We start from the raw sequence: 55,399 nt of genomic DNA, 5'->3' as shown, positions 1-55,399 counted from the left end.
CTTAACAGTTCCGGCGTGTTGAGGTTGGCCAGGCGCGGGTCGTTGTCAGGACACTGTAGCGCGGTTGCGCCCAGTTTGCGCATGAGTCGCCCCGGGCTACGCTCGCCGTCGCTCCAGGCGCGTTCGAAATCACCGCGAAGTGCCACGGGAATGACGCACAGCAGAGGTTCCCAATGCTCGTCATGGCGCAGCATCAACGGTTTGTCGGGATGTTGGCTCGCCGTTTCGCGCATGCTGGCGAGCAGCGCTTCATCGATGCGCGGTACATCGCAAGGCAAGACCAGCAGATGCGGGTGGCGAGCCGCTTTCAGGCCGGCGCGAATGCCGGCCAATGGCCCCGGAAAATCGCCTTCATCGTCATGAACCAGTTGGTCGGCGTAGGGCGCGTACTTTTCCAGATTGCGGTTGCAGGAAATGATCAGGTCATCGCTCAGCGGGCGCGTCTTGCGATGCAGGTGTGCAATCAGCGGTTCGCCGTGCCATTGCACCAACCCCTTGTCCTTACCGCCCATGCGTTGGCCGCGACCGCCTGCCAGGAGGAGAATGGAGCAGGGTGGTAAATCCGGATTCGAGGTCATGGCGAGTCTCCATGGGGGCGGCGAAAAAATGGGGCGCTGTGATATAACACCGGGCTGTTTCTCCTACAACTGGATGAGCCTATGAAAGCCAAGGCTGATGTACCTTTCGCCCCGCTCAACATTGCGGTGCTGACGGTCAGCGACACCCGAACCCTGGAAACCGATACCTCAGGCCAGGTCTTTGTCGACCGCTTGACCGCCGCCGGCCACAACCTGGCCTCCCGGGTGTTGCTCAAAGATGATCTCTACAAAATTCGCGCGCAAGTGGCCAACTGGATTGCCGACGATGTCGTACAGGTGGTGCTGATCACTGGCGGCACCGGTTTCACTGGACGCGATAGTACGCCGGAAGCAGTGAGTTGCCTGCTCGATAAGCAAGTCGATGGATTCGGTGAGTTGTTCCGGCAGATTTCGGTGGCGGACATCGGCACATCGACCGTTCAATCCCGCGCGCTGGCGGGTCTGGCCAATGGCACGCTGGTCTGCTGTTTGCCGGGATCGACCAATGCCGTACGCACCGGTTGGGATGGCATTCTTGCCGAGCAGCTGGATTCACGGCATCGCCCCTGCAATTTCGTGCCTCATCTGAAACAGGCGGCTCCCTGTGAATCCCGCGGGTAAGCCGGGCAAGTCCGGCAGCCTGATGCCGGTCGAGGTGGCGCTCGCACGTTTGCTGGAAATGGCTGACGCCTCGAGAATTGTCGAACGCGAGCGCTTGCCGTTGGCGCGGGTCGAGGGGCGAGTGCTGGCCGATGATCTGGTGTCGACGCTTGATCTGCCGCCATGGCCCAACAGCGCCATGGACGGTTATGCCTTGCGTGCAGCCGACTGGACGGGAGAACCCCTGGTCGTCAGCCAGAAGGTTTTTGCCGGGCAGGCACCTGATGCCTTGATGCCGGGCACCTGTGCACGAATCTTCACCGGGGCGCCTGTTCCCGCCGGCGCCGATTGTGTCGAGATGCAGGAAAATGCCGACGTACAGGCGGATGAGCGAGTGCGCTTCACCGAAACCCTGACCCCTGGACAAAACATCCGTGCACAAGGCCAGGAAACCACGGTGGGTGAACTGATTCTGCCGGCGGGTACGCGTTTGGGGCCGATTGAGCAGGGGCTGGCTGCCTCGCTCGGTTGCGCCGAGCTGGACGTCATTCGCAAGGTGCGCGTTGCGGTGCTGTCGACCGGGGATGAATTGGTCGAACCGGGTCAGGCGCTTGGGCCAGGGCAGATCTATAACAGCAATCGTGTTTTGCTCTGCAGTTGGTTGCAGCGGATGGGCTGTGAGGTGATCGACGCCGGCATTCTTCCCGATGATCTGGTCACCACGCGGGCCCGCCTCGGTGAATTGAAGGATGTCGATCTGATCCTTTCTACCGGTGGCGTATCGGTGGGCGAGGCAGATTTTCTGGGCATTGCCTTGCGCGAAGAGGGTGAGTTGAGTTTGTGGAAGCTTGCCATCAAACCTGGCAAACCGCTGACGTTCGGGCATTTTCGCGGCGTACCGGTCATTGGCTTGCCGGGCAATCCGGCATCCACCCTGGTGACATTTGCCTTGCTGGCCAGGCCTTATCTCTTGCGTCTTCAGGGCGTCAAACAGGTGGAGCCGCTGAAGGTGCAGGTGCCAGCAGGGTTTGACTGGCCCATCGCCGGCAATCGACGTGAGTACTTGCGCGCTCGTCTGGAAAATGGTCGGGCAATCATTTACAAAAATCAGAGTTCCGGGGTGTTACGCAGCGCCGCCTGGGCTGATGGACTGGTCGAAGTGCCGGAGCATCGCACCCTGACTGCAGGTGATTCCGTCTATTTCATTGCGCTGAGTGAAGTACTGAGCTGACCTTGGCAACTGTCCTGCCGTGCAAGCCCGGTTGATCTGACCGGGTTTGGCGTCAAGACGAATCAATGCGCCAGGAGCAGTGTCACGAGCTGATCGAAGCGACTGTTGGCGACCCAGCCGAGCAGGCCGAGCACTACGACTGTTCCGCCAGCGGAATAGGCAAGCCGGTGTTTGATGGACTTTACGTCACTGCGAACTTCTTCCATTTCTCTTCGCATGTTGTTGAGGTGTCTTTCCAGCTCAATGACACGAGGCTCCATATCAACTTCTCCAGTGGGTTTCGCAGCTTGCTGACGGGGCCGTTTCTCTGCGAGCGTTACGCCCGGAATCCCCGGCAACTTCAGGTCGTGGTGTTGCATGGCACATCCTTGTGATTGTCTTGCGGATAACTGAAAAAACTGGACACCAAACTGTACCAATCACACTGATTGGTCAATTGAGCCGATTCCTCACGATTTGTAAGAAATATCCCGTCATGCAGGACGCAAGATGGCCCGCCTGAAAAAAACATCATTTTTTTGCGACTTTTAAGGTAATCGACGCGGTCAACATCTCCCATACGCTATTCATACCGGGGAGTGACATCTATGAGCGATCGCAAGGCGCTGTTGATTCTGCATGGCAAGCAGGCGCTCAACGAAGCAGTTCGCGCTGCCGTCGAAAGCCGTCGCGAAAAAGGTTGGGAGCTGGCCGTCAGGCTGACATGGGAAGCCGGCGACGCGCAGCGGCTGGTGGATGAAGCACTGGCGGCAGGGTACAGGCAGATTGTTGCCGGTGGTGGTGACGGAACCTTGCGCGATATTGCCCAAGCCATGGCAGCACAGTCGACACAGGCCAGTCTGGTACTGATGCCGCTGGGCACCGCCAACGATTTTGCACGCGCCGCCGGTGTTCCGCTGGAACCTGCTCAGGCTCTGGACTTATTGGACATGAAGCCGAGTGCCATTGATCTGGGGGAGGTCGGTGGGCAGGTTTTTCTGAACATGGCCACAGGCGGCTTTGGCAGTCAGGTCACGGCCAATACCTCCGAGGACTTGAAAAAGGTACTCGGCGGCGCGGCTTACCTGTTCACTGGCTTGTCACGCTTCAGTGAGCTGCACGCGGCGTATGGCGAGTTGCAGGGGCCGGGTTTTCACTGGAGTGGGGACCTGTTGGCGCTGGGCATCGGTAATGGTCGGCAGGCGGGTGGGGGTCATGAATTATGCCCGCAGGCGCTGGCGGATGATGGTTTGCTCGATATCAGCATCTTGCCAGCCCCGCAGGAAGTGGTCGACACCTTGAAAAACCTGCTGGCCGATGGTTTCGGCATCGACAACATGTTCGTGAGAGCCCGCTTGCCATGGGTCGAGATCAAGGCTTCGGAAGGCCTCTGTATCAATCTCGATGGCGAACCGCTCGAGGGTGACTGTCTGCGCTTTTCGACACGGCCGGCGGCACTTCGGGTGCACTTGCCTGAAGGCTCGCCGCTGTTGAGTGCGTCGCAGCCTGTCAGTCATCCAGGCTGATGATCTGCTCGCGCACGGCGAACAGCACCAGGCCAGCCACGTCAAAAATCTGCAAGCGCTTCATGATCTGCGAGCGGTGGGTTTCAACGGTCTTGACGCTCAGGCCCAGGCCGTTGGCTATTTCGCGGGTGGATTTTCCCCGAACAATCAACCGCAGAATCTCCAGTTGACGGGCCGTCAGGTTGTGCGAGTCGGCAGGTTCGGGGTTTTTCTGGTTCCGGGTCAGTGCCTGGGTGATGACGGTATGGGCAATGGCCGGGCTCAGGTAGCGTTCGTTGTTACGCAAGGCTTCCAGGGCATGCGCCAGTTCGGTGGCCGTGGTGTCCTTGAGCAGGTAGCCGTGAGCCCCGGATTCCAGCGCTCGCATGATGAGGGCCGGATCGGTGTGCATCGACAGGATCAATACCTTGCTCTGCGGGCGGACTCGCTTGAGTTGCTGCAAGGCATCAAGGCCGCCGGTCTGCTTCATGGATATATCCAGCAATACGATATCCGGGGACAGATGCTCGACCATGGCCAGCAGCTGTGAGCCGTCATCGGCCTCGCCGATGACCGCATAGCCAGGAAGGTCCAGCACCAGGGCGCGCACGCCAGCCCTGATCAGCGAGTGGTCATCCACCAGGAGTAAGTTACAAGTCAATGCATAACCTTATTTGTACTGGCTCGTTCGAGCGAGCGTGGTGCCCAGGGGAAGAGCGCTTCGATTTGAGTGCCTTTGCCCGGTTCGCTGGTCACGGTCAATGTGCCGCCCAGTTGACTGATCCGCTCCGACATCCCGGCCATGCCACGCTGGCCTTCTCGACCCGGGTCGGTGGCCGGGGCGAATCCCTGGCCGTCGTCACTGATCGATAATGACAGGCCCTGGGGCAAACGCTGCAGGCAAACCAGCAGATTCTTTGCCTGGGCATGCCGCAGTATGTTGGTGACCGCTTCCTGGGTAATGCGATAGGCCGCCACGGCCATTTCTTCCGGAATCCCCGTCAGGCGTTGGTGGCATTCCAGGCTCCAGTGCACGGAGGTATTGGCCAGCGTCTTGAGCAGGTGTGCCCGCAGGCTGGCTTCCAGTCCGAGACTGGTCAGCTGCCGGGGGTTCAGGATGGCTGACACGTCGCGGACTTTGGCGAGGGTTTCTTCCAGGGTGTCGCAAAGTACGGAGCATTGCCCCTGAAGTTCTTCCGGCATCCGGCGCTTGAGCCAGTCACTTTGAAGTTTGGCGGCGGTGAGCAACTGGCCGATGTCGTCATGCAGTTCCCGGCTGAGCCGGTGGCGTTCGTTTTCCTGGACCTGGAGCAGACGGTCGGCGAGTTCCTGGGGTTGGAACTTGATCGACTTGCGCGACAGGCGATATTGCACCCAGACACAACCCAAGGCAGCCATGTTGAGCACCAGCAGACCCAGCGGCAGATGAGTGGAAAGAAAATAGATCAGCAGGCTGCCAAGGGTGGAGCAGGCACATAGCAAAAGCGTGAACCGACGCGCGTTTTCTCGGGAGGGTGGCCACGTGGCAATTGACTTGAGGCTGGCGTACATAGCGGATGGAGCCAATGGATGTTCGCTGCGGGCAGACCGGCCATGTTGATTGACGGGTCTCTGTTTTGTAATGTTGTACAACAACTTCAACGGTGCATAGTTTCTGTATAAGAAAATTCAGCCTGGAACTTGGTCAGGCTACAGCCGTGGCAATCATATTGCCATTAATTGACGTCAACTAATGGGCGGCATAATACCACTTAAGATACCGTTGGTCGCGCATGCGATATATGTCCTGGGCGTCAGGAGGCAAGGTGTTGCGCAGGTGAGTTCCACATTGGAAAGTGTGGTTATCGTTGTCGGAGGGGGGCGTTTATCAATGGATATTGTCTTTTGACGTCAGGCAAAACCCTAGTCGGGACAGACACGCCATTGCCGGAAAGAATAGTTATTTTATTTGCCGCTGTCGTTAATGGGTATGCAGTATTCAATTGCGACATGTGCGCGCTCAAGTTACTGCACAGTCATGACAATTAAGTGTGTAGCGCGACACGACTCCGTGGATCTAAGCCTGCCGCTCCAGGTAGGGAACGAGTGCGAACGGTTTGGAATTAACCGGTGGTTGAAACTGACTTTGGCCGACCTGGAAGGCAAAGGCCTCGATCAGGGTCGTCTGTTCGGTTTCATCGAGACTCAGTTGGCCGGTTTTCTGGTCGATCAGTTCAAGTTGCCAGGCAATCAATGTCAGGCAGTCTTTCAACGCACCCAGGGCCTCGTCGTGCAGTGCCATGTGATTTTGCGCGTGGTTGAGCAAGCCATGAATGTGCAGCGAGAACTCTGAAACCGCCGCCAGTGCGAGGGCGTCCGCCTTGCTGGCGAGTTTGAGCAGCGTGCTGAGCATGCAGTCGATGGCGTCCTTGTCATTGCTGATCAGTTGCAGATGGCTCAGGCATTCTTCGGTTTTGGCCAGGAGTGATTCGGCTTCGACGAGAAATTCCGGGACCCGCTTTGCCCACTCTTTACGATTGTTCGGCATGCTTATCTCCACAACGTCATGACTAATGAGGGGATGTCGTGCGTGTCGACGGGGACAATGGCTGTCCCGACGTAACCGTTTCGTCGTGAGATCGCATTCCGGCCGGCTTGAACACAGGCGGGGAAACTACTTGAGAGGGTGGCTGGCCACTGACCTGCGATCGCACACAAAAGCCTGACTCCATTCATGCAATGAGAATGGCGTCACATTAATGGCTATTGGATATTGCGAATATCAGGTTGTGGCTGATTGTTGCTAGGGGAATCCCTTATGCGACGGAACCTTGGGCGAAAATAACGGTCGCCGCGCAGTGCATGCAGCAGATCAAATCATAGCGCCAGTAAACCATGATGTTAATGTGACATCAATGGTTAAGCATGGCATTTCGCAGGGGTCAAGGTCTGGCAAAAACAGCCGATAACCCTCTATTAGTGAATTCATCAGTACAAGCCCAGGAGTCATTGATGGCTGGCATTCTCGATACGGTAGACCAACGTACGCAACTGGTGGGTGAGAATCGCCTGGAAATTCTCATGTTCCGGCTCGCCGGGCGGCAATTGTTCGCAATCAACGTGTTTAAAGTGCAGGAAGTCCTGCAACTGCCAAAACTGACCCTGATGCCTCAACGCCACCCGTTCGTTTGCGGCGTGGTCAACCTGCGTGGCCAGACCCTGCCGGTGATCGACCTGTCCCAGGCGATCGGCATGCGTCCGCTGGTGCCGGGCCCGAACAGTACAATCATCGTCACCGAGTACAACCGTTCCGTGCAGGCGTTCCTGGTCGGTGGCGTGGACCGTATCGTCAACATGAACTGGGAAGCGATTCTGCCGCCGCCGACCAGCGCCGGTCGCCAACACTACCTGACCGCCATCAGCAAGGTCGACGACCAGTTGGTGGAAATCATCGACGTGGAAAAAGTCCTGGCGGAAATCGTGCCCTACAACGCCAAGGTGTCCCGCGACAAACTCGATGACCCGGTGCTCGAGCGTGCCCGTGGACGTGAGGTGCTGTTGGTGGATGACTCCAATGTGGCCTTGGCGCAACTGCGCGACACCCTGGGTCAACTGGGCGTGAAAATGCACATCGCCAGTGATGGTCTGAAGGCACTGAACATGCTCAAGGCCTGGGCCGACACCGGGGTGAACATGACCGACAAACTGCTGATGGTCTTCACCGACGCGGAAATGCCGGAGATGGATGGTTATCGCCTGACCACGGAAATCCGCAACGACCCACGTCTGCGTGGCCTTTATGTGGTGCTGCACACGTCTTTGTCCGGCAGCTTCAACGACTCGATGGTCAAGAAGGTCGGCTGCGACAATTTTCTCTCCAAGTTCCAGCCGGACAAGCTCGTCGACGTGGTGCGCCAGCGCCTGATGCTGGACGCCGTCCCTGCCTGATAACGATGTAATCCTTGTGGGAGTGAGCCTGCTCGCGATGGTGTGTCAGTCAACATCAGGGCAGCTGACACACCATCGCGAGCAGGCTCGCTCCTACAGTTGTTTTTGCACTTTGATTCAGGGAGCAGGCTCGTATAGGGTGGCGTTTTTGCCTACCAGGGAGCTGGCCATGTTGCGACTGAGCGCGCTTTATCGTTATCCATTGAAATCCGGCAAGGGTGAAACCTTGCAGCAAGTCGGCCTCGACAAGCTGGGGTTGGACGGCGATCGCCGCTGGATGCTGGTGGACGAGGCCAGCGGGCGTTTCCTGACCCAGCGGGCGGTGGCGCAGATGAGCCAACTCTCGGCGTTGTGGAATGCCGATGGCGGCCTGACCCTCAATGCTCCCGGTCACCCGCCGATTGATATCGCGTTGCCTGGTAGCGACGCTGAGCTGCGCGGCGTGACCATCTGGCGCGACAGCTTGCGCGTGCCGGATGCCGGCGATGCGGCGGGTGCCTGGGTCAGTGAATTCATTGGCAAGCCGACGCGTCTGGTGCATGTGCCACTGGAGCGGGCGCGTACTACCGAGGCCGGCTACGGCAAGGAAGACGATCAGGTGGCGTTCGCCGATGGCTTCCCCCTGTTGCTGATCGGTCAGGCGTCGCTGGAAGATCTGTCGCAACGGGTCGGTCGCCCGCTGGAAATGCTGCGCTTTCGACCGAACCTGGTTATTGAGGGCAGTGACGCTTTTGCCGAGGATGGCTGGAAGCGCATTCGCATTGGTGATGTCGAATTCCGGGTGGTCAAGTCGTGCTCACGCTGCATCCTCACCACCATCGATCCGCAAACCGGCGAACGTAGCGAAGATCGCGAACCGTTGGCGACCTTGCAGAAGTATCGTGCCGAAGCGGATGGCGCGATGTTCGGGCAGAATCTGGTCAATGACAGCAATGGACGGCTGGAAGTCGGTATGCCGGTGACCATCCTGGAATAATCGCCTTGAAATGAAAAACGCCCGTGTCTTCAAAGACACGGGCGTTTTTTGTTGCCGTGAAAACCCGAGGGTTTAGCCGCGGTATTCGCACAGGTAAGCGGTGTCGACGGCGACTTTCAGCTGGAATTTGCTGTTGGCGGGCACATTGAACTGGCTGCCGGCGGCAAAAGTTTCCCAGTCGTTGCTGTCCGGCAGCTTGACGGTCAGCGCGCCGGAGACCACGTGCATGATTTCACGCTGGCTGGTGCCGAATTCATATTCGCCCGGAGCCATGACGCCGATGGTCGCCGGACCTTCAGCGGTGCCAAAGGCGATCGACTTGACGGTGCCGTCGAAGTACTCGTTGACTTTAAACATGGGCGATTCCTCGAAAAGGGCTAAAAAGGGCCGGCCAGTATGCACAAGGGGGCCGGAGTCGTCACCTCTCCGAAGGAGGGAAAATCTGCGGTAACAGGCGCGCGGTATTGCGTGCATCCTCCAGCGCACGGTGTTGTTGACCGGTAAATTGCAGACCTGCCAGCTGCAGTGCACCATTGAGCCCCAGCGGGCGTTCCAAGCGACGGGCCTTGGCAAAGCGCTGCTTGAGATTGATGTGCGGTGTGCGGCTCAAGACGCTATCGAGTTGCAACCGCTGCCATTCCTGAATGAGCTGCTGGCGATCGTAATCACCCCAACTTATCCAGCCTTCCAGTTGCGAATGATGTTGCCCCAGCCATCGTTCGAATGACGGCCAGATCTCGCTCAGCGTCCGGGCCGCATCGACATCGGCCTGGGTGATGTGCGTCAGTTCCCGACAAAACGGTGTCAGCAACGGCCGCCGCAATGGCCGCACAAAGCACTGGAAGTGATCCACTTCGCGGCCTTTGCGGTCCACCAGGGTGGCGCCGATTTCGATGATTTCCATTTCAGTTACTGGCCAGCCACCCTCATCGGTGGTGGCTTCCAGATCAATGACCAGCCAGTGAGGCATTGCAGGGTTCCTGGTATCCGCGTCCTGATAGGCTTTGAGCGTAGCCAAACGCGGCGGTTCCGCCTAGCGGCTTATTCGACCTCCAGTAAAATCTGACGATTCTTCACCTGATCGCCGACGCGCACCTGCAGGCGCTTGAGAACGCCATCGATGCCCGACTTGAGTGGATGCTCCATTTTCATCGCCTCCAGCACCACCAGTAATTGCCCCTTGCTGACCGGGCTGCCCTCGTTGACCAGCACATCGACAATGGCGCCGTCCATCGGCGCCTTGAGGGTGCCGCAGCTGATACTGAACTGGCTGCTGACCAATGCCTGGGTCCGGTCATCCAGTCGCAGGCTGCCGGGGCGGGTAAACAGGTAGATTTGCCCGGCGTGCAGTCGGTAGGCATGGCGACGACGGATGCCGTCGATTTCCAGGGTGGCCCAGCGCCCGTCGCACTCGATGATCTTCAGTTCAAGGCTGCGGCCGGCGACCTGAACACGCCAGGCTTCGCCCGGTACAGCGTTCAGCGCCACTGACCACTGCTGATCGTCCAGGCCGAGGCGATAATGCAGCGGCACACTGGCGTTGTTGCGCCACCCGGCCAGCGGCCCGCGGTGCATCTGGGCCGAGGTCTGGTAAAGCAGGGCGGCGGCAATCGCCAGTTCCTCGGCACTCGGTACAGGGGGATGCAGGCACGGATGGTCAGCGAATTGCCGGGCAATGAATCCGGTACTGAATTCGCCGCTGATGAACTGCGGGTGCTGCAACAGGCTGGCGAGCAGGCACTGGTTGCTCTGCACCCCCAGCAGGACGCTGTCCTGCACCGCCCGCAGCAACTTGCGCCGGGCCTCCTCGCGGGTGGCACCATGGGCGATGATCTTGCCCAGCATCGGATCGTAGAAAGGGCTGACCTGCTGGCCTTCGATCAGGCCATGGTCAATCCGTACGCCGCCGCTTTGCAGTGCCGGTTCCCAAGCGTCTATGCGCCCGGTTTGTGGCAGAAAGCCCCGGGTCGGGTCCTCGGCATACAGGCGCACCTCCATGGCATGCCCGTTGAGTTGTACCTGCTCCTGACGCAACGGCAGCGGTTGTCCTTCGGCGACGTTCAGTTGCCAGGCAACCAGATCCAGGCCGGTGATCAGTTCGGTGACCGGGTGTTCCACTTGCAGCCGGGTGTTCATCTCCAGGAAATAAAACTGCCCGCGCACATCCAGCAGGAATTCCACGGTGCCCGCACCGACGTAATTCACCGCCCGACCGGCCTTGAGCGCCGCTTCACCCATGGCCTGGCGCAAAGTGGCGGTCATGACCGGGCACGGCGCTTCCTCGATGACTTTCTGATGGCGGCGCTGGATCGAACAATCGCGCTCGCCGAGGTAGATCAGGTTGCCATGCTGGTCGCCGAACAGCTGGACCTCGACATGCCGGGGCTCGATCAACGCCTGTTCTAGGATCAGTTCGTCGCTGCCAAACCCGTGCAGGGCTTCGGAGCGAGCGGTGCGAATCTGTTCCAGCAAATCACCGGCATCATGCACCAGCCGCATGCCGCGCCCGCCACCTCCGGCACTGGCCTTGATCATCAGTGGGTAGCCGATGCGTTCGGCTTCGCGACTGAGCGTTGCGTCATCCTGTTCGGCGCCCTGATAGCCCTGGATGCACGGCACGCCAGCATTGAGCATGGCGATTTTCGACAGGCGTTTGCTGCCCATCATTTCGATGGCTTCGGGGCTGGGCCCGATGAAGGTGATGCCGGCGTGCTGGCAAGCACGGGCGAACCCGGCGTTTTCAGAGAGAAAACCGTAACCCGGATGGATCGCATCCGCGCAGGTCAGGCGCGCCGCGTCGAGGATCGCCTGGATGTTCAGGTAAGACTGTTGCACCGGGGCCGGACCGATATGCACGGCTTCGTCGGCCATTTGTACATGCAGCGCATCGGCATCGGCATCGCTGAACACGGCGACGGTACGGTAGCCCATGGCCTGGGCGGTGCGCTGGATGCGGCAGGCGATTTCACCGCGGTTGGCGATCAGGATTTTTGTGAATCCGGGCATGGTTTATTTCCCTGCTTTTGCGGTGAATGTGAGGGCCTCATCGCTGGCAAGCCAGCTCCCACAGGATTTGTGAACGGCAAATATCCTTGTGGAAGCTGGCTTGCCAGCGATGCTTTTAAAGGGCCCACCCCGGTTTGCGTTTCTGCACAAAGGCCATGGTCCCCTCGACCCCTTCTTCGCCGATCACCGCTTCGCTGAACCACTCGGCCGCCTGATCCAGCAACTCGTCCGATGGCTGCACGGCACTCGCCAACAACAACTTTTTAGTCATCGCATTCGCCTCCGGCGCACAACACAACACATGGGCCAGCACTTCATCGAGGCGTTCGGCCAATGCCTGTGGATCATGCTCGACAAAATGCACCAGCCCCATTCGCCGCGCGTGAGTGCCATCGAAACGCGCCGCCGTCAGGGCCAGGCGCCGCGCCTGGGTCAGGCCGATGCGCTGGACCACGAACGGCGCGATCTGCGCCGGCAACAGGCCGAGGCTGGTTTCCGGCAGGCCGAATTGCGCCTGATGATCGGCCAGGGCGACATCGCTGACACAGGCCAGCCCAAAGCCGCCGCCCAGCACCGCGCCTTGCAGTACGGTGATCACCACTTGTGGCGCGTGCTGGGTTTCTTCCAGCAGGGCACCGAAGGCACGGTTCATTTCGCGGTACGCCGTTGCACCCTGGGCGCGGGCGCTGGCCATGTCCTTGATGTCGCCACCCGAACAGAAGTGCCCGCCGGCACCGCCGATCACCAGGGCGCGAACAGCACGGTCATTGCGCACCGCCGCCAGCACCGAGCGCAGTTCGGCGACCATCTGCAGACTCATGGCATTGCGGTTTTCCGGGCGATTGAGGGTGATGTGCAGCACGCCGTTCTGCAGCTCCAGCAGCAGCGTCTGGCAAACCGGCAGGCTGCTCATGGCTTTTTCCCCGGCAGGATGCCCATGAGTTTGCAGATGATCCCCAGCATGATTTCGTCGGCACCACCGCCGATCGACACCAGCCGCACATCGCGGTAAGCACGGGCCACCGGGTTGTCCCACATGAAGCCCATGCCGCCCCAATATTGCAGGCAACTGTCGCTGACCTCGCGGCCCAGACGACCGGCCTTGAGCTTGGCCATGGACGCCAGGCGCGTGACGTCCTGGCCTTTGACGTATTGCTCAGTGGCCTGATAGACCAGCGCGCGCAGGCATTCGATTTCGGTCTGCAATTCGGCCAGGCGGAAGTGAATGACCTGGTTGTCGATCAGCGCACTGCCGAATGTCTTGCGCTCCTTGCAGTACTCGATGGTGCTGTCGACACAGTATTCCAGACCCTTGATCATGTTCGCCGCGCCGAACAGGCGTTCCTCCTGGAATTGCAGCATCTGCATCATGAACCCCGCGCCTTCATGGCCGATGCGGTTGCGCTGCGGCACGCGTACGTTGTCGAAAAACACCTGGGCGGTTTCCGAACTGCGCATGCCGAGTTTGTCCAGGTGCGAGCTGAGGCTGATACCGGGACTGTTCATCGGCACCATGATCAGCGACTTGTTGACGTGCGGCTTGTCGTCCGAGGTGTTGGCCAGCAGGCAGATGAAGTCGGCGCTCGGCGAGTTGGTGATCCACATCTTGCTGCCGTTGATCACGTAGTCGTCGCCGTCCTTGCGCGCGGTGGTTTTCAACCCGGCCACGTCGGAACCGGCACCGACCTCGGAAACGCCGATACAGCCGACCTGTTCGCCGCTGATTGCCGGGCGCAGGAACTCGTCACGCAGCTCATCGGAGCCAAAACGCGCCAGGGCCGGGGTGCACATGTCGGTCTGCACGCCGATGGACATCGGAATGCCGCCGCAATGAATGGTGCCGAACTCTTCGGCAGCGACGATCGAGTAGCTGTAGTCCAGGCCCATGCCGCCGAATTTTTCCGGTTTTGAAATGCCCAGCAGACCCAGCTCGCCGGCCTTGCGGAAAATCTCGTGAATCGGAAAGCGCCCGGCCTTTTCCCATTCATCGACGTGAGGGTTGATCTCATGATCGACGAATTGGCGGATGGTGCGGCGCAGTGCTTCGTGTTCCTGGGTGAAGATCATTTTTATTGTTCTCCTTATCAATCGGCCTAGAACCGGGCTACACCAAAACTGTTGGCTTGCAGCGGCCGTATCCCGGCCTCGTGACAGATATCCAGCAAGTAACCGAGCAGGGTCCGGGTATCCCGTGGATCGATCAGGCCGTCGTCCCACAGATTGGCGCTGCCGTAGAGCGCCGTGGACTGGCTGTCGAGTTTCTGCGCGGTGACCTGCTCCAGCATGTCGAGCATTTTCGGGTCGGGCACCAGGCCGTCCTTGGCCTGTTTGGCCTCGGTGACAATGCGCAACACCTTGCCGGCCTGGGCGCCGCCCATCACCGCAGTGCGACTGTTGGGCCAGGCGAAGATGAAGCGCGGGTCGAGACCACGGCCGCACATCGCGTAGTTGCCGGCGCCATAGGAACCGCCGACGACGATGGTGAGTTTGGGCACCCGGGCATTGGCCACCGCCTGGATCATCTTGGCGCCGTGCTTGATCACGCCTTGCTGCTCCGATTCGGTGCCGACCATGAACCCGGTGGTGTTGTGGAAAAACAGCAGTGGCGTCTGGCTTTGGTCGCACAGCTGAATGAACTGTGCAGCCTTGCTCGCGCCCTTGGGCGTGATCGGGCCGTTGTTGCCGATGAAGCCGCATGCGCGACCCTGGATTTTCAGATGACCGCACACGGTTTGCTGATCGAACTCGGCCTTGAATTCGAGGAAATTCGAGCCGTCGGCGATACGGGCGATGATTTCGCGTACGTCGTAAGGCTTTTTCGGATCCTCCGGGATCAGCCCCAGCAGTTCGTCGATGGGGTAGAGCGGTTCTTCCCACTGAGGTTCAGGGAGCCACGGCAGTTGATCGTTCCATGACAGCAGGCTGACGATCTCGCGCACCTGACGCACGCCGTCGGCATCGTTTTCGGCCAGGTATTCGGCGGTGCCGGCCATTTGCGCGTGCATCTCGGCGCCGCCCAGTTCTTCATCGGTGGCGACCTCGCCGGTGGCAGCCTTGAGCAGCGGGGGACCTGCGAGAAACAGCTTGGCCTTGCCGCGCACCACCACCACGTAGTCCGACAATCCCGGCTGGTAGGCGCCGCCCGCCGTCGCTGAACCGTGCACCACGGTGATCTGCGGCAAACCCATGGCCGACATCCGCGCCTGATTGGCAAAGCTGCGCGCGCCCTCGACGAAAATTTCCGCCGCGTAGTTGAGGTTGGCGCCGCCGCTTTCGGCGAGGGTGATCATCGGCAGTTTGTTTTCCATGGCGATTTGTTGCAGGCGCAAGGACTTTTTCAAACCACTGGGGGAAATGGTCCCGCCCTTGATCGCACTGTTGTTCGCTACCACCAGCACGCGAACGCCGGATACGTAGCCGATTCCGGCGATCAAGCCGCCACCGGCCGAGCTGCCATCCTTGTCGTCGTGCAGTTTGTAGCCGGCCAGGCTCGCCAGTTCGAGGAACGGCGCGCCTGGGTCCAGGAGCAGATTGAGGCGTTCGCGGGGCAGCAGTTGGCCGCGTTTTTCGAATTTGGCCCTGGCTTCGGCAGCCTTGTTCAGCAGGTTCTGTTCGAGTGTTCGGACGTGTTCGATGCACGTCAGCATCGCCGCATGATTGCGGGCGAACTGTTCGCTGTGGGAATCGAGTTGTGACTGAATCACCGGCATGGGTTATTCCTTGTCCTTGAGCACATCAGGAAGGTACGCACGGTGAAAACCGTTGTACGACTCACTGTTCGTCGCTTTGTGAATCGGCCACGCCCGTCCGCCGAGACTGGCCGCACCATCAATGCGCAAGGTGCTGCCGCTGATAAACGCCGCTGCCGGGCTCAGCAGGAAAACGATGGCCGCACTGACTTCCGATTCGGTGCCGATGCGCTTGAGCGGCACGTGTTCGCGCAAGGTCGGGATCACCGCCTTGAACGCACCTTCGTAAGTGTCCATGCCGCTGGACGCAACCCAGCCCGGCGCCACGGCGTTGACCCGCACGCCGGCGTAACCCCACTCGAAGGCGGCGGTCTTGGTCAGGTTGTCCATGCCCGAACGCGCCGCGCCGGAGTGGCCCATTCCGGGCATACCGCCCCACATGTCGGCGAGCATGTTGACGATGGACCCGCCGTGCTTGCTCATGGACTGATTGAACACTTCCCGGGCCATCAGGAAACCGCCCACCAGATTGGTGCGCATCACGGTTTCAAAACCCTTCTGGTTGATCGAGGCCAGGGGCGATGGGTACTGCCCGCCAGCATTGTTGACCAGGCCGTGTATCGGGCCGTGTTTTTTGATCAGGTCGCCGACACGATCCTTGACCGCGTCTTCGTCACGGATATCACAGACAATCCAGTCGGCCTTGCCGCCGTCTTCGGCAATCTCGGCGGCGACGCTTTTCAGTTTGTCGGCCTTACGCCCGACCAGCAGTACATGGGCGCCCAGGGCCGCCAGTTCGTGGGCGGTGCAGCGGCCGATGCCACTGCCGCCACCGGTGACGATGATGGTTTGACCGGCAAACAAATCGGCTTTGAAAATCGAATCGTAGGCCATGGTGGCAATCCTCTAGTTGACCTGGTCGGCGATGCGCTGCGGCACCGGAATCTGGATTTCCAGCAGTTGCTGGGCGAAGGCCTTGCCTTGCGGGTCGATGCGCAGACTGGCAACGCCGCCGCCACCGAGGGCGTTTTCAAGAAGAAAATTCAGGCTGTGGGTGGCGGGTAAATACCAGCGCTCGACACGTCCGTGGACCGGGTCGAGAACGTGGCTCATCCAGTCGACGATCACCTCCGGGGTCAAGGCCTCGGCAATCCACGGCAGGTACTCGGGTGCGCGAGCCATGACGCCGATGTTGCTGTGGTTGCCCTTGTCGCCGGAGCGCGCCACGGCGAGTTTGATCAGCGCCACGCTGGCGTCCGCCGGACCATCGGGTCTGGGTGGTTCGAACGGCGCGGGTAAATCATGGGTATCGAGCATGTCCAGGGCGGGCAGGGCGCACGGATGGCGTTGACCCATGAAATCAATTTCCAGCGTGCAGGCGGATTTGTCGATGAGGAACGAGAACAAGCGGATCAGTGGATACACCGTCGGCCGTCCGCCGACGATGCCGGTCAGCCCCGGCGCCATACCGGTGGCCGCCTGGGCGATTTCCCGGGAAAACACGATCAATGCCTGCTTGTTCGGATGGCGTACGGCGAGCTTGATCACCACTTCGCGGCTGTCCTGGCGCTGGGCATGGGGGCCGTACGTGGCTTCACTGCCGAGCAGTTCGATGCTGACGTCACTGTAGGGCGCCCAGCCACGCCGAGTGAAGATTTCCGAAGTCTTGTTGATGATCGCCGCGCTGACTCGACGGGCCTTGTCGACCGCATCGATGCCGGCGATCAGGCAACTGGCGGTGCAGCGGAAACCATCCGGATACGTGGCACTGACTTTGTACTGAGCGGTCGGTGGCAGGCCTTTTGCGCCATGCACCTGAACGGCATTTTTGCCTTGTTGAACGAGTTTGACCTGGGTGAAATCGCAGACCACATCCGGCAGCAGATACGCGCGCGGATCGCCGATCTCATAGAGCATCTGCTCGCCTACCGTCAGTGGCGTGACCAGTCCACCGGAGCCTTCGGGTTTGCTGACGATGAACTGGCTGTCGGCGCTCACTTCGACGATAGGAAAGCCGATGTGTTCGTAGTCCGGCACATCGCGCCAATCGGTGAAGTTGCCCCCGGTGCACTGCGCACCGCATTCGATGATGTGCCCGGCCAGCGCCGCCTGGGCCAGTTTGTCATAGTCGTGCCACGACCAGCCGAATTCATGCACCAGCGCGGCGCTGACCACGGCGCTGTCGACCACGCGCCCGGTGATCACGATGTCCGCCCCCAGACGCAGGGCTTCGACGATGCCCGGCGCGCCGAGGTAGGCATTGGTCGAGACACACATCGGCGGCAGCGGGGCGCCGCTGAACATTTCATGGAGGCCAAGGGTGCTCAGCTGTTTGAACTGCGGTTGCAGGTCGTCACCCAGCAGCACGGCGATCTTCAATGCCACTCCGGCCTTGTCGCAGGCCGCTTGCAGGGCGGCGGCGCAGGCCTGTGGATTGACTCCGCCGGCATTGCTGATGACGCGGATTTTATGTTCGGCGAGCTGTGTGAGGAGGGGGCTCAGGACTTCGATGAAGTCACTGGCATAACCGGCCTGGGGGTCTTTCATCTGCGCGCCGGCCATGATCGACATCGTGATTTCGGCCAGGTAATCGAACACCAGGTAGTCCAGGCGCCCGCCTTCCACCAGTTGCGCGGCGGCAGTCGAGGTATCGCCCCAGAAGGCGCTTGCGCAACCGATGCGGATCGTTTTGGGCGCAGTCAATTCCATAACCACCTCCGACAGATGTGAATCGAGACTACCAAGCAAGCGCTTGGTTTGTAAATGACTGAAATATCTTCTGCCCGAGCGCTTGCTTGGTTGCCAATGCCAGCTTAAATTGCCCGCGCAAGCCCGCTGTTTTAGCGGTGATCAAGACTGTAGGAGAGAACGGGTGGACGAGCAAAAAGCCCTGAGGGTCATGCGTGATCTGGTCGACAACGGCCAGTTGACCGATCCGGACAGCGCCCGTGGCAAGCTGCTGCAAGTGGCGGCCCACCTGTTTCGCAACAAAGGCTACGAGCGCACCACCGTGCGCGATCTGGCCGGTGCCGTGGGCATTCAGTCGGGGAGCATTTTCCATCACTTCAAAAGCAAGGACGAAATCCTGCGGGCCGTGATGGAAGAGACCGTCCGCTACAACACCGCGTTGATGCGCGCAGCCCTCGCCGAAGCCCACAGTGTGCGCGAGCGGGTGCTGGCGCTGATCCGCTGCGAATTGCAGTCGATCATGGGCGGCAGCGGTGAGGCCATGGCGGTGCTGGTCTACGAATGGCGCTCGCTGTCCGAGGACGGCCAGGCAAAAGTCCTCGCACTGCGGGACATCTATGAAGACATCTGGTTGCAGGTGCTGGGCGAAGCCAAGAGCGCCGGGTTCATTCGCGGTGATGTATTCGTCACCCGGCGTTTCCTGACCGGGGCTTTGTCCTGGACGACCACCTGGTTTCGCGCTGATGGCAGCATGAGCCTCGATCAGTTGGCCGATGAAGCGCTGACTCTGGTGCTGGAGGAAAAATAATAAGTTTGTGTTGGTCGGCAGGAAACTGGCTAACTGGGCGAAACCGCCTAGCTTGAAAGCATTGATGCAGTATTTTTGGGGAGTGGGTCGTATTGATGTCTTCGCCAATTCGGACGGCTTCGCGTTTTTTGCTGGCAGCGCTTGCGGCGTTATCGATTTTGCCGTCCCAGGCCGCACAACTGGTGCGCATCGGTGCCGCGCACTTTCCTCCGTACACCGTGCGCCCGGAAACCGGGGCCGACACGGGCCTGCTGCCGCAATTGGTCGCAGCGCTCAATGCCCTGCAAAGCGACTATCAATTCGTGCTGGTGCCCACTTCCATTCCCCGACGCTTTGGTGACTTCAAGCAAGGGCGGGTGGACATGGCGATCTTCGAAAATCCCGACTGGGGTTGGAAAGAAATCCCGCACACCATTGTCGACATGGGCCTGGAAGACGCCGAAATATTCGTCGCCCAACGTCAACCCGAAGGCCGGTCGGCTCGCCAGCAAGACTATTTTGACGACTTGACGGGCAAGCGTCTGGCGCTGTTCAGCGGTTACCACTATGAGTTTGCCAGCTTCAACGCCGAGCCCAAATACCTCGCCACCCACTACAACGCCACGTTGACCTACTCCCATGACAGTAACCTGCTGATGGTGCTGCGTGGCCGCGCCGACATCGCCCTGGTGACGCGCTCATACTTGAGCGACTACTTTTTACGCAATCTGAAAGTCGCTGATCAGTTGCTGGTGTCCGATCGCGTCGACCAGGTTTATCACCATTACGCCATCCTGCGCCCGACAGCGCCGATCACGGGTGAGGCATTCGGCAGCTTGCTGCAAGAGCTGCGGGACAATGGCCAGATGCTGAAGATTTTTGATCCGTACAAGATTGCGGTGGTGCCGGTTCCGCATTAGAGGGTTCCACAGGTCGCGCTCATTCAGACATCACGGGTTATCGTTGACGTCCATCGCGAGCAAGCTTGCTCCTACAGGGTTAGCGCTGAACCTGTGGGAGCGGGCTTGCTCGCGATGGGAGCGACACAAATGTCGTCGCTTAACGACGTGCACTGGCATCCGCACGATTGCCCGACACCTTGCGGCAATGCACCAACGCATCGCGAATCATGAAGTTGACCAGGGTTGGCGAGACACCGAGTTCCTTGGCGATGTCCTTTTGCGGTACGCCGTTCAGGCGGTACATTTCGAAGGCGTAGCGGGTACGGCTCGGCAGTTCGGTGAGGGCGTCGGCGATGTTTTCCAGGGTCGAAAAATTAATGTGCGACGTTTCCGGCGAAGCGCCCTGAATCACCACGTTCAGCCCTTCCTCTTCAGGCCCGGAATACTTCTGCTCCAATGCCTGCTTGCGGTAGTGATCGATCGCCAGGTTGCGCACGATCTGGAACAAATAACTGAGTTGAGCCTTGAACGAGGACGTGATCGGGGGTGCCGATTGCAACCGGAAAAATGCATCCTGCACCACATCCTCTGCACGCGAACGGCAGCCGGTGATGCGCGCTGCAATCTTGACCAGAATCAGTCGATTGTCGACGAAGGCCTGAAGTAGCGGTGAATCGCACCTGCTTGTGGACACTTGTTCCGTCATGGAAATCACCCTGCTGCCAATAGGTTAGTGGGACGCCAGGAAAGCCTGGCCGTCCTGCACATCGAGCGACAAATTATGCGTAATGATAATTATTGTCAATTGGGAGAGGGGAGTGCGCGCGTTTGGTGTGAGCGCTACGACACTCGGACTCACCTGATACCCCGCGGTGTTCTCCGGTTTATCGCGAGCAGGCTCGCTCCTACAGGGATTCAGGGTGTTCATATGTTGGGTGTCCACCACTGCCCACCGTTGATGCCGGATATGGTTCAAACAATCGAATCGATATCGATGGTCATCGGCGGCATCGAGCGTTCGTTCGCGCCTGGTTGCGGCGCCACTGCCAGTTGCACGGGAGCCTGGTTCTGTGGATGTGCCTGCCAGCGGGCCAGGTTCTGCGCCAGTTGCTCGGGTTGCGCACACAGCACGCCGTAGACATCTTCCTGTTTGATGGACTGATAAGACAGGGGCGCCAGTCGCGCTTGTGTGGTTTTGATCCGGTCAATCTCCTGCTCGAGGGCATTGATGAGCTTTTCCTGGCTCCGCACATAGGCATCCGGCCTGGCCATCAGATCCTGCCGTTTGCGGCGCATTTTTTCAGAGACGATGTTCAATGCGCCTTCTACAAATTGAAGCTCGCGACGGGTGATCAGGGGAAGGTTCGATTCCGATGCTTGCTGCCAGCGCCGCAACGTCGCCCAGCAGGCGGGAATGTAGGCGGGCGCCATGAAATGGTCTGCGGCCTGGAAAATCTGAGACAGCAACGAGGGTCGCTGCGGCAGGCCGTTTTGCTGCTGCAGCGCCACTGTGCACGCGGCATGCTGATTGATGACGTCGCAGCCCGGCTGCCAGAGAATCGAAGACATTTCCTGGCTGTTGAAGCGCACAGGCATGAAGTGGAGCAAGGCGCCGTGGTGCTCGTACGGCTCGCCGGTCCAATTGGTAATGCCCGCGACAAACACCGACAGGCCGAGCGGAACGTTGACAAAGGTCATCGCGGCCCCGGCGCCGAAAACATTGGCCTTGGTGTTCATCCAGGTGCCGGGCACGCTGGGCACCGGATCGTTATGGTTGACCATGCGGTAGTGCACCAGCGGTTCCGCGTCTTTGACGAAGTTGGCGTCACCGGCTCGGGGGGCGCCGTAGGTGTAGAGTTGGAGGGTGTAACCCTCGGGATCGCGTCGCAGTATTTCAGAGAGCAACAACGCTATCGCGCCACCCAGACTGTGGCCACAAATGAGCAGTTTTTGGCCCGCATAAAACTTGTCGAGGTAGCTCATGACAAACTCGGCAGCCTTTTGTGCCGCTTCGTAAAAACCACGGTGTACCTTGCTGTCGGTGCCTTGAAACGGTACTTGGTATGCATCGGCGTCGCGAAGGGCATCGGGAGGATTCTCGGAAGTACCCCGCACGGCAATCAGGATCAGATCGTCGTTGTGGGTAATGAAGGCCTGGGTGTCCGTGGCTTCCTTATGTTCGATATCGTTGAGAAAGTGCACTTTGGCAGGGTGTTCCTGATCGCTTTTTAGTGCAGGGTTATTCACGTCATAGAGAGCTGGATCAAACGGCACGATTTCCAGACGTTTGGAGTACGGCACATCTTCATACAACGGATAGTAAGGTTTGGTTTGTGATGAATTGACCTGCCAAATTTCATCTGACACGGCCATCGCATCGCCAAACCAGTTTCCAACGCTCGGTTGCAGCGGAAAGCTCACGGTAGAGTTTATGGGCGCTTTCTCTGGTTCCTGACCAAAAGGGCAATAGCTCAGGGTAGACATCAGTGCGAGTTGATAGAGGTTCAGTGCGCAGAAATCGGGGCCGGTCGACAGCATGGGGCGCAAGGCCCGCAGTGGTCGTACTTCAAGCACCGTGTGCTGTTGCGGTAGCAGGGCAAAGCCGAGCTTGCCATGCTCCCCCATGATAGTTGCCCGTCCTGTACTACCCGGGCAGGACGACTCTGGAGGGAGATGCGAAACATGCTCGACCAGATGACGCACTTCTATCTGGACGAATTCATCGGCGCAGGCTTGGGCTGGATTGCTGATGGGGCGTGTTGCGTCCGGGTTCAGGAAGCGGGTTTGCTCGGCGCGTACCTGGAGTTCGGTTATTTGGAGAGGGTAGTGGGTTCTGGTTCTTAAGTCTTTATACAGTTGTTCTGTGCCTTCGTACTTCTCATGGAAAACCAGCGCAACCGGGCCTGCAAAGTGGTTAGTGACTTTTCCTGTGCCTGTGATATCGAGATAGCCGCTGTATTTTTGGCCCTCCGAATCGATCACTGTATAGACCAGTCCAGCGTAGGGTTCTCCCGAGCCGAACTCGTCGACCAATTGAAAACTGGTCCATCTGCCTTGTATGGGGCACGACAGCACTCTGCTGGTCAAGCGTGATGAAAACTCGTCATCCATGGACATCATGTCTAAATCTCCTTATTCCGTGCAGCCGGGGTAAATGGTGCAAATGCGGCCATCCGGCATCTTGAAATGGCTAAAATCCGTGTAATTGCCATCGCAGTAAGCGCGCTGGTCTTCTAAACCTTTGCCCATGCAACGCTTCCAACCCCCGGGCACTTTGACCCAGGTGTCTCCCCAGCCAGGTTTTTCTTCCTCAGCCAGCGTGATCTTCATCCTCACGGTTTTACCGGGCAGTTGATCAAGGGTGTACGCCGAGAACGGACGCCCTTTTCCCAGCTCGCCCTGTGCGTCGGTTTTTTTGCAGTCGAGGATTTTTCGAAGGATGCGGGGCTTGCCGGAGGTGCGGAACAGCCATTGGCATTCACCGTAAAACGTACTGTCACCCGCGTCGCTGAACGTGCCCTTGTATTGCTCCTGCAACTCGTCGCGAAAGGCGACATTGGCGCTGTCTCCCGCAAATTCTCGTCGGGTTTTGCCATAAGACGCCTTGATATCCAGCTCAATGCGCTGGATCACCGAGGGGCAGCCATTGATCGTTCTTCGAATAGCGATTTCGGCATCCGGTGTGTATTGCGTGCGCCATTCCCGGTTGAACATGATGTTTTTGTTGCGCCGGTTTTTGACGGTGCAGGTTTCGCCTCCGGCGGGCTCGTAGTAGACCGTTGCGACGTAGGCGAAATCAGGCGGTAATTCTGCTGTGAAGGTGAAAGTATTCGGCTGGCTGGCGCAGCCGGCGGTCAGCACGAGGCAGCAGCCTGGAATTAAACGGCGCAGTGCTCGGTAGTATGGGGTCGCGTGAAATACCCAGTGTTCCTTGTCCGGTGACGTGGCACAGGTGCCAGCACCCGGATGTGAAAGGCTTTCCATGTCCAAATCTCCTTATTCCGTGCAGCCAGGGTAAATGGTGCAAATGCGGCCATCCGGCATCTTGAAATGGCTAAAATCCGTGTAATTGCCATCGCAGTAAGCGCGCTGGTCTTCTAAACCTTTGCCCATGCAACGCTTCCAACCCCCGGGCACTTTGACCCAGGTGTCTCCCCAGCCAGGTTTTTCTTCCTCAGCCAGCGTGATCTTCATCCTCACGGTTTTACCCGGCAGTTGATCAAGGGTGTACGCCGAGAACGGACGCCCCTTTCCCAGCTCGCCCTGAGCGTTGGTTTTTTTGCAGTCGAGGAGTTTTCGAAGGATGCGGGGCTTGCCGGAGGTGCGGAACAGCCATTGGCATTCACCGTAAAACGTACTTTCACCCGTGTTGCTGAACGTGCCCTTGTATTGCTCCTCCAATTCGTCACGAAAGGCGACGTTGGCGCTGTCTCCCCCAAAATCTCCCCGGTCTTTTCCATAAGTCGCATTGATATCCAGCTCAATACGCTGGATCACCGAGGGGCAGCCATCTATCGTTCTTCGAATAGTGATTTCGGCGTCCGGTGTGTATTGCGTGCGCCATTCCCGGTTGAACATGATGTTTTTGTTGCGCCGGTTTTTGACGGTGCAGGTTTCGCCTTCGGCGGGCTCGTAGTAGACCGTTGCGACGTAGGCGAAATCCGGCGGTAACTCCGCCGTGAAAGTGAAGGTATTCGGCTGGCTGGCGCAGCCGGCCATTAACACCATGCATCCCCCCAGGCCGGCGCCACGCCATGGGCCGTTCATAACGGCGTCTGCCTTTTGCCAAGCCCCTGTAACGAATACACCCGCTCAAAATGCCTGGCCGGTGTTTCATCGGCACGCGCCTGCCAATACGCCTCCAGGGTATAGGCCGGTGCTTGCAGGCTCTGCACCAAGAGAAACTCCACTTGCTCCGGCGCGTGCCAGCCCCATGCATCCGCTTGGGTCAGTCGATCGCGTAGCCAGGCATCCGGATCATGTTGTCCGGCGAGGTCGGCGTAGGCCTTTACGTGCTCGGCCAATAGGTAACGATGGGCATTGATAAGGCGAATTTGCATTGCCTGCCAAGCGCAAGTCGATGTGCGCAACCACAGGGGTTCATTGGGCACTGGATAAGTGCCGGGTGCCGGGTTGTCGGTGATTTTCCAGCCTGTGCCATCCCAGCAGCACACACTGATCACCGGCCCGAGGTAGGCCGGAAGAGCGTCGGCAGGTAATTGTTCGAGGGCCCGGGCCAACACCCGATTGTCATGAAAGCGGTACAGCGCTTGATGCGCACGCGGACCGATGAGCAAGCGTTCGCGCCAGTGTTTGGCCAGGTTGGGCAAGTCACCTTTCGGCAGGCTGGCCAGCCATCCCCAGTTACGCTGCGGATGTTCGAGCAGTCCATCGATGCGTCTGTCGCCGGGCTGGTCGAGGGTGAAAATGAACGGCCCGGCATTGGCCAGGTCGGTGATGGCAGTGCCTTCGTAGACACTCAGATACTGCTCGATCGGGCTGGCGTTCAACAGTGACTGGCGGATGTCGCTTTCATTTTCAGAATCCAGAATCAAGCAAAGCGAATGGCCAGCACGTTGCTGGTCGGCCATCCAGCGACGGACAAACAAGTCGGTCATGCCAGGTCTCCTTGTGGCAGGCAGATGCCAGCGCGGCAAGCCTCGCAAACGGGGCAGAAGTCCGCGCCCAGCATTTTGCTGTGCGTCATCAATGCCCTTTGGCTGAGCGCCAGCACGGGGCGCAGTTCCGCTGGCGCCGACAGTGCTTCAACCATTGCGGGTGCCGAGATGGCCGAGCCGGGCACCGGTGCGCCACCGAGCTGGAGCTCGCTGCTGCCGAAAATGCCGCCATGGCCAATCACCAGGTGTTGGTCGCCTCCCCGAATGCTGACGCCCGCGGCGGCCTCCAGGATCAGAAACTTGCTGACCTTGATGCAAACCTGGTCAGCTTCGATGACCAGGTTTTCATCGACGCGGGTGTGGCTGTTGCTGGCCACATGGACCATGTGATCCCCCAGGACAGTGCGATGTTCTTGCGCCTCCAGCACCGTAAAACTGTTGCCCTTGATGGTTTCCCGCCGCTCATTACCCACTTCGAGGCGACTGTCGTTTTCGATCTTCTGCTCCATATCCCGTTGGGCACGCAGGTAGATCAACTCCCGACCGACGCGATCCTCCAGGTGCACTTCATTGAAGCCGGTGCTGTTCGGCGTACTACGCGAACGAAACACGCTGCGGGTTTTATGCTCCGGCAATGAATAGGGCGGTGGGTTGATGCTGTTGATCAGGCAGCCGCTGATCAGCGGTTGGTCGGGATCACCTTCCAGAAAGCTGACGAGTACTTCCATGCCGACCCGCGGCAGGCTGACGCTACCGTGGGCATTGCCGGCGAAACCGGAGGCCACCCGCAGCCAGCAACTGCTTTGATCGTTGTGTCGCCCTTCGCGATCCCAATGAAACTGCACCTTGACCCGCCCGTATCGATCGCAATGGATCTCTTCGCCTTCGGGACCGGTGACCTTCGCGGTCTGGCTGCCGAGCATTCGCGGTTTTTCGTGAACGAGGGGCGGGCGGTAGAAAACATCCCAGGGAATGGCAACAAACCGGTTGCGATAACCCTGGACAAAGCCGTCCTGTCGATCGGTCGCGTCGTGGCTGAAATTCTCCTCGAGCACGGCGGGTTGCCGGCCTTCATGGCGCACTTTGGTCAGTAGCCAGAGGTCGTTCCATTCACGGATCGGGTGCTCCGACATCTGCAGAAGGTGCCCGGATACCAGGGTCGGTTGATCGCTTTTGCCCTTTGCCCGGTTGTGATCGACGCGGTGACGTTCCAGGGACCGTTGACTTCGCACCTTGTCACGCTCAACCAGATCAACCCTTCCCAGGTAAGCATAATCTTCCAGATCCGGCTGAACCTGGCCGGGCGCGGATCGGCAGTTGGATTCCAACAGTATGCTGGCTTTCTTGAAATCGTACTCTCGGCGTGTGGTGCGACTGGGGCGGGTATTGAGTTGTCGCTTGAATCGCTTGATGACCGGCCCTTCGGCAACCAGGCCGTTGTCCCGTCGATAAGGTGTTACCCCTTCAGTCCGGGGGAACATGGACTGATGATCGGCAAACACCAGCAGATGTTTTTCGCGGCTATGGCTGAAGTGGTAATGCAGGCCTTCTTCTTCACAGAGGCGCTGGATGAAGTGCAAATCAGATTCCTGGTATTGCACGCAATATTCGCGAGGGGGATAAACCGAGGTCAGGCGGAACTCGTGAAATTCACGATTGAGGCCGTGGTCTTCCAATACCGTCGCAATGATCTGTGCAACGGTCAATTGCTGAAAAATGCGCTGGTTGATTCGGTGTTTGAGGTAGGCCAGCCGAGGCACCAGCGTCAGGCCGTAATGGGTCAGGCGATGACCGCTCTCACCGCGGGCAACGCTATGTATCTGGCCATGAATGCCGTTGCCATGATCGTTAAAGGCCAGGAAAGCCTGTTTGTGCAGGAGGTTTTCCAGGTCCAGGTTCGGTCTGTCGCTGACCAGTTCGACATCGAAGGCGTAGGTCTGGCTGATGGACTCATTGCCAACGAAGGATAGGACCTGAAGGTCGTGTTCGAAATCGGTGATCGCAAGCGTGAAACGGGTATCGAGGGTCGCGTCGGGCATGCATGACTCCTTGTCCTGCGGCGTTGCACAGACTCCGGAACGTTGATGCACGCGTGTAAAAAGGTCATCCATGACCCTTTACGGTAAAACGTTCTGAAGCCGGGTTCAGCTGCAACGCTACCAAGGCTGCCAATGAATTGATGTCAGACGCTTCCTAAAATGCCGTTACAAACCTTCAATTAGAACGCTGCAATCCAGCGGGGCGCCGATGTGTGAATACCATCAGTCCCTGTGGGAGCCTGCTCGCGAAAACGGCAAACGCTTACATTCGTGTGATTGACTGCTAACCATCAGGCACTCAATCTTCCGACTCCATTTTTCAAACGGAGACGCTCCGATGCCTTTCGTAACCATTGACGGTCGCCCCCTTCATTACATCGATCAAGGCACCGGCCCGGCAGTCCTGCTGGCTGGCAGTTACCTGTGGGATCAGGCCATGTGGGCGCCGCAGATTGCCGCGCTGTCACAACAGTATCGGGTGATTGCCCTGGACCTGTGGGGCCATGGTGAATCAGGGGCACTGCCTGCCGGCACGACGTCGCTGGACGATGTGGCGCGCCAGGCATTGGCATTGCTCGATCATCTGGACATCGATCGCGCGACCCTGGTTGGCCTCTCGGTCGGGGGCATGTGGGGCGTGCGCCTGGCCTTGTCGGAACCGCAGCGGCTCAACGGGTTGGTACTGATGGACACCTATGTTGGCGTCGAGCCGGAGCCGACCCGCCAATACTACTTTTCGCTGTTCAAGATGATCGAAGAAACCGGCGTGATCGCGCCACAGTTGCTGGATATCGTGGTGCCGATTTTCTTCCGCCCGGGCATTGATCCGCAGTCGGCGTTGTATCAGGACTTCCGCGCCAAATTGGCGGCACTTCCGCCCGAACGCCTGCGCGAAAGCATCGTACCGATGGGGCGGATTACCTTTGGCCGCGATGACCTGTTGCCGCGTCTGGGTGAGCTGGATGCAGCGACCACGCTGGTGATCTGTGGCGATCAGGACAAGCCACGTCCACCTTCGGAAGCCCGTGAAATGGCGCAGTTGATCGGTTGCCCGTGTGTGCTGGTGCCGGAGGCGGGACATATCTCCAATCTGGAGAATCCGGGGTTTGTGACTGAAGCACTGCTGAAGTTTTTAGCCAGGAAGAGATAGTTGTTCGTACTGACGTCATCGCGGGCAAGCCCGCTCCCACAGAGATCGCACATACCTGTGGGAGCGGGCTTGCCCGCGATGACGTCAGTGCTGCCACTACACGTCTGACAGCAAAACCAACTACCTGGGCCCGAGAATCTTCACCAACTTGTCCGGCGAAGGCGCCCCTTGTTGCTGTTGCAGCTCGCCCTTGTCATCCATGTAGAAAATCGCCGGAGTGGCTTGCAGCTCCAGGTCTTCCATCAATTGCATGTTGGCGGCGAGCTTCGCCTGAATCGCCGGCGGCACGTCCTTCAACGCCTTGAGCGAGCTGCCCTTGCCGGCGGCTTCGTGGTCATGCAGGGCCTTTTGCGGGTCCTTTGCGGCCAGTAGCGCGGCGGATTTGCCCGGGCTGTCTTCGCGGATGATGCCGACCATGATGTGGCGCAACTGGACCTTGCCGGCCTTGACCCAGGGCCGTGCCTGTTCCCAGAACATGTTGCAGTACGGGCAGTTCGGGTCACTGAACAGGTAGATGACGCGTGGCGCATCCTTGTTGCCATCGGCGATCCAGTTACTGGCTTCCATCTTGCCCCAGATTTCCTTGGCCATCGGCGCGTACACCAGTTTTTGCAACGGCGCGCTGCTCAAGTCGTTACCTTCGGCGTCGTACAGGTTGCCCAGCAGCACATGCTTGCCATCGGGTGTCAGGTACAGCGCCATGCCACGGTTCTGGTATTGCGCCGCGTAACCACGCAAGCCATCGGGTGCGTCGAATTGGCCGACGATTTTCGCACCTTTGGCTTCGATCTTCTTGATCGCTTCGGGCAACTCTTCGGCCTGCGCCAACGGCAAGTGCAGCAGGGCGGCACCCAGGGTCAGGGTCAGCAGGTGGCGGAGGCGGGGCATGGCGGTTTCCTTGAAGAGGTGGCAGGTGCGGAGTCGAAGTTTTCCAGGGCGCGGGCCAGGCTGGCTTGCGACAGTTCGCCCAGATGGCTGCCCAACAGGCGACCGTCGGGGCTATAGAACAGCGTCGTCGGCAAGGCCATGGAACCGACGGCCTGGCCCAGGCGACCACCGCCGTCGAACAGCACGTTGGCCAGGCTCAGGCCCTGGGTTTCCAGAAAGGTAGCGACGCTTTGCATGCTTTCGGCCTGATTGACGAATAGAAACGTCAGGTCCGGGCGTTGTTGCTGGGCGTTTTCCAGGACCGGCATTTCCCGACGGCAGGGCGGGCACCAGGTGGCCCACAGGTTGATCACCAGCGGGCCACCCTTGTAGTCGGCCAGTTGCACGGTTTCACCGGCGGCGTTGCGCAGGGTGATTTCCGGCAGGCGCGTGCCTTGCTCATAAAGGCTCAGGGAGAAGCTCGCCAGCAGCCAGAACGCCAGTCCACTGGCCACGCCAAAGCCCAACGGACGGCGCAGGCCGGGGCGACGCCAGCCCCGGTACAGCGTGGCAAGCACCAGCGCGATCACCCCCGGCCAGGCGAGAAAGCCTCCGTCGCGCAGGTCGATCACCTGCCAGGGATCGTTGCGGTAGTGCGCCCAGTAAGCTGCGATGAAACCGACCCGTGCCGCGAGCAAACCGATCAAAAACAGGCTGAACAGTACCGACTCGGGGTTATCGCCACCGCGCCTGGCCACCCGCCAACCGACGAACGTCGCCAGTGCCAATGCACTGATCAGCAGTAGATGGTTGAGCGCGATGGCAAAGGTGCCGAGGGTGAAGGTCAGCATTAACGGGCGTCTCGGGTGGTGGTCCAGCGTTGCAGGAAGGTCTCGGCATCGACCTCGCCGGTGATGCGCTGGCTGCGACGCTCAACGCCGTCGGCACCGACCCACAGCAGGCTCGGTGGTCCCGGCACTTTATAGCGGCCGAGCAGTTCGCGGCTGGCGGCATTGTCGGCGGTCACATCCAGCCGGAGCAAGCGCACATCGCTGAGGGCCTCGAGGACCTTGGCCTTACCGAACACCTGTTTTTCCATGACCTTGCACGACACGCACCAGTCGGCATAGTAGTCCAGCAAAACCCACTGGCCCTGGGCTTGCGCCGCATCGAGTTCCCGCTGTAGCGCGGCCGGGTCTTTGATTGTAGTGAAGGCGTCGTGGCCCGTTGGCATCGCGGCGACAGCCGAACCTGGAGCGCGGAACACCTGCAACGGCTTGAACAGATCATCACTGCCGCCCGCCGCACCGACCATCAACAGGCTGCCCCACAGACCGAGCAGTAAAGAGCTGGCGCCGAACAGATGCGCGATGCGTCCAAAACCGTCCGATTGCTTCCAGGCGCTATAGGCGGCAATCAGCAGCAGCGCACCACACAAGCCAACCCAAAGTGATTCATCCAATACCGGGCGTAGCAACAATAATGCGGTGGCAAGGAACAGGAAGCCGAAGATGCCCTTGACCAGATTCATCCAGGCACCGGGTTTGGGCAGGAAGCGATTGCCGACTGTCACCAGCAACAACAGTGGCACACCAATACCAATACCCAGGGCGAACAGGATCAGCCCGCCATGCAGAGCATTACCGCTTTGTGCGATGTAAAGCAGCGCGCCTGCCAGCGGCGCGGTCATGCACGGGCCAACCAACAGACCGGACAAGGCTCCCAGCACACCCGCGCCGACCAGGCTGCCGCCACGCTGATTTCGCGAGACATTTTCCAGTCGATCACGCACGGCCACCGGCAGTTGCAGCTCGAAGTAGCCGAACATGGGTAACGCCAACAGCACGAAAATCGCGGCGAAACTGCCCAGCAGCCAAGGGTTTTGCAGCAGGGCCTGCAGATTTGCCCCGAGCAACGCCGCCAGGACGCCCATCGCCGCATACACCAGTGCCATGCTGACCACATAACTGCCGGCCAGGGTGAGACCGCGTCTGGGTGTGGCACCACTGCCGACAATCAGCCCGGCCAGAATCGGCAACATTGGCAGTGAGCACGGGGTAAAGGCCAGCAACAAACCGAGGCCGAAGAACACCATGAGGCTCCAGCCCAGCGCCCGCTGTTGCAGACCACTGGCCAGGGCTTGATCCGGTGCTTCGTTCGTCGCGGAAACATCGACGTTACCGCCCAGATCCACGACCTGAGTCTGCGGCGGATAACACAATCCGGCATCGGCGCAGCCCTGGAAACCCACCTTGATCTGCCCGGTGGTACCGGCGGGGACCTTCAGTTCCAGGCCCTGGCGATAGACCTGCTGCTCACCGAAAAACTCGTCGCTGTGGGACTCGCCCTCCGGTAGCACAGGATGCTGCCCGGCAGACAATCCATCGAATTTCAGGCGTTTCTGGTATAGGTAATAGCCGTCGGCAATTTGCCAGAACAACTGGGTTTCACCGGATTCAAGGCGCTCTGAGGTGAAAACGAACGCTTTGCCGACGGGCAGAAAATCGGGCTTGGTTTCAAACGGATTGCCGCCAGCCTGGGCCTGACCCAGGCTGGCAAAGAATACTAATAACAATGAAATAATGTAACGCATCGACAACGCCTTGGGGATGACACATATCGCCCAAGATGATGGCCCGCGATTAACCGGGTGTTAACGCAACCCGTCGATGGCCGCCCCTGGCAATGACTGCCAGACCGGATCAGACAACATCGCTATAGGCCAGCCTGTATTCGGACATCGGAGGATGAGACTTCTTCCATTGTTGCGCGAAGGTTTTCGCGGCGGCTATTTGATCGGTTGTCATCTCCTTGGCAGTCTCCTCAAGGCACTGTTTGGCGGTCGTGTGTCGAGACAGTTCTGCGGTGGTTTCGACAACCAGCCAGATCAAACCATAGCCTTTAACCAGATTTCGGCTGAACCCGTACTCCTTGTCGACGCCGTTATCATCCTCATAGAAACCACAGAGCCCCAGACCATAGTCCAGCACCCCATTGACGTCATTGAGTTCGGCGCGCTTTTCCAGCCATTGACGCCTGAGAGGAAGATTCTGGTTGATCGGAAAGCGGTTGCTGTACCAATGCATGGCCTTTGGGAAACCGGCCTCGGCGGCGTTTCTCAACAGCAAATCGATGGTGGCTCGACGTAGGCGGCTGTCGGCAATGAGCGATTCGTCCTTGTCGTACTTGACCGCAAGAATGTACTGCCCCTCCAGAGAACCGGCATCCGCGGCTTTTCTCAATGCCTCAATGTTCTGGTTCAACTCGTACAACTCAAGCATGGCGTCAGCATTGCCTTTGTCGGCTTCGGTCTGGGCCAGTTCCTTCGCTTTCTTGAGCGAGGCTTCGTCTCCCAGTCGCATCAGGGCGTAAACATGATCCTGAGCGCCAGCGAGTCGATACCAGTTTTTTGCTTCTTCGGTGATGCTGCCTGCCTGACGCCTTATCACCTCGGCCAACGCGTATAGCGACGCACGGTCGCCTGCGGTGGCGCCGATCGTCAGATAGGACTTGGCCTGGCTGAATTCTCCCAGGTTGTACAGGACGATGCCCTTGGTGATCGCTTCTTGGGGCTGATCGGTGATTCGGGTTATCAGTGCGCTCAGGGTGTCACGCAGGTTGAACAGAGTCGTTAAAATACTTAAATGTGAATGCATATTTGCAGCCTCTATCGAGTAGGAATGAATTTGAGTGCAACCCGATACAGGCTATTGAGGAGGAGGGAGATGGGGGCGGTATATATGTATCGCGTGGAATCCTGTAGACGCTCGCGATGATTAACCGCCCCCAAGGACTGGTCGGCTGCGACGTCGTCGCGATATTCAGTCGCGCAACAGCCCGGGCCAGGACACGTCGTCAATTTTGACTGGGCCTGTCTCGGCTCGGTTATTGCCCATGTCGTATCTGATGTATTCGTTGTTGGTCAGGAAAATATAATAATAACGATTGAACATGGGACGGTCGTTCTGTACTGCACCAATAATCCGATGTTTGTAACGTTCCAGTCCTGGATGATTGCTGTTTGTAATCGACGCATGTCTAATGGTTTTTAATTTGTGGCTTACGGCTTCGGGTTTAAAGTCAAGGCGCAGGAATGTGCCGTCATTCAAAAAGAAGTGGAACAAAAAGGAATTGTCGGGTGAACCCCACCACGTGCCGGCAACGATACGATCGAAGTAGGGGGTTAGCTGGTGCCATTTTGAGTCTTCTACACGGTGTACGCTAATGACCTTGTCCCTGTCTTGATCGAATCGACAGACTGTGGGCCTGCCATCTGCGTAATAAAAAAGCCACAAAACATCCAGGTCCATTTCACTCATGCTGGCCCCGGTTTCTATTTTTGAATTATGTGCGGTCGTCGTGAAGCCAAAGCGCAGGTCTTTTGCATGGGAATGAAAATCTCCCCAGGTCTTGGCATTGATGTCGAAGGGGTATCCAGCTTCGACGGTATTATCAGCGAGGTCGAATCGAGAGTATTTGTTAATATCCTTGAAGAAGAAATAAATCTTGTCTTTGCCCGCACGCCAGTCGACAGCAACAAAATTTTTAAGTGTTGGCATGGTTTTCTTCCTTTCAGTGAACTGAGTGCTTCAAGCCCGTTTAAGAGGTTTTATCATTAGGTAAGTGTTTAACTATATTTGGCAGTGGCCTTGAGTTGTGGGTTGAAACTACTATGAAATAAATGTGTTGTATTCTGGGTTTTGTTTATAGTTGTTTCGAAATCCAATGAACTTAAAGGCGATGTTGTTATGTTGCGGTAGTTATTGGTACGGAAAGTTGAGTGGGTACCACAACCGCTGTACAGCGGTGTCGGTACACCGTCGGATTTGAGCTTCTCCCGAGCCGTATTCATCGACATAATCCGGACTTAATGCCGGTTTGTTTGACTCGTGTTTTTTATGGAGGCCCCCATGCACGTACTGGTTTGCGAAGACGATGAGTTGATCGCCAGCGGCATCGTCGCCGGCCTGACCGCCCAGGGCCTGACCGTGGAGCACGTGGCCACGGCGTCCGCGGCACGGGCGATGCTCAAGGTGGCGGAGTTCGACGTGATGGTGCTCGATCTCGGCTTGCCCGACGAGGATGGCCTGAAGCTGCTGCAGCAGTTGCGCCACAACGGTCTGGAACTGCCGGTGCTGATCCTCACGGCCCGGGACTCGGTCACCGACCGTGTCGACGGTTTGCAGGCCGGCGCCGATGACTACCTGCTCAAACCTTTCGACCTGCGCGAATTGGCCGCGCGCCTGCACACCCTGTTGCGACGGGTGGCGGGGCGCAGCGTCAACCTGATCGAACACGGTGCCTTGACTTACGACCCGAGCAGTCGCGAAACCACGCTGGCCGGCCAGCCGGTGGATCTCTCGCGCCGCGAGCAATCGTTGTTGCAGGCCCTGCTGCACAACCGTGGTCGCGTGCTGTCCACCGAGCAACTCAAGGACAGCGTCTATGGCTTCAACGACGAGCTTGAGAGCAACGCCCTCAACGTCCATATCCATCACCTGCGGCGCAAACTCGGCAATGGTATCGTCGAGACGGTGCGCGGCCTGGGGTATCGCCTGGGGCCGGCCGATGGTGGAGAACAATCGAAGTGATGAGTCTGCGTTTGCGCCTGAGCCTGACGCTCGGCGCCGCGTTTGCGCTGATCTGGGCGCTGGCGGCGGCGTGGATGCTCAGCGATCTGCGCAATCAAATGATGTTTTCCCTCGACCAGCGCCTGGTGGCTTCGGCGCGGATGGTCGCCGGGTTGATGGAGCAATTGCCGCCGGTGCCGAGCAAGGGCGAGGGCACGCATTTCAGTGCCGAACAGCTTAATATTCCCGGGGGCATGGCCTGTCAGGTCAGCTCATTGCGCGGGGAAATCCTCGCCCGCAGTCACAGCGATCCGGGACAAACCCTGGAAGCCGAAAAACTGGGCTTCCACGATCAAATGATCGACGGCGCGCCATGGCGCAGTTTCACCCTGGCCAGGGGCGATCTGCGCATTACCACGGCCGATCGGCAGATCGAGCGGGAGGCGTTGAACATGTCGATCCTGTTGGCCGCGTCGGTGCCGGTGGGCGTGGCCTTGCTTGGTTGCCTGTGCCTGCTCTGGCTGGGGATCGGCCAGGGGCTGGCGCCGCTCAACCGCATGCGCGATGCCTTGATGCGTCGCAGCGCCGACTCCCTGGAACCCTTGCAGGTCCAGCCATTGCCCAGTGAGCTGCAACCATTGCTCGATACGCAGAACCAGTTGCTCCAGCGAATCGGCAAGACCATCGAGCGCGAACGCCGGCTGACCGGTGACGCCGCCCACGAATTGCGCAGCCCGCTGACGGCGATCAAGACTCACCTGCAAGTGGCGCGCATGACCGAGGGGGCGGCCCGGGATCAATCCCTGGCCCGGGCCGAGGAGGGCGCCGACCGTCTGCACCGGACACTCGAACAATTGCTGTTGCTGGCGCGGGTCGAGGGCAGCCTGTCGTTTGACGATGGTGTGCAATGCAGCGCCGAACAAGTGGCGAAACTGGCGATTCAAGACACCGCCGGCGGCGATCGCCAGCGCATCAGGTTCGAGGTACCGGCCAGACTCTCCCACGCGCCGGTGCAAATGCCCGCGGTGCTGTCGATTGCCGCGCTACGCAATCTGCTGGACAACGCCCTGCGCCATACGCCCGGCGACGGCTCGGTGGAACTGAGCCTGCAAACCACTGGCAACCGTGTGCAGTTCGTGGTGCGCGACCACGGGCCGGGCATTGCAGAAGACGATCTGCAGCATTTGACCCAGCGCTTCTGGCGTAACGGCCAGAGTACCGGTTGCGGCCTCGGCCTGGCGATTGTCCAGGCCATTGTCCAGCGCTGCGGCTGTACCCTGTATTTCGACAGCCGGCCGGATGGACTGCGGGTTGAGCTGACCATGCCGTTGCAGCCAGCCTAAGAAACACCACAACACCCCTTGTGGGAGCGAGCCTGCTCGCGAAGACGGCAGCACATCCAGCATTGATGTGACTGACAGAACGCTTTCGCGAGCAGGCTCGCTCCCACAGTTGGTGTTGTGTTGCACATCAAATGTAACTTCTCTGCATTGGCCGCCCGGGCCTCGCAAGGCTATCGTTCCTCGCACTCAACGGATTGAGGTAACAGCGCCATGGAAGATCCGATTCGCACCTGCAAGGCAACTCCAGCCGACGCCGGCATCATCAGCCGCATCATCGAGCGCTCCATTCGCGTCGGTTGCGCCCGCGATCACCGCAACCATCCGCAAACCGTTGCCACCTGGACCCACAACAAGACCATCGAACACATCCAGCCCTGGCTCACCGACCCGCGGCTGTACTTGAACATCGCCCTGTTGCAGGACAAACCGGTTGGCGTCGCCATGGCCTCGATCAGCGGCAAGGTGGCGTTCTGTTACGTGCAACCGGAATGGTTTCGCCGGGGCGCCGGGCAAGCACTGGTGCAGGACCTCGAAGGCTGGCTGATCAATCAGGGCCTGCGCCAGGCGCGACTCAACAGCACCCGCACCAGCGAAGCGTTCTACCGGCATCTGGGCTATCAGCCCTGTGCCCGGGCCTTCATGGTCTCAGGGCTCCAGGCCATTCCCATGCACAAGGGCCTGATCTCTGTTTCATCGAAAGGCTAAATCCTTGAGCCGCGATTGAGGTCTGACTGCCGACACATTTGTCGAATGTACTAACGTCATCGCAGGCAAGCCCGCTCCTACAGATCCGAGTCGCACGCTCATTTTGCGACCGGCATGATGTCTGTGGGAGCGGGCTTGCCCGCGATGACGGCCGATCAGTCGACGAAGAATTCAGCCCTGCTGAAACAGCTCCTTCGCCCGCTGTTCGATCTGTTCCTGAGTCAGATCCTCCTTGCGCGTGGCCAGGAACCACAGATGGCCATAGGGATCCTTCAAGGTGCCGGAACGGTCGCCATAGAACTGATCCTTGACCTCCGACACCACGATGCCGCCGGCGGCAATCGCCTGTTTATAAGACTTGTCGACATCGGTCACATACAGATGCAGGCCCACGGACGGCGACTGGCTAGGATTGCTCAACGGCCCTTGATCGCACGGCGTGCCGAGCATGATCGGGCAGTCGCCGATGCGCAGTTCGGCGTGACCGACGCGGCCATCGGGCATGGCCAGGCGCATGACTTCGATGGCATTGAAGGCTTTTTTGTAGAAGTCGATGGCTTCAGCGGCTTTTTGAATGCCCAGGTACGGGGTGATGCTGTGATAACCCTCTGGAATAGGTTTGACGCTCATGATGGTTCTCCCTGAAGTTGTTGTGAATCCGCTGCCTTTGAGCAGGACAAACAAGTGTAGGAGCTGCTGAAGGCGGCGATCTCTTGATTTTGACTTTCAGCATGTTTCAAGTTCACAAAAAAATCGCAGCGATCGCTAACAACGCCACTGTTCAGCCATCAACAGTGAAGCAACAGACTGTCCGGCCTCATCATCCTTAAACCTCCCAAGGGCCCTTTAAACGCCCGTAAACATTGACCCGCGCGGTCAGGCACAGAAGCTGCAATGACTCAGTCATCACTGGTATCGAGAGTCCTGTATGTCTGCCTATTCCGAATCTGCCGTTTATCCGATCAACCCGCCGGCCGCCCACCGGATCGTCGACGAAGCTGAAGCCCTGCGGGTAGCCGAGCGTGTCGCCGCGATCCTGCTGGAGCAGGACGCCGAGCGTGACCGAACCCGACAGGTACCCGCCGAAGTCGTCGATCTGTATTCCAACAGTGGCCTGTGGGGGATCACCGTGCCGAAGGCATTCGGCGGCGCGCAGGTGTCCTATGCCGTGCTGGCGCAGGTCATCGCGATCATCTCGGCGGCCGATCCGTCCCTGGGACAAATTCCGCAAAACCACTACTGCCTATTGGAAGACATCCGCCTGCAGGGCACACCGGAGCAACAGGCGCATTTCTTCGCGTTGGCGCTGCAAGGTCACCGGTTTGCCAATGCCTTGTCGGAAACCGGCGGCAAGAATGTACAGGACATCCAGGCGACAGTCCGTCGCTACGGCGACGGTTATGTGATCAACGGGCGCAAGGGATATTGCACCGGTTCGCTCTACGCCCACTGGCTGGCGGTGCTGGCGCTGGATGAAGAGCAAAAGGGCCAGTTGGCCTTCGTCGAGCGCGGTACCCAGGGGCTGGTGGTCGTCGACGACTGGGACAGCATCGGCCAGCGCACCACCTCCAGCGGCACGGTGCTGGCCGAGGATCTGCACGTCCCGGCATTCAACCTGTTCCCGACTTATCGTTCCTATGAGAGCCCGACCCTGGCCGGCCCGTTCGCCCAGTTGACGACGGCCGCCATCGACGCCGGCATCGCCCGTGCCGCCCTGCGCGACACCATCGCGTTCGTCCGGCAGTCAGCCCGGCCATGGATCGATGCGGGCGTGGACAAGGCCAGCGAAGACCCGCTGACCATCATTCAGGTCGGAGGCCTGGAGATTCGCCTGGAGGCTGCCGAAGCCTTGCTGGAGCGCGCTGGTCAAGCGCTGGATGCGGCGCGCCCGGCACCGGATGAAGACAATGTTGCCCATGCCTCGCTGGCGGTGGCCAAGGCCAAGGTGCTGACCACCGAAATTGCCATCGAAGCCACCAACAAGTTGTTCGAGCTCGGCGGTACCCGTTCGACCTTGAAGAAGCACAACTTCGACCGTCACTGGCGCAACGCACGGGTGCATACCCTGCATGACCCGGTGCGCTGGAAGTACCACGTGGTCGGCAACTGGCTGCTCAACGGTGTGAAACCGCCACGCCACGATTGGTCGTGACCATGGCCGAACTGTTCAAAAACATTTACTGGGCGGACATCGGCCAGGCCTGCCTCGACACCCTGAGCATGCTCGGCGCGGCCCTCGGTTTTACCGTGCTGCTGGGGCTGCCGCTGGGAGTGCTGCTGTTCCTCACCGGCAAGCGCCAATTGCATGAAGCCGCTGGTATTTACCGGGTGCTGTCGGTGATCGTGAACATGCTGCGTTCGCTGCCGTTCATCATTTTGCTGATCGTGCTGATTCCCCTGACTACCTTGCTGGTGGGCACCTCGCTGGGTGTGCCGGGGACCATTCCGCCGTTGGTGGTGGGGTGCACGCCGTTTTTCGCACGACTGGTGGAAACCGCGTTGCGGGAAGTCGACCGCGGCGTGGTGGAAGCGACCCAGGCCATGGGCGCCAATACCTGGCAGATCATCCGCCACACCTTGTTGCCTGAAGCCAGGGGAGGGCTGTTGGCGGCGGTCACGGTGACCGCGATCGTGCTGGTCGATTACACGGCGATGGCCGGGGTGATAGGTGGTGGTGGTCTTGGCGATCTGGCGATCCGCTATGGCTATCAGCGATTCCAGACGGACGTGATGGTGGTCACCGTGGTGCTGCTGTTGATCCTGGTCCAGGCCCTGCAAATGAGTGGCGACCGTCTGGTGGCGCGTTACAGCCGGCGATAAGCATTCGATTCCTTCTGTTTAATAGAAACAAAAAACCGGCCCCACGTCCGCCCCACGACGGCCACTTGAAATATGCCTAGGAGCACAGCATGAAAAAGACCCTGGCCATTCTGGCTGCCCTCGTCTCGTTGAGCGTTCACGCCAATGAAAAACTCACCGTCGGCGCTACGCCGGTTCCCCACGCGGAAATCCTCGAGTTCGTCAAACCGGCCCTGGCCAAGGAAGGCGTGGACCTGGACATCAAGGTGTTCACCGACTTCATCCAGCCGAACCAGCAACTGGCGCTGAAGAATCTCGACGCCAACTATTACCAGTACCGGCCGTTCCTCGATGATTACAACAAGACCCGCCATACCGATCTGGTGCCGGTGGTCGGTGTGCACATCGAGCCGTTCGGGGCTTATTCGACCAAGATCAAAAACATCTCCGAGCTCAAGGACGGCGCCACCGTGTCGATCCCCAACGATCCGGTGAACACCGGGCGCGCGCTGGTGCTGCTGCACGAAGCCGGGCTGATCAAACTCAAGGACCCGAGCAATACCCTGGCAACCCAACGGGACATCGCCGAAAACCCCAAGCACCTGAAAATCCGTGAGCTGGAAGGTGCATTGCTGGCACGTTCAGTGAGCCAGGTGGACCTGGCGTTCGTGTTTGCCAATTACGCGCTGGAAGCGGGGATCGACACCAACAGTGCGTTGATCGTCGAGAAGGGCAAGAGCCTGTATATCGAGTTCCTGGTGGCCCGGCCAGACAACATCAACGACCCGGGCCTGCAGAAACTGGCCAAGGCGTTGAACTCCGATGACGTGCGCCAGTTCATTCTGACGCGCTACAAAGGGCAGATTGCGCCAGGGTTCTGATTTTTCGTTGGCCCTTAGGATGCCGTCGCTGGCAAGCCAGCTCCCACAGGATTGGTGTTGTTCACAAACCCTGTGGGAGCGGGCTTGCCCGCGAAGGCCGCACCGCTGATTCTGGATTTGCCTCCAATTCCAGAAGCTGCGCTGGTGACTCAGATCGACAGCTGCATCAAGCGCTCGCCCTGCACGTTTTCCGTGGGCCGGCGCTTGTTCACCGCCAGTTCGCCGATCTTGATCAGGCGCGTGCGGGTCACGTTGCGGCTCAGGCCCAGCAACGCGGCGGTGTGCACCTGGTTGTAGTGGCTGAATCGGTAGGCGGCGCGCAACAGGGCGTCTTCGACTTTTTCGTGCAGCGCACCCGCCTGTTCTTCGAAGAGCTTTTGGAAAGCACGATCCAGCAGCGCCTGGGCAGAGTCATCGACCTGCGCCTGGTGGTCATCCTGACGCTCGATACGCATGTTCGACAGGCGCAGGTCGTCGCGTTCGATCACGCCGTTGCGGCAAATCAGCAGGGTGTGGTGAATGACGTTTTCCAGTTCGCGAATGTTGCCCGGCCAACTGTAGCCGCGCAGTTTCAGTTCAGCCTCTTTGCTGATGGTGATACTGCCGTAGCCCAGGCGCTGGCTGTAGGCGTCGATGAAGTGGCGGGTCAGCGGCAAGATGTCGCCGGGACGATCGCGCAGTGGACTCAACTCCAGGCTGACCACATCGAGCCGGTAATACAGGTCTTCGCGAAAATGCCCAGCGTTGATGGCTTTTTCCAGTTGCACGTTGGTCGCTGCCAGCACTCGCACATTGATGGGAATGCTCTTGCGCGAACCCAGGCGCACTACTTCGCGCTCCTGCAGTACGCGCAACAACTTGACCTGGATCGCCATCGGCAAATCACCGATTTCATCGAGGAACAGCGTGCCGCCGTCAGCCTCTTCGAACCAGCCGGCCTTGGCGCTCAATGCGCCGGTAAACGCGCCTTTTTCATGGCCGAACAGCTCGGCCTCGACCAGGGATTCGGAGAACGCGCCGCAGTTCACCGCCACGAATGGCCGGTTGCGCCGGGCGCTTAGGTTGTGGATGTGCCGCGCCACCAGCTCTTTGCCGGTGCCGGTTTCGCCAATGATCAGCACGCTGGCTTCACTCGGCGCGACTTGTTGCAGGTGCGCGAGCAAGGCCTGGGATTTCGGGTCTTCGAACACCTGCGCGGTGGCGCGGATCGATGTCGCCAGAGCGGGCGAGGGCGGTAAGGTCAGCAGTTGCATAAGGCACGCTCCAATGAGGGCAGGCTAGGAATAGAAAGTCGGAATCGGCAAGGCCTGGTTCAGCGCCCAGTCACCCAGTTCGTGAATCTTGTAGTCCACCGGGTCATGCAGGGTCTGGGTGCGCAGGTTGCGCCAGTAACGGTCCAGGCGCAGAGAGGCGTGGGTCGAACGCGCGCCGGTCACTTCGAACAAGCGGCTACACAACTCCAGGCCATGGCGGGTCGCGGCGACCTTGGCCGTGGCGATGGCCGTGGCCAGATGTCCGCGCTCTTCAGCACTCAGATCCGGACCTTTGGCCCAGGCCTGGTCGAGCCGTTCGGCGGCGCGCTCCACCAGCAACCGGACACCTTCGAGCGCCACCCAGAACTCGCCGAAGTGGCCGAGTACATAAGGGTCCTGACGCACATCCCGAACCGTGGATTTGTGCCACGGACGGGTCTCGGTCAGCGTGTATTGCCGCGCTTCTTCGAAGGCGCCTTCGGCGATGCCGAGAAACAGGTGGGTGAACGTGAGCTGGGCGATCAGCGGGCGAAGGCAGGCGAACGGCGTACTCAGCGGCCCCGGATCAAGCAACAGTTCCGATTCCTCGACGCGCACCCGTTCGAACGTGGCGCTGCCGCTGTCGGTCTGGCGCTGGCCCATGTTGTTCCAGTCGTTGTGCAAGGTGATGCCGCTGCGACCGCTGGGAATGGCGGCGATCAACAGCTTTCCGCCAGCGCTTTCATCCACCGCCGAGGCAATGAGCATTTGCGAATCGCTGGCGCCGGAGCAGAAGCTCTTCTTTCCGGAAAACTCACGCCAACCACCGAGGTTTTTCACCACGGTGCGGGTGTCCAGCGGATTGAGGGCGTTGCCCCAGAACCAGTTCTGGCGGGCGGTCTGTTCGAACCATGGCTGCCATTGTTCGGGGCGGGCGAACAGGCGCACGGTAGCGAGCATCAGGTGATGGAAACCGAAGACATGGGCAATCGAACTGTCGACCTTGGCGAACTCGCGCACGACGTTCAGGGTTTCACTCCAGTGGGCGCCAAGACCACCGAACCGGGTGGGAATACTTAACGCCAGCAGGCCGCTTTGACGCAGGGCGTCACGCTCGGCCTTGGGCGTACCGCCACGCTCGTCGCGCTCGACGGCAGTCAAGGCAAACCCGGCGGCCAATTGGCGGGCGGTTTGCAGCGGGGATATCAGGGCGCTGTGCGGCTTGGCAGTCACGCGGGTTTCCTCAGTGAAATCGACACAGACTCCCTGTGGGAGCGAGCCTGCTCGCGAAAGCGTTCTGTCAGTCACATCATTGCTGGATGTGCTGCCGTCTTCGCGAGCAGGCTCGCTCCTACAGGGATTGCAGGGTCAGGCAGTGGCTTTGGCCGGGAGCACATCATTGGCAATCATTTCGCCAAACGGCCCGGTGAGGTTGGTGACGCCCCGCCCGGCAAGGCTGGCGTACGGTTCCGGCAGCAGCGGAAACACCAGTTCGGCAAAGCGATACGCTTCTTCGAGGTGCGGGTAGCCGGAGAAGATGAAACTCTCGATCCCGAGGTCCGCATACTCCTTGATGCGTGCCGCCACTTGCTGTGGGTCGCCCACCAGCGCCGTCCCGGCGCCACCGCGTACCAGGCCGACACCGGCCCACAAATTCGGCGAGATCTCCAGGTTGTCGCGACGCCCGTCATGCAGGGCGGCCATGCGCCGCTGGCCTTCGGAATCGAAACGCGAGAATGACTTCTGCGCGGCGGCGATGGTTTCGTCGCTGATGTGTTCGATCAGTTTGTCCGCGGCTTTCCACGCCTCTTCGGCGCTATCGCGAACGATCACATGCAGGCGAATGCCGAACTTCACCGTGCGCCCGTGACGGGCGGCCCGCTCACGAACATCGGCGAGTTTTTGCGCCACGGCGGCCGGTGGTTCGCCCCAAGTCAGGTAGACATCGACCTGCTCGGCGGCCAGGTCATGAGCAGCATCGGACGAACCGCCGAAATACAGCGGTGGATAGGGTTTCTGCACCGGCGGATACAACGCCTTGGCGTTCTGCACCCGCAGGTGTTTGCCCTCGAAATCCACTGACTCACCTTGCAACACCCGGCGCCAGATCTTCAAAAATTCGTCGGTCACTTCGTAGCGTTCGCTGTGATCGAGGAAGCTGCCGTCACCGCGGTTTTCATCGGGATCGCCGCCGGTCACCACATTGATCAGCAAGCGGCCGTTGGACAGGCGGTCCAGGGTGGCGGCCATGCGCGCCGATACGGTCGGCGAAATGATTCCCGGGCGGATCGCTACCAGATAACGCAGGCGTTCGGTCAGTGGCACCAGCGCCGAAGCGATCACCCACGAATCCTCGCAGGAACGCCCGGTGGGAATCAGCACGCCGTGGTAACCCAGGCTGTCGGCGGCCTGGGCCACTTGTTTCAGGTAGTTGAGGGTGACCGGGCGCGCACCCTGGGTGGTGCCCAGGTAATGGCCATCGCCGTGGGTGGGCAGAAACCAGAAAACATCCATGAAGAAGTCCTTAAGCGATTTTCAGCAGAGGGTCGGGATAGGCACTGAACAAGGGAGCGGCGCGTTCTGCAGCCAATCGAATGCGGGCCTTCAAGGGCTCACTGGTTATTTGGTAATTGGAAAAATCGGCTTCGGTGGCATACACGCCAATCGGCAAAGTCAGCGCCTGGAAGAAACTGAACAGCGGCCGCAACTGATGATCGAGCACCAGTGCATGTCGTTCGCTGCCACCAGTGGCAGCCAGCAACACCGGGGTGTTGATCAGTGCATTCAGATCGATCAGGTCGAACAGGTGCTTGAGCAGGCCAGGGTAGGAACCGCGATACACCGGTGCGGCGACAATCAGCAGATCGGCACTTTCAATCGCCTGCAGCTCAGCTTCGATTTGCGCACTCACTTCCTGACGGGATAGCGCCGCGCCCAGTGGCCGGGCGATATCGCCCAGTTCGATCAGCGTGCTCTCGATCGGCAGATGCCCGGCCAATTGCGCCAACAACGCTTGAGTCAGCACCAGGGTGCGGGAGGGGCGCCAGGTACCGCCGGAAACGGCAACGACTTTCAATGGACGCGACATGATCAGTTCCTTTTTAAACAGTTGCTGGGGAAGCAGTGAGTCATCACTGGGCTTCTCCCCCTTGAGCAAGAGCTGTACCAATCCCTCGAAGCCAGGTTTTACGGGGCCTGCAGCGCGTTGATCAGTCCACACTGTTGAAAATTCAGGGTTGTTTGTTGAATGACTGTTGCGTGGCGAACAGTTGTGAGAGCAACAGTTCATCAGCGGATGCACTCGTTATAAAGCTTCGTTTTTATTCCGTAAAAGAAGTTTATTTAATATTTATATTTCCTTATGGAATATAAGGTGCTGAATGGCGAGCCAATTAGAAAAACGCGATAACGACTATCGAGAGCGTTGATTTCTGCCCGTTCGAAGGCGCGAGTAGCCTGTGTTCATTGCCCCGAACCCAGTTTGCCAGGATGCTCGACATGAAAACCCTCATCACCACTTTCCTGATGCTGACCCTCTCCGTTCTCGCCGGATGTGCCAGTCATGTTTCCCCGGAACTGCGCCCCTACACCGCTGAAGAAACCCGGGAGCTGGCGCTGGAGGCGTTGAATCGCCGTGGTTTGTCCTTCGACGAGTACCATGCGAAGAAGGCCGAATTGCTCGGTGAGCCGCGCAAGACTTTTGGCTTCGACAAACAGGGCGAAATGAATGCCGAGCGAACTGTACAGCTGCACGGTCGCCCAAGCTGATCAAGAACTGTACTGCTCGAACTTTCACCTAACTGTCCGTGGGTTTCCCCCGAGGTGTGCGATAGGGTCAATACCTGACCGACCCTGACGGACTGCCACCCATGACACTCTCGCTCGATCTGCTGATGGGCTTTGCGCTATTTGCCCTTGTCACCTCGATCACGCCCGGCCCGAACAACACGATGTTGCTGGCATCCGGCGTGAACTTCGGCTTCAACCGCACCATTCCCCATATGCTTGGCATCACCTGCGGCTTCTTCGTGCTGGTTGTGGCGGTCGGTTTCGGCCTGGGCGCGGTATTCCAGACTTACCCTGTGCTCTATACGGTGCTGCGCTACGTCGGCGCGGCGTACTTGCTGTATCTGGCGTGGAAAATCGCCCATTCCGGGCCGGTCTCGGACAGCGAGAACGGTGAGGCCAAACCGATCAGCTACCTCGGCGCCGCTGCGTTCCAGTGGGTCAACCCCAAGGCCTGGATCATGGCCATCGGCGCCATTACCACTTACACACCAATGCAGGGTTACTTCACCAATGTGATCGTGATTGCCGCGGTGTTCGCGGTGATCAACCTGCCGAGCGTCGGTGTCTGGGCGGCATGCGGCACGCTGTTGCGCAACGTGCTGAAGGACCGACGCTGGTTGCGTCTGTTCAATTGGGGCATGGCCGCGCTGCTGGTGGCATCGCTGTATCCGATATTGCTCGAAAGCTTTAGCTGACGCATTGCTTCAACCGGTTGCCCGATGCCTGTTAAGCTGGCTTTTCAGGAGCGTTCCTACGCACTTTTAAATGAAGTTGTACTTCTTTAACGGCATCCGATCAGGTATTGGTAACGTTCTGAACCCGGACGCAGCTTACGAGGCTGCGTCTCGACGTTTTCAGTCACGAGCTTCCTGATCCCGGAACACGCTCTGCGAGTCTTTTATGAATAAACGTCCGCTGTATTTCGACTACGCCGCCACCACGCCGGTGGATGAGCGGGTCATCAAGGTCATGGTCGAGTGTCTGGGGTTCAACGGCAATTTCGGCAACCCGGCCTCCAGCTCCCACGCGTTCGGCCAGCAGGCCCGGCAATCGGTCGAACAGGCGCGGCGCCAGGTCGCCGAACTGGTCGGCGCGCAACCTGAGCAGATCGTCTGGACCTCCGGCGCCACCGAATCCAACAACCTCGCCCTCAAGGGTGTCGCCCAGGCGCGGGGCATTGCCGGCGGCCACATCATCACCAGCCAGATCGAACACAAGGCAATCCTCGATACCGCGAAGCAGTTGCAGGACGCCGGCATCGCGGTGACGTTCCTGGTGCCGGACGCCGATGGCCTGATCACCGCGCAAGCCGTCAGCGAAGCCATGCGCGAGGACACCTTCCTGGTCTCGCTGATGCTGGTCAACAACGAGCTGGGCACCGTCAACGACATCCCGGCCATCGGCCAGGTGGTGCGCAATCGCGGTGCGCTGTTCCATGTCGACGCGGCCCAGGGCGCAGGTAAAGTGGCAATCGACCTGGCCGAATGGCCGGTGGACCTGATGTCGTTTTCGGCGCACAAACTCTATGGCCCCAAGGGCATTGGCGCCCTGTATGTCGGCCCGCGGACGCAACAGCGCTTGCTGGCACAGATCCACGGCGGCGGGCACGAGGGCGGATTGCGCTCCGGCACCCTGGCGACTCATCAGATTGTCGCGATGGGCGAAGCTTTCGCACTGGCAGCCGCTTCGTTCGATGAAGAAAAGGCCTTGATCGTGGGTTTGCGTGAGCGCTTGCTCAAGCAATTGCTCGGTATTGCGGGTGTGCGACTCAACGGCAGCCCGACCCAACGCATCCCGCACACCCTGAGCCTGACCTTCAGTGAAGGTGAGTTCAATTCGACGGCCTTGCTGGCCTCGATCGCGTTTTCGGCGACCTCGGCCTGCAATTCTGCAAGCAATGCGCCGTCCCATGTGCTGCTGGCACTGGGGCATGACGCTCGCGCGGCGAGTCGCACCATTCGCTTGAGCCTGGGACGTTTCACCACCGAGCAGGATATCGATCAAGCGGCACAACTGATTAAAGCGGCCTGCGCCAGTGCTCCGGCATTCTGGCAATAGGGCGATTGGTACCGGCACTGATCGGCACCGACACAACAACACAATAATGATGAGTGGTTAGCAGGAGTTACGATGAATACGCAGTCTTCAATCGATGGGTCTGTGCCCCAGCGCCTGGCGCAAACCCGCGAGCTGATGAGCCGGGAGGGCATTCACGCGCTTCTGGTGCCGTCGGCCGACCCGCACCTGTCCGAATACCTGCCGGGCTATTGGCAAGGGCGCCAGTGGTTGTCCGGTTTCCATGGTTCTGTCGGCACCCTGATCGTGACCCCGGACTTTGCCGGGGTCTGGGCCGACAGCCGTTATTGGGAACAGGCGACCAAGGAGCTAAAGGGCAGCGGCATCGAACTGGTCAAGCTGCAACCGGGGCAACCGAGTCCTCTGGACTGGCTGGCTGAGCAAACCCCTGAAGGCGGCGTGGTCGCGGTCGATGGTGCAGTCATGGCCGTGGCCTCGGCGCGCACCCTGGGCAGCAAACTCCAGGAGCGTGGCGCACGCCTGCGCACCGACATCGATCTGTTGAACGAAGTCTGGAAAAATCGCCCGATTCTGCCGAACGAGCCGATCTATCAGCACTTGCCACCGCAAGCCACCGTCAGCCGCGGCGAAAAACTCGCCAAGCTGCGTGAATCCTTGCAGGCCAAGGGTGCCGACTGGCACTTCATCGCCACCCTCGATGACATCGCCTGGCTGTTCAACCTGCGTGGCGGCGATGTGTCGTTTAACCCGGTCTTCGTTTCCTTCGCTTTGATCAGCCAGCAACAGGCAACGCTGTTCGTGGCGCTGAGCAAGGTCGATGCGGAGCTGCGCGCGGTCCTGGAACAGGACGGCGTGACCCTGCGCGATTACAGCGAAGTGGCTGATGCACTGCGCGCCGTGCCGAGCGGTGCGAAGCTGCTGGTCGATCCGGCACGTGTGACGGCGGGGCTGCTCGATAACCTCGACAGCGGCGTGAAGCTGATCGAGGGTCACAACCCGACCACCCTGGCCAAATCGCAGAAAAGCCTGGCCGATGCCGAGCACATCCGTCAGGCCATGGAGCAGGACGGGGCGGCGCTCTGTGAGTTTTTCACCTGGCTCGATTCGGCGCTGGGCCGTGAGCACATCACCGAACTGACCATCGACGAGAAACTCACCGCCGCACGTGAACGTCGTCCGGGTTACGTTTCGTTGAGCTTCAACACCATTGCCGCGTTCAACGCCAACGGCGCCATGCCGCATTACCACGCCACTGAAGAAGAGCACGCGGTGATCGAGGGCGACGGTCTGTTGCTGATCGACTCCGGTGGCCAGTATCTGGGCGGAACGACCGATATCACGCGAATGGTAGCGGTGGGAACGCCGACCGCCGAGCAGAAGCGCGATTGCACCCGCGTACTCAAGGGCGTGATTGCCTTGTCTCGTGCGCAGTTTCCCAAAGGCATTCTGTCGCCACTGCTCGATGCCATCGCCCGCGCGCCGATCTGGGCCGAAAGCGTCGACTATGGTCACGGCACCGGTCACGGCGTGGGTTACTTCCTCAATGTTCACGAAGGTCCGCAAGTCATCGCCTATCAAGCCGCGCCTGCACCGCAAACCGCGATGCAACCGGGCATGATCACTTCCATCGAACCAGGCACCTACCGTCCGGGTCGTTGGGGTGTGCGCATCGAGAACCTGGCGATGAACCGTGAAGCAGGCAGCAGTGAATTCGGCGAGTTCCTGAAATTCGAAACCCTGACGCTGTGCCCGATCGACACCCGTTGCCTGGAACCGTCGTTGCTGAGCGAGGAAGAAAAGCAGTGGTTCAACGCTTATCACGCCGAAGTGCGTGAGCGCCTGAGTCCGTTGCTCGACGGTGCGGCCCTTGAGTGGTTGAACACACGCACTGCGGCTATTTAATCGGCTGTAGCTCCGGCGCTGATTCCAGCGCCTGGCTCATGTAGTCGACAAAGGCTTTGACCCTGGCGGATTGGCGACGATTCGCCGGGGACACGGCATGTATCGGCAACGACTGCGCGGTGTATTCCTGCAATATTGCCGTCACTCTCCCGGCTTTCAGATCCTCGCTGAACAGCCATACCGGCGACAACGCGATCCCCAAACCTCCAAGCACCATCTCGCGAATCGCTTCGGAATTGTTGCTTTGCGCATTGCCCTTGATCCGCACTTCGTAGCGCTGGGTATCTTTCTCATAAATCCAAAGATTCTGACTGGTCAGTAAATTGAACAGCAGGCAGTTGTGTCTGCTGAGTTCCTCGGGCGTTTGCGGCAGGCCGTGTTGAACCAGGTAATCCGGCGTTGCGACAGTCACTCGGTGAGTGATGCCGATATGGCGGGCGATCAGACCGCTGTCGTTCAGCGCGCCAATCCTGAATGTGACATCCAGACCTTCGCTGACCAGATCCTGATTCTGATCGCTCAGTTGCAAGTCAATCTGAACTTCGGGATGACGCCTGAGAAATTCCGGCAGGCGCGTAGCAATCTGCAAGCGCCCGAAACTGACCGAGGAGCCAATTCTCAGTGGCCCGGCGATGATTTCCCGGCCGGACTGAAAGCTGTTCTCGGCGGCGTCCACCGCTGCGAGGATTTGTCGGCATTCGTTGTAGTAACGCTGCCCTTCATCAGTCAGGGAAAGCCGTCGGGTACTGCGGGCGAGCAGCTTTCCCCCCAGCTGTGATTCCAGCGCTCGCAGCACTTTGCTGATGGTCGGCTGGCTGGTCTGCAGCTCCCGGGCGACGGCGGAAAAACTGCCGCGTTCGACGACTCGCACGAAAGTAGCCATTGCATTGAGCTTATCCACAGGGGGCCTCATTCATGCCAAAGGGGCATGCTTACTATAGCTATATAGCGTCTTATCGGCATGAGCGCGTGGGAGGAAGATCAGTCCTACAACCACCTCTGACGGAAATAGGCGAAATGACTGACTCACTGCAAATGCGCGCACTGATTGTTGACTCGGCTAACGCGCCACTACGCTTGGCTTCCATACAGCGGCCTGTACCTGGCGCTGGACAGGTATTGATACGGATAGTGGCCAGTGGGGTGAATCCATTGGACGGCAAGATTCGTTCGGGTCAAGCCGCTCATGCACGGCAGCCGCTGCCGGCGGTGTTGGGCATGGATCTGGCGGGAGTCGTGGAGGCGTCGGGAGAAGGCGTCAGTGGCTGGGTGCTGGGCGAGGAGGTCTACGCCATGGCGACGGGGATTGGTGGGGTTCAGGGTTCGTTGGCTGAGTACGCGGTGGTCGATGCACGGCTGCTGGCGCGAAAACCGGGCAATCTGAGCATGCGTGAAGCGGCCGGGTTGCCGTTGGTGATCATCACGGCATGGGAAGGGTTGGTCGACCGGGCTCGGGTAAGGGTGGGGCACAAAGTGTTGATTCACGGCGGGGCGGGTGGTGTAGGGCATGTCGCTGTACAAATCGCTCGTGCATTTGGTGCAGAGGTATTCGCTACCGGCTCTGCGCGGCAGCAGGGGATCATAGAAGCATTGGGCGCGACCTTTATCGATTACCGCAACGCTTCAGTCGACGATTATGTGGCTGAGCACACGGCCGGGGAGGGCTTCGATATTGTCTATGACACTGTGGGAGGCGAAACCCTGGATGCGTCCTTCAAGGCTGTGCGGATGTATCACGGTCATGTGGTGAGTTGTCTGGGCTGGGGGCAACACAGTCTCGCGCCGCTGTCGTTTCGCGGGGCGAGTTATTCCGGGGTGTTCACCTTGTTGCCGTTGTTGACGGGCCAGGGGCGTGAGCGTCATGGTGAAATTTTGCGCGAGGCGGCGCGTCTGATCGAGGCGGGCAAGCTCACACCCATTATCGATCCGCGCCGTTTCACTCTGCACACTGCCGAGGCCGCCCATGGGCTGCTCCTGTCGGGAGCGGCGCAGGGGCGGTTGGTCATCGAGATTTAACTCAGGGCTTCGCGGACGAATTCCAGTCGGTCCTGGCCGAAAAACAGCTGGCCACTGACAAACATGCTCGGGGCACCGAATACACCGCGTTGCACTGCTTTCTCGGTGTTGTCCTTGAGCACGGCCTTGACGTCCTCATCGGCTGTCAGGGCCAGCACTTCGTTGGGATCGAAACCGTTTTGACTCAGTACAGTGGCAACGGTTGCCGGTTCATTGAGGTTGTGGCCTTCAACCCACAGCGCTTTGAATAGGCAATCGATGAATGCCGCGAAACGTTCAGGATGGCGTAGCTGCATGCCGGTGACGGCGCGCATGAGCATCAGCGTGTTAATCGGGAAATGCGGATTGAACTTCAACGGCACGCCATAGCGTTTCGCATATCGGTCGAGATCCTGAAACATATAGCGCCCCTTGGCCGGAATGGCCGCCGGGGTGGCATTGCCGGTGGCTTTGAACACGCCACCGAGCAAGATCGGAACGTAGATCAACTGGCTGTCGGTTTGCTCACAGATTTTCGGTAGCTGGGTGTATGCCAGGTACGTAGCGGGGCTGCCCAGATCGAACAGGAATTCCACGGTTTTGCTCATGGTCGATGCACTCTGCTTATTGTTGTGGGGGAGGGCTTACCAGCGTTCGCTCCAGGGGCGCAGGTCCAGCTCGAAGGTCCAGGCGTCGCGGGGCTGGCTGTGCAGGTACCAGTAATTCTCGGCAATGTGGTCGGGATTGAGAATGCCGTCCTGGTCCTTGGTCGCGTATTTTTCAGGGAAGCTTTCGCGGATGAAATCGGTGTCGATGGCGCCGTCGACGATGATGTGCGCAACGTGAATGTTCATCGGCCCGAGTTCACGGGCCATGCTTTGCGCCAGCGCGCGGATCCCGTGCTTGGCGCCCGCGAATGCGGCAAAACCGGCGGCACCGCGCATGCCGGCGGTGGCACCGGTAAACAGGATCGTACCCCGTTGTCGCTGGGCCATGCGCTTGGCCACTTCACGGGCATTGAGAAACCCTGAGAAACAGGCCATTTCCCAAATCTTGAAATACTTGCGGGCAGTTTCTTCAAGAATGCTGCAAGGCACGTTGGCGCCGATGTTGAACACGAACGCTTCAATGGGGCCAATCTCGCTTTCGATCTGCTCGACCAGTGCCACTACGTCTTCTTCCTTGCGGGCATCGCAGGCAAAACCGTGGGCCTCACCGCCAGAGGCCTTGATGGAATCCACCAACGGCTGAAGCTTATCCGCGCTGCGCCGGGTGACACAGGCGACAAATCCTCCCTGCGCAAAACGTTTGGCGATGGCGCCACCCGTGGCATCACCTGCGCCGACGACCAGTACGACCTTCTTGTTATTCATGGATAGATCCCTTTGGTAAACGATCGTTAACTAAACGAACGTTATGCTACGATTCGATCAGCGTCAAGACGATCATCTCTGAGGGAAGGGCATGCGTTACTCAGCCAATCACAAGCTGGAAACAAGGGAAAAACTGCTGCAGAGCAGTGCGGTGTCTGCCAAGGCGTCCGGCTTTTCCACCGTGGGTGTCGACGGCCTGATGAAAGCCATCGGCTTGAGTGGAGGCGCTTTTTACAGCCACTTTTCGTCGAAGGACGAGTTGTTCGCTTCAATAGTCGAACATGAGTTGCGCCAGAGTATGGAGCGTTTGGGGGCTGATCAGGATCGCGACAAGCTTGAGCGTTGCCTGAAGCACTACCTCAGCATGTCCCATGTGGATCATCCGGAAACCGGCTGTGCATTGCCGGCATTGGGCGCCGAGATTGCCCGTTCCGATGTGATGATCCGACAGCAGGCGGAGCACTGGATTTGTCGACTTCAGGAGAGTTGGGCGCAGGTGCTGGAGAGCGATAGCCTGGCCTGGGCCATCCTGTCGCAATGTATTGGTGCGTTGGTGGTGGCGCGGATGCTCGCCACGCCGGAGCTTCAGCGTACGGTGTTGAAGTCGAGTTACACAGAGATCGGCCGTCAGATCGCTGGTTCGAGAGCCTGACGGCGAGGTATCGGTTTTCTATTTGCAGATGACAATCATGCTGCGGCTGGTATACCCGGCGGGGTTGAGGCCGAACGGATAGTCCCCGGGTTCTTCCACGGCATCCCCTGATTTGGCGATGACCTTGTATCCCTTGGGGGCACACGAGTTGGCAGCGCTGGCGTAGCACTTGTCCCAAGAAGAAGACAGTCCTGAACAGTTGATGTGCAGCCCCTTCCTGCCGTGTTTTATTTGCGTTTTCGAAGTCGCCGCGCAGCCCGCAACTGCAAGTACGGCGATCAGTATCAAAATTCGTTTCATTGCTGTCCTTGGTGCGTTTCCGGATCTGGGGCCCGGTCTGGCAAAATTCGCTTTTGCATGAAGCGTTCTGATATCCCTGTCCTGAAATATCCATGTCTGGCACTGGGTTGCGGACCTAAACATGGCCTAAACGGGCGGCAAATACCAGCGTCTCGTCAAATCTTGCGCTAATCCGCCGCAACTGCGGGCTTGACGGTACTCCCCATGGTCATGGTGGCGCCGACGGATGCCAGAATGATGCACAGGATGGCCATCCACTGTGAAAGGGAGAGGTATTCATGAAGGAACAGCAAGCCTGACAGCGCACCGAATGCGGGTTCAATGCTCATCAATGTGCCAAAGGTCCTGGCTGGCATGCGTGTCAGGGCGACCATTTCCAGCGTATAGGGAAGGGCTGTGGACAATAGAGCGACCCCGATGGCCACCGGGATCAATGATGGCGTCAGCAGGGCCGCACCCGCATGAACGATACCGATGGGGGCTACGAACAGGGCGGCGATCATTACGCCCAGCGCAGCAGTCTGCACGCCATTGTCAGCGCCAGCCTTTTGACCGAAAAGAATGTACAGCGCCCAGCAGACTCCAGCGCCCAATGCGTACCCGGCGCCTAACAGATCGATGCCCGCGGTCGTTGCACCGGTCGGTATCAGCAGCAACAATCCGACCGCCGCGAGGGCGATCCAGAGAAAGTCGATTGCCCTGCGTGAAGCGTAGATGGCTACGGCCAATGGACCGGTGAACTCCAGTGCTACCGCAATTCCCAGGGGAACTGTGCGCAAGGACATATAGAAGAGGAAATTCATGCCGCCCAGCGCCATACCGTAAACGATGACAGTGCGCAGGGACTTGGCAGTGAGCTTCGCTCGCCATGGGCGCAGGAGTAGCAACATGATGACGCTGGCAAAGATCAGGCGAAGGGTTGTGGTCCCCTGAGCGCCGATGACAGGGAACATGCTTTTAGCCAGGGAGGCTCCGGACTGGATCGATGCCATGGCTATTAAAAGCAGGCCTACCGAAAACAAGGTCGAGGCAAGGCTGCGAGGCTGATCGTTCATTGAGTGGCATCGTCCGAAGTAGGGAGCTGGGTACTGTCTTGTATTGGGCAATATACTGCGCAATCGTGGCTGGCTAGTCTATATATAAGCGGCGAATTTGTACGTGCTGATAGAAAAACCAAATCAGGACTTGACGGCAGATTCTGGAAGCCTATAATTCGCCCCACTTCCGGCGCAGTCGAAACGGAAAACTCCTTGGTAAACAATGAGTTACGCAGTTTTTC

The 55,399-nt window shown here is 59.3% G+C and carries 55 protein-coding genes (1 of these 55 cut by a window edge); 20 read left to right on the top strand and 35 right to left on the bottom strand.

The features are described 5' to 3' along the window. Positions 1-578, bottom strand: partial view of a molybdenum cofactor guanylyltransferase MobA gene (mobA, locus tag BJ917_RS29565; protein ID WP_121105853.1) — the 5' portion only. It extends 25 nt beyond the left edge of the window; 578 of the gene's 603 nt are visible here — the first part of the coding sequence; the start codon lies at positions 576-578; its stop codon lies off the left edge, out of view. A gap of 81 nt (positions 579-659) precedes the next feature. Between mobA and moaB the strand changes: the two genes are divergently transcribed. Further along, a complete protein-coding gene (gene moaB, locus BJ917_RS29560) occupies positions 660-1,199 on the top strand; it encodes a molybdenum cofactor biosynthesis protein B (protein ID WP_096509798.1) in 540 nt (179 codons plus the stop codon). Further along, positions 1,183-2,409 carry a gephyrin-like molybdotransferase Glp gene (glp, locus tag BJ917_RS29555; protein WP_121105851.1) on the top strand — a complete coding sequence of 409 codons (1,227 nt, stop codon included), beginning with the start codon at positions 1,183-1,185 and terminating at the stop codon, positions 2,407-2,409. Before moaB ends, glp begins: the two co-directional genes overlap by 17 nt. A gap of 62 nt (positions 2,410-2,471) precedes the next feature. On the opposite strand, the gene BJ917_RS29550 is transcribed toward glp, so the two are convergent. Further along, on the bottom strand, positions 2,472-2,768 hold the full coding sequence (locus BJ917_RS29550) for a hypothetical protein (protein ID WP_096509800.1): 297 nt from the start codon (positions 2,766-2,768) through the stop codon (positions 2,472-2,474). 228 nt (positions 2,769-2,996) lie between these two features. Here BJ917_RS29550 and yegS point away from each other — a divergent pair, with 228 nt between their 5' ends. Further along, complete coding sequence (gene yegS / locus BJ917_RS29545; protein WP_096509801.1) at positions 2,997-3,914, top strand: lipid kinase YegS; 918 nt, start codon at positions 2,997-2,999, stop codon at positions 3,912-3,914. Here the strand turns inward: yegS and BJ917_RS29540 are convergent. The 3 genes from BJ917_RS29540 to BJ917_RS29530 all read right to left on the bottom strand — a co-directional run bounded on the left by BJ917_RS29540 (position 3,898) and on the right by BJ917_RS29530 (position 6,420). Beyond that, complete coding sequence (locus BJ917_RS29540; protein ID WP_096509802.1) at positions 3,898-4,554, bottom strand: response regulator transcription factor; 657 nt, start codon at positions 4,552-4,554, stop codon at positions 3,898-3,900. The two genes, yegS and BJ917_RS29540, sit on opposite strands and share 17 nt — an antisense overlap. Beyond that, positions 4,551-5,444, bottom strand: coding sequence for a sensor histidine kinase (locus tag BJ917_RS29535; RefSeq protein ID WP_121105849.1), 894 nt, complete (start codon positions 5,442-5,444; stop codon positions 4,551-4,553). The genes BJ917_RS29540 and BJ917_RS29535 overlap by 4 nt, the downstream gene beginning before the upstream one ends. 505 nt (positions 5,445-5,949) lie before the next feature. Beyond that, positions 5,950-6,420, bottom strand: coding sequence for a hypothetical protein (locus BJ917_RS29530; protein ID WP_096509804.1), 471 nt, complete (start codon positions 6,418-6,420; stop codon positions 5,950-5,952). A 464-nt stretch (positions 6,421-6,884) separates the two neighbouring features. Between BJ917_RS29530 and BJ917_RS29525 the strand changes: the two genes are divergently transcribed. Together BJ917_RS29525 and BJ917_RS29520 are read left to right on the top strand one after the other, a co-directional pair. Continuing rightward, positions 6,885-7,820 carry a chemotaxis protein CheV gene (locus BJ917_RS29525; protein ID WP_096509805.1) on the top strand — a complete coding sequence of 312 codons (936 nt, stop codon included), beginning with the start codon at positions 6,885-6,887 and terminating at the stop codon, positions 7,818-7,820. A 169-nt stretch (positions 7,821-7,989) separates the two neighbouring features. Next, positions 7,990-8,796 carry an MOSC domain-containing protein gene (locus BJ917_RS29520; protein ID WP_121105847.1) on the top strand — a complete coding sequence of 269 codons (807 nt, stop codon included), beginning with the start codon at positions 7,990-7,992 and terminating at the stop codon, positions 8,794-8,796. Between the two features lie 72 nt (positions 8,797-8,868). Here BJ917_RS29520 and BJ917_RS29515 read toward each other — a convergent pair whose 3' ends face one another. From BJ917_RS29515 to BJ917_RS29480, 8 genes are all read right to left on the bottom strand, one after another. Then, on the bottom strand, positions 8,869-9,153 hold the full coding sequence (locus tag BJ917_RS29515; RefSeq protein WP_007973461.1) for a pyrimidine/purine nucleoside phosphorylase: 285 nt from the start codon (positions 9,151-9,153) through the stop codon (positions 8,869-8,871). A gap of 61 nt (positions 9,154-9,214) precedes the next feature. Then, a complete protein-coding gene (locus tag BJ917_RS29510; protein ID WP_096509807.1) occupies positions 9,215-9,766 on the bottom strand; it encodes an exonuclease domain-containing protein in 552 nt (183 codons plus the stop codon). A gap of 71 nt (positions 9,767-9,837) precedes the next feature. Next, positions 9,838-11,802: an acetyl/propionyl/methylcrotonyl-CoA carboxylase subunit alpha gene (locus BJ917_RS29505; protein ID WP_121105845.1), complete on the bottom strand. Its 1,965-nt coding sequence runs from the start codon at positions 11,800-11,802 to the stop codon at positions 9,838-9,840. 115 nt (positions 11,803-11,917) lie between these two features. Beyond that, positions 11,918-12,715: an enoyl-CoA hydratase/isomerase family protein gene (locus BJ917_RS29500; RefSeq protein WP_121105843.1), complete on the bottom strand. Its 798-nt coding sequence runs from the start codon at positions 12,713-12,715 to the stop codon at positions 11,918-11,920. After that, positions 12,712-13,869, bottom strand: coding sequence for a citronellyl-CoA dehydrogenase (gene atuD / locus BJ917_RS29495; protein WP_121105841.1), 1,158 nt, complete (start codon positions 13,867-13,869; stop codon positions 12,712-12,714). The genes BJ917_RS29500 and atuD overlap by 4 nt, the downstream gene beginning before the upstream one ends. A gap of 26 nt (positions 13,870-13,895) precedes the next feature. Continuing rightward, positions 13,896-15,512: a geranyl-CoA carboxylase subunit beta gene (gene atuC, locus BJ917_RS29490; RefSeq protein ID WP_121105839.1), complete on the bottom strand. Its 1,617-nt coding sequence runs from the start codon at positions 15,510-15,512 to the stop codon at positions 13,896-13,898. 3 nt (positions 15,513-15,515) lie between these two features. Then, a complete protein-coding gene (locus BJ917_RS29485; protein ID WP_096509812.1) occupies positions 15,516-16,385 on the bottom strand; it encodes an SDR family oxidoreductase in 870 nt (289 codons plus the stop codon). Positions 16,386-16,397: 12 nt separating this feature from the next. After that, complete coding sequence (locus tag BJ917_RS29480) at positions 16,398-18,200, bottom strand: acyclic terpene utilization AtuA family protein (RefSeq protein ID WP_096509813.1); 1,803 nt, start codon at positions 18,198-18,200, stop codon at positions 16,398-16,400. 163 nt (positions 18,201-18,363) lie between these two features. Here BJ917_RS29480 and BJ917_RS29475 point away from each other — a divergent pair, with 163 nt between their 5' ends. Further along, entirely contained in the window at positions 18,364-18,987 is a 624-nt protein-coding gene (locus tag BJ917_RS29475) for a TetR/AcrR family transcriptional regulator (RefSeq protein WP_096509814.1), read from the top strand. Positions 18,988-19,082: 95 nt separating this feature from the next. Beyond that, positions 19,083-19,886, top strand: a complete 804-nt coding sequence (locus BJ917_RS29470; protein WP_096509815.1) for an ABC transporter substrate-binding protein — start codon at positions 19,083-19,085, stop codon at positions 19,884-19,886. Between the two features lie 139 nt (positions 19,887-20,025). On the opposite strand, the gene BJ917_RS29465 is transcribed toward BJ917_RS29470, so the two are convergent. The 6 genes from BJ917_RS29465 to BJ917_RS29440 form a co-directional block, all read right to left on the bottom strand. Beyond that, positions 20,026-20,574 carry an RNA polymerase factor sigma-70 gene (locus BJ917_RS29465; RefSeq protein ID WP_096509816.1) on the bottom strand — a complete coding sequence of 183 codons (549 nt, stop codon included), beginning with the start codon at positions 20,572-20,574 and terminating at the stop codon, positions 20,026-20,028. Positions 20,575-20,840: 266 nt separating this feature from the next. After that, positions 20,841-22,988: a lipase family protein gene (locus BJ917_RS29460; RefSeq protein WP_121105837.1), complete on the bottom strand. Its 2,148-nt coding sequence runs from the start codon at positions 22,986-22,988 to the stop codon at positions 20,841-20,843. Positions 22,989-23,000: 12 nt separating this feature from the next. Next, entirely contained in the window at positions 23,001-23,852 is an 852-nt protein-coding gene (locus BJ917_RS29455) for a hypothetical protein (protein ID WP_256658584.1), read from the bottom strand. A gap of 12 nt (positions 23,853-23,864) precedes the next feature. Then, complete coding sequence (locus BJ917_RS29450; RefSeq protein ID WP_121105835.1) at positions 23,865-24,635, bottom strand: hypothetical protein; 771 nt, start codon at positions 24,633-24,635, stop codon at positions 23,865-23,867. Continuing rightward, positions 24,632-25,486: a DUF4123 domain-containing protein gene (locus BJ917_RS29445; RefSeq protein ID WP_121105833.1), complete on the bottom strand. Its 855-nt coding sequence runs from the start codon at positions 25,484-25,486 to the stop codon at positions 24,632-24,634. The genes BJ917_RS29450 and BJ917_RS29445 overlap by 4 nt, the downstream gene beginning before the upstream one ends. Further along, entirely contained in the window at positions 25,483-27,525 is a 2,043-nt protein-coding gene (locus BJ917_RS29440) for a type VI secretion system tip protein VgrG (protein ID WP_121105832.1), read from the bottom strand. The genes BJ917_RS29445 and BJ917_RS29440 overlap by 4 nt, the downstream gene beginning before the upstream one ends. 337 nt (positions 27,526-27,862) lie before the next feature. Here BJ917_RS29440 and BJ917_RS29435 point away from each other — a divergent pair, with 337 nt between their 5' ends. After that, a complete protein-coding gene (locus BJ917_RS29435) occupies positions 27,863-28,675 on the top strand; it encodes an alpha/beta fold hydrolase (protein WP_096509821.1) in 813 nt (270 codons plus the stop codon). A 120-nt stretch (positions 28,676-28,795) separates the two neighbouring features. On the opposite strand, the gene dsbG is transcribed toward BJ917_RS29435, so the two are convergent. The 5 genes from dsbG to BJ917_RS29410 form a co-directional block, all read right to left on the bottom strand. Then, positions 28,796-29,563 (bottom strand): thiol:disulfide interchange protein DsbG, encoded by a 768-nt coding sequence (gene dsbG / locus BJ917_RS29430; protein ID WP_096509822.1) that lies wholly within the window; start codon positions 29,561-29,563, stop codon positions 28,796-28,798. Then, entirely contained in the window at positions 29,539-30,393 is an 855-nt protein-coding gene (locus BJ917_RS29425; protein WP_121105831.1) for a TlpA disulfide reductase family protein, read from the bottom strand. The genes dsbG and BJ917_RS29425 overlap by 25 nt, the downstream gene beginning before the upstream one ends. Beyond that, the gene (dsbD, locus tag BJ917_RS29420; RefSeq protein WP_177435623.1) at positions 30,393-32,135 is read right to left on the bottom strand and encodes a protein-disulfide reductase DsbD; all 1,743 of its coding nucleotides are present in this window, start codon (positions 32,133-32,135) and stop codon (positions 30,393-30,395) included. The genes BJ917_RS29425 and dsbD overlap by 1 nt, the downstream gene beginning before the upstream one ends. A gap of 109 nt (positions 32,136-32,244) precedes the next feature. Continuing rightward, complete coding sequence (locus tag BJ917_RS29415) at positions 32,245-33,198, bottom strand: tetratricopeptide repeat protein (RefSeq protein ID WP_121105830.1); 954 nt, start codon at positions 33,196-33,198, stop codon at positions 32,245-32,247. A 165-nt stretch (positions 33,199-33,363) separates the two neighbouring features. Then, positions 33,364-34,101 (bottom strand): hypothetical protein, encoded by a 738-nt coding sequence (locus tag BJ917_RS29410; RefSeq protein WP_096509826.1) that lies wholly within the window; start codon positions 34,099-34,101, stop codon positions 33,364-33,366. Positions 34,102-34,452: 351 nt separating this feature from the next. On the opposite strand from BJ917_RS29410, the gene BJ917_RS29405 reads away from it, so the two are divergent. The 3 genes from BJ917_RS29405 to BJ917_RS29395 all read left to right on the top strand — a co-directional run bounded on the left by BJ917_RS29405 (position 34,453) and on the right by BJ917_RS29395 (position 37,160). Further along, entirely contained in the window at positions 34,453-35,133 is a 681-nt protein-coding gene (locus BJ917_RS29405; protein ID WP_095196723.1) for a response regulator, read from the top strand. Then, entirely contained in the window at positions 35,130-36,455 is a 1,326-nt protein-coding gene (locus tag BJ917_RS29400; protein WP_121105828.1) for an ATP-binding protein, read from the top strand. The genes BJ917_RS29405 and BJ917_RS29400 overlap by 4 nt, the downstream gene beginning before the upstream one ends. A 210-nt stretch (positions 36,456-36,665) precedes the next feature. Beyond that, positions 36,666-37,160: a GNAT family N-acetyltransferase gene (locus tag BJ917_RS29395; protein ID WP_121105826.1), complete on the top strand. Its 495-nt coding sequence runs from the start codon at positions 36,666-36,668 to the stop codon at positions 37,158-37,160. Between the two features lie 171 nt (positions 37,161-37,331). On the opposite strand, the gene BJ917_RS29390 is transcribed toward BJ917_RS29395, so the two are convergent. Then, positions 37,332-37,790 (bottom strand): VOC family protein, encoded by a 459-nt coding sequence (locus BJ917_RS29390; protein ID WP_121105824.1) that lies wholly within the window; start codon positions 37,788-37,790, stop codon positions 37,332-37,334. A gap of 298 nt (positions 37,791-38,088) precedes the next feature. On the opposite strand from BJ917_RS29390, the gene BJ917_RS29385 reads away from it, so the two are divergent. From BJ917_RS29385 to BJ917_RS29375, 3 genes are all read left to right on the top strand, one after another. Beyond that, positions 38,089-39,312 (top strand): SfnB family sulfur acquisition oxidoreductase, encoded by a 1,224-nt coding sequence (locus BJ917_RS29385; RefSeq protein ID WP_121105822.1) that lies wholly within the window; start codon positions 38,089-38,091, stop codon positions 39,310-39,312. A gap of 2 nt (positions 39,313-39,314) precedes the next feature. Beyond that, positions 39,315-39,980 carry a methionine ABC transporter permease gene (locus BJ917_RS29380; protein ID WP_121105820.1) on the top strand — a complete coding sequence of 222 codons (666 nt, stop codon included), beginning with the start codon at positions 39,315-39,317 and terminating at the stop codon, positions 39,978-39,980. Positions 39,981-40,069: 89 nt separating this feature from the next. Then, a complete protein-coding gene (locus tag BJ917_RS29375) occupies positions 40,070-40,840 on the top strand; it encodes a MetQ/NlpA family ABC transporter substrate-binding protein (protein ID WP_121105818.1) in 771 nt (256 codons plus the stop codon). 149 nt (positions 40,841-40,989) lie between these two features. Here BJ917_RS29375 and BJ917_RS29370 read toward each other — a convergent pair whose 3' ends face one another. The 4 genes from BJ917_RS29370 to msuE all read right to left on the bottom strand — a co-directional run bounded on the left by BJ917_RS29370 (position 40,990) and on the right by msuE (position 45,160). Next, positions 40,990-42,093: a sigma-54-dependent Fis family transcriptional regulator gene (locus BJ917_RS29370; protein ID WP_096509833.1), complete on the bottom strand. Its 1,104-nt coding sequence runs from the start codon at positions 42,091-42,093 to the stop codon at positions 40,990-40,992. 24 nt (positions 42,094-42,117) lie between these two features. Then, on the bottom strand, positions 42,118-43,305 hold the full coding sequence (locus tag BJ917_RS29365; RefSeq protein ID WP_096509834.1) for an acyl-CoA dehydrogenase family protein: 1,188 nt from the start codon (positions 43,303-43,305) through the stop codon (positions 42,118-42,120). A gap of 135 nt (positions 43,306-43,440) precedes the next feature. After that, positions 43,441-44,586, bottom strand: a complete 1,146-nt coding sequence (gene ssuD / locus BJ917_RS29360; protein ID WP_121105816.1) for an FMNH2-dependent alkanesulfonate monooxygenase — start codon at positions 44,584-44,586, stop codon at positions 43,441-43,443. A 10-nt stretch (positions 44,587-44,596) separates the two neighbouring features. Then, positions 44,597-45,160 (bottom strand): FMN reductase, encoded by a 564-nt coding sequence (gene msuE, locus BJ917_RS29355; RefSeq protein ID WP_096509836.1) that lies wholly within the window; start codon positions 45,158-45,160, stop codon positions 44,597-44,599. A 410-nt stretch (positions 45,161-45,570) separates the two neighbouring features. Between msuE and BJ917_RS29350 the strand changes: the two genes are divergently transcribed. From BJ917_RS29350 to BJ917_RS29335, 4 genes are all read left to right on the top strand, one after another. Continuing rightward, the gene (locus BJ917_RS29350; protein WP_096509837.1) at positions 45,571-45,840 is read left to right on the top strand and encodes a hypothetical protein; all 270 of its coding nucleotides are present in this window, start codon (positions 45,571-45,573) and stop codon (positions 45,838-45,840) included. 101 nt (positions 45,841-45,941) lie between these two features. Next, positions 45,942-46,556, top strand: coding sequence for a LysE family translocator (locus BJ917_RS29345; protein WP_096509838.1), 615 nt, complete (start codon positions 45,942-45,944; stop codon positions 46,554-46,556). 205 nt (positions 46,557-46,761) lie between these two features. Further along, on the top strand, positions 46,762-47,919 hold the full coding sequence (locus tag BJ917_RS29340; RefSeq protein WP_121105814.1) for an aminotransferase class V-fold PLP-dependent enzyme: 1,158 nt from the start codon (positions 46,762-46,764) through the stop codon (positions 47,917-47,919). A gap of 72 nt (positions 47,920-47,991) precedes the next feature. Continuing rightward, positions 47,992-49,800: an aminopeptidase P family protein gene (locus BJ917_RS29335; protein ID WP_121105812.1), complete on the top strand. Its 1,809-nt coding sequence runs from the start codon at positions 47,992-47,994 to the stop codon at positions 49,798-49,800. Here the strand turns inward: BJ917_RS29335 and BJ917_RS29330 are convergent. Beyond that, positions 49,793-50,713, bottom strand: a complete 921-nt coding sequence (locus BJ917_RS29330) for a LysR family transcriptional regulator (RefSeq protein WP_177435622.1) — start codon at positions 50,711-50,713, stop codon at positions 49,793-49,795. The genes BJ917_RS29335 and BJ917_RS29330 overlap by 8 nt on opposite strands. Positions 50,714-50,817: 104 nt before the next feature. Between BJ917_RS29330 and BJ917_RS29325 the strand changes: the two genes are divergently transcribed. Further along, positions 50,818-51,816 (top strand): zinc-dependent alcohol dehydrogenase family protein, encoded by a 999-nt coding sequence (locus BJ917_RS29325; RefSeq protein ID WP_121105808.1) that lies wholly within the window; start codon positions 50,818-50,820, stop codon positions 51,814-51,816. Here the strand turns inward: BJ917_RS29325 and BJ917_RS29320 are convergent. Beyond that, entirely contained in the window at positions 51,813-52,403 is a 591-nt protein-coding gene (locus BJ917_RS29320) for a 2-hydroxychromene-2-carboxylate isomerase (protein ID WP_096509843.1), read from the bottom strand. The genes BJ917_RS29325 and BJ917_RS29320 overlap by 4 nt on opposite strands. 36 nt (positions 52,404-52,439) lie before the next feature. Then, positions 52,440-53,168, bottom strand: a complete 729-nt coding sequence (locus BJ917_RS29315) for an SDR family oxidoreductase (protein ID WP_096509844.1) — start codon at positions 53,166-53,168, stop codon at positions 52,440-52,442. Positions 53,169-53,259: 91 nt separating this feature from the next. Here BJ917_RS29315 and BJ917_RS29310 point away from each other — a divergent pair, with 91 nt between their 5' ends. Next, positions 53,260-53,820: a TetR/AcrR family transcriptional regulator gene (locus BJ917_RS29310; RefSeq protein ID WP_121105806.1), complete on the top strand. Its 561-nt coding sequence runs from the start codon at positions 53,260-53,262 to the stop codon at positions 53,818-53,820. An 18-nt stretch (positions 53,821-53,838) separates the two neighbouring features. Here the strand turns inward: BJ917_RS29310 and BJ917_RS29305 are convergent, their stop codons facing one another. From BJ917_RS29305 to BJ917_RS32075, 3 genes are all read right to left on the bottom strand, one after another. Then, positions 53,839-54,120 (bottom strand): hypothetical protein, encoded by a 282-nt coding sequence (locus tag BJ917_RS29305; RefSeq protein ID WP_121105804.1) that lies wholly within the window; start codon positions 54,118-54,120, stop codon positions 53,839-53,841. A 167-nt stretch (positions 54,121-54,287) separates the two neighbouring features. After that, positions 54,288-55,175 carry a threonine/homoserine exporter RhtA gene (gene rhtA / locus BJ917_RS29300; RefSeq protein WP_096509847.1) on the bottom strand — a complete coding sequence of 296 codons (888 nt, stop codon included), beginning with the start codon at positions 55,173-55,175 and terminating at the stop codon, positions 54,288-54,290. Continuing rightward, positions 55,172-55,399: hypothetical protein (locus BJ917_RS32075; protein ID WP_218570213.1), on the bottom strand; the 228-nt coding region annotated here is incomplete at its 5' end. The genes rhtA and BJ917_RS32075, both read right to left, overlap by 4 nt.

This window comes from Pseudomonas sp. WPR_5_2 (assembly GCF_003634475.1).
GTDB classification, from domain to species: Bacteria; Pseudomonadota; Gammaproteobacteria; order Pseudomonadales; family Pseudomonadaceae; genus Aquipseudomonas; species Aquipseudomonas izuensis.
This window is presented reverse-complemented; position numbering and strand designations above follow the sequence as displayed.

Excerpts from the sequence above, each read along its gene's own strand:
- moaB (WP_096509798.1), top strand. The coding sequence starts at position 660 with ATGAAAGCCAAGGCTGATGTACCTTTCGCCCCGCTCAACATTGCGGTG.
- BJ917_RS29550 (WP_096509800.1), bottom strand. The coding sequence starts at position 2,768 with ATGCAACACCACGACCTGAAGTTGCCGGGGATTCCGGGCGTAACGCTC.
- yegS (WP_096509801.1), top strand. The coding sequence starts at position 2,997 with ATGAGCGATCGCAAGGCGCTGTTGATTCTGCATGGCAAGCAGGCGCTC.
- BJ917_RS29535 (WP_121105849.1), bottom strand. The coding sequence starts at position 5,444 with ATGTACGCCAGCCTCAAGTCAATTGCCACGTGGCCACCCTCCCGAGAA.
- BJ917_RS29530 (WP_096509804.1), bottom strand. The coding sequence starts at position 6,420 with ATGCCGAACAATCGTAAAGAGTGGGCAAAGCGGGTCCCGGAATTTCTC.
- BJ917_RS29525 (WP_096509805.1), top strand. The coding sequence starts at position 6,885 with ATGGCTGGCATTCTCGATACGGTAGACCAACGTACGCAACTGGTGGGT.
- BJ917_RS29520 (WP_121105847.1), top strand. The coding sequence starts at position 7,990 with ATGTTGCGACTGAGCGCGCTTTATCGTTATCCATTGAAATCCGGCAAG.
- BJ917_RS29515 (WP_007973461.1), bottom strand. The coding sequence starts at position 9,153 with ATGTTTAAAGTCAACGAGTACTTCGACGGCACCGTCAAGTCGATCGCC.
- BJ917_RS29510 (WP_096509807.1), bottom strand. The coding sequence starts at position 9,766 with ATGCCTCACTGGCTGGTCATTGATCTGGAAGCCACCACCGATGAGGGT.
- BJ917_RS29505 (WP_121105845.1), bottom strand. The coding sequence starts at position 11,802 with ATGCCCGGATTCACAAAAATCCTGATCGCCAACCGCGGTGAAATCGCC.
- BJ917_RS29500 (WP_121105843.1), bottom strand. The coding sequence starts at position 12,715 with ATGAGCAGCCTGCCGGTTTGCCAGACGCTGCTGCTGGAGCTGCAGAAC.
- atuD (WP_121105841.1), bottom strand. The coding sequence starts at position 13,869 with ATGATCTTCACCCAGGAACACGAAGCACTGCGCCGCACCATCCGCCAA.
- atuC (WP_121105839.1), bottom strand. The coding sequence starts at position 15,512 with ATGCCGGTGATTCAGTCACAACTCGATTCCCACAGCGAACAGTTCGCC.
- BJ917_RS29485 (WP_096509812.1), bottom strand. The coding sequence starts at position 16,385 with ATGGCCTACGATTCGATTTTCAAAGCCGATTTGTTTGCCGGTCAAACC.
- BJ917_RS29480 (WP_096509813.1), bottom strand. The coding sequence starts at position 18,200 with ATGGAATTGACTGCGCCCAAAACGATCCGCATCGGTTGCGCAAGCGCC.
- BJ917_RS29470 (WP_096509815.1), top strand. The coding sequence starts at position 19,083 with ATGTCTTCGCCAATTCGGACGGCTTCGCGTTTTTTGCTGGCAGCGCTT.
- BJ917_RS29465 (WP_096509816.1), bottom strand. The coding sequence starts at position 20,574 with ATGACGGAACAAGTGTCCACAAGCAGGTGCGATTCACCGCTACTTCAG.
- BJ917_RS29460 (WP_121105837.1), bottom strand. The coding sequence starts at position 22,988 with ATGATGTCCATGGATGACGAGTTTTCATCACGCTTGACCAGCAGAGTG.
- BJ917_RS29455 (WP_256658584.1), bottom strand. The coding sequence starts at position 23,852 with ATGGAAAGCCTTTCACATCCGGGTGCTGGCACCTGTGCCACGTCACCG.
- BJ917_RS29450 (WP_121105835.1), bottom strand. The coding sequence starts at position 24,635 with ATGAACGGCCCATGGCGTGGCGCCGGCCTGGGGGGATGCATGGTGTTA.
- BJ917_RS29445 (WP_121105833.1), bottom strand. The coding sequence starts at position 25,486 with ATGACCGACTTGTTTGTCCGTCGCTGGATGGCCGACCAGCAACGTGCT.
- BJ917_RS29440 (WP_121105832.1), bottom strand. The coding sequence starts at position 27,525 with ATGCCCGACGCGACCCTCGATACCCGTTTCACGCTTGCGATCACCGAT.
- BJ917_RS29435 (WP_096509821.1), top strand. The coding sequence starts at position 27,863 with ATGCCTTTCGTAACCATTGACGGTCGCCCCCTTCATTACATCGATCAA.
- dsbG (WP_096509822.1), bottom strand. The coding sequence starts at position 29,563 with ATGCCCCGCCTCCGCCACCTGCTGACCCTGACCCTGGGTGCCGCCCTG.
- BJ917_RS29425 (WP_121105831.1), bottom strand. The coding sequence starts at position 30,393 with ATGCTGACCTTCACCCTCGGCACCTTTGCCATCGCGCTCAACCATCTA.
- dsbD (WP_177435623.1), bottom strand. The coding sequence starts at position 32,135 with ATGCGTTACATTATTTCATTGTTATTAGTATTCTTTGCCAGCCTGGGT.
- BJ917_RS29415 (WP_121105830.1), bottom strand. The coding sequence starts at position 33,198 with ATGCATTCACATTTAAGTATTTTAACGACTCTGTTCAACCTGCGTGAC.
- BJ917_RS29410 (WP_096509826.1), bottom strand. The coding sequence starts at position 34,101 with ATGCCAACACTTAAAAATTTTGTTGCTGTCGACTGGCGTGCGGGCAAA.
- BJ917_RS29405 (WP_095196723.1), top strand. The coding sequence starts at position 34,453 with ATGCACGTACTGGTTTGCGAAGACGATGAGTTGATCGCCAGCGGCATC.
- BJ917_RS29395 (WP_121105826.1), top strand. The coding sequence starts at position 36,666 with ATGGAAGATCCGATTCGCACCTGCAAGGCAACTCCAGCCGACGCCGGC.
- BJ917_RS29390 (WP_121105824.1), bottom strand. The coding sequence starts at position 37,790 with ATGAGCGTCAAACCTATTCCAGAGGGTTATCACAGCATCACCCCGTAC.
- BJ917_RS29385 (WP_121105822.1), top strand. The coding sequence starts at position 38,089 with ATGTCTGCCTATTCCGAATCTGCCGTTTATCCGATCAACCCGCCGGCC.
- BJ917_RS29380 (WP_121105820.1), top strand. The coding sequence starts at position 39,315 with ATGGCCGAACTGTTCAAAAACATTTACTGGGCGGACATCGGCCAGGCC.
- BJ917_RS29375 (WP_121105818.1), top strand. The coding sequence starts at position 40,070 with ATGAAAAAGACCCTGGCCATTCTGGCTGCCCTCGTCTCGTTGAGCGTT.
- BJ917_RS29370 (WP_096509833.1), bottom strand. The coding sequence starts at position 42,093 with ATGCAACTGCTGACCTTACCGCCCTCGCCCGCTCTGGCGACATCGATC.
- ssuD (WP_121105816.1), bottom strand. The coding sequence starts at position 44,586 with ATGGATGTTTTCTGGTTTCTGCCCACCCACGGCGATGGCCATTACCTG.
- msuE (WP_096509836.1), bottom strand. The coding sequence starts at position 45,160 with ATGTCGCGTCCATTGAAAGTCGTTGCCGTTTCCGGCGGTACCTGGCGC.
- BJ917_RS29350 (WP_096509837.1), top strand. The coding sequence starts at position 45,571 with ATGAAAACCCTCATCACCACTTTCCTGATGCTGACCCTCTCCGTTCTC.
- BJ917_RS29345 (WP_096509838.1), top strand. The coding sequence starts at position 45,942 with ATGACACTCTCGCTCGATCTGCTGATGGGCTTTGCGCTATTTGCCCTT.
- BJ917_RS29340 (WP_121105814.1), top strand. The coding sequence starts at position 46,762 with ATGAATAAACGTCCGCTGTATTTCGACTACGCCGCCACCACGCCGGTG.
- BJ917_RS29335 (WP_121105812.1), top strand. The coding sequence starts at position 47,992 with ATGAATACGCAGTCTTCAATCGATGGGTCTGTGCCCCAGCGCCTGGCG.
- BJ917_RS29330 (WP_177435622.1), bottom strand. The coding sequence starts at position 50,713 with ATGAGGCCCCCTGTGGATAAGCTCAATGCAATGGCTACTTTCGTGCGA.
- BJ917_RS29325 (WP_121105808.1), top strand. The coding sequence starts at position 50,818 with ATGACTGACTCACTGCAAATGCGCGCACTGATTGTTGACTCGGCTAAC.
- BJ917_RS29320 (WP_096509843.1), bottom strand. The coding sequence starts at position 52,403 with ATGAGCAAAACCGTGGAATTCCTGTTCGATCTGGGCAGCCCCGCTACG.
- BJ917_RS29315 (WP_096509844.1), bottom strand. The coding sequence starts at position 53,168 with ATGAATAACAAGAAGGTCGTACTGGTCGTCGGCGCAGGTGATGCCACG.
- BJ917_RS29310 (WP_121105806.1), top strand. The coding sequence starts at position 53,260 with ATGCGTTACTCAGCCAATCACAAGCTGGAAACAAGGGAAAAACTGCTG.
- BJ917_RS29305 (WP_121105804.1), bottom strand. The coding sequence starts at position 54,120 with ATGAAACGAATTTTGATACTGATCGCCGTACTTGCAGTTGCGGGCTGC.
- rhtA (WP_096509847.1), bottom strand. The coding sequence starts at position 55,175 with ATGAACGATCAGCCTCGCAGCCTTGCCTCGACCTTGTTTTCGGTAGGC.